Genomic DNA, 57238 nt, shown 5'->3' on the forward strand with positions numbered 1-57238 from the left:
GAGCTGGAAGCTATTAAGGGAGCTGATGTCGAGTTTGGCTATCTGACAGATGTCACCGTAGACGAGGAGGCCCTACGAGTATTCTCGGATACTACGGATATTTCAAACTTTCAAGTGACCTCCGGTCGTCTTCCCAAGAATGCGCAAGAAATTGCCCTGGCTAGCTTTTGGTCTAGAAAATATAAACTTGGTCAGGTGATTGATCTGACCGAGAAAGCAGGCAGTCGGTCAGTTCTGAAAAATAAGACTTATAAGATTGTGGGTTTTGTCAACTCAGCAGAGCTCTGGTCTGATAGAAATCTGGGTAATGCGACTAGTGGCAGCGGGGCTTTATCAGCCTATGCTGTAGTCAGCCCCAAGGCCTTTGATACAGATGTTTACAGTATTGCCCGCCTGCGCTATCATGATTTAGAAAAGCTGGCTCCCTTCTCTGAAAGCTATCAGGAGCATTTGGAGCAGCACCAGACTGCTTTGGACAAGAGCCTTGAAGATAACGGAGCGACCCGGTTTAAGCGATTAGAGACGGATGCCAAAAGCACCATTCAGAAGGGCCAAGATAAGATTACTCAGGCTGAGAGTGAGCTGACCCAAGGTAAAAAACAGTTAGAGCAAGCTCAGAGTCAGCTAGACCAGCAAAAAAGCCAGCTAGCGGCAGCTCAATCCGCCTCTATCCTAGCTCCCGATCAGCTCAGCCAAAGCCAGCAGCAAATTCAGAAAGCTGAGTCCCAGCTCAATCAGAAAAAAGCAGAGCTAGCTCAGGCAGAGAAAGACTTATCAGCTAGCAAGGACAAGCTAGCTGACGCTAAGGCAGACCTGAGTCGTTTGAAAGAGCCGGCCTATCATAGCTATGACCGCAAGTCTCTGCCAGGTGGTAATGGCTATTATATGTATAAAAACTCCATGAATAGTATTGCGTCGATTGGTAATATCTTCCCGGTGGTGCTCTATCTGGTGGCAGCTATGGTGACCTTTACCACCATGACGCGCTTTGTCGACGAGGAGCGAACAAATGCAGGTGTCTTTAAGGCTCTAGGCTATCATAGCCGAGATATCATTCGCAAGTTTGCTCTTTACGGTTTTGTGGCGGGGAGTCTAGGTACCCTCATAGGAATTCTGTTGGGACATTATTTCTTGTCAGGTGTGATTTCTTCTATTATTACCAGAGGGATGGTGCTTTCTGCCCCTCATGCTTATTTTTATATTTCCTATAGTTTACTGGCCCTGGGGCTTTCCCTTTTATCCAGTGTTCTCCCTGCCTATTTGGTGGCAAGACGGGAGTTGACAGAAGAAGCAGCTCACTTGCTTTTGCCCAAGCCACCGGTCAAAGGCTCCAAGATCTTTTTGGAAAGACTGTCCTTTATCTGGCGACGCCTTAGCTTTACTCAGAAGGTCACAGCTCGCAATATCTTTCGCTATAAGCAGCGGATGTTTATGACCATCTTTGGTGTGGCGGGTTCTGTTGCCCTGCTCTTTGCCGGTCTAGGACTCCAATCTTCCATTGGTGGTATTCCAAAACGTCAGTTTGAGGAGATTCTGCGATACGACTTGATTGTCGCTGTCAATCCTGGGGAGAATCAAGCTGAGCAAGACAAGCTGAAAAAGATGTTGGCTGATGGCTCGATTGCTGATTATCAGGAGATCTATAGTGAAACCTTGACAGAGAAATACAAAGGGAAAAAAGAGACAGAATCAGTCACTTTAATGGTTACGGACAAGGAAAATTTTGAACCGTTCATCTCGTTAGAAAGTCCCGACAAGCAGCAAAAGCTGACTCTCAAGGACGGTGCAGTGGTTTCGGATAAATTGGCCCGCATAGCTGGAGTTAGCCCCGGTGGCAGTATAGAGCTGGATGGCAAGTCTGTCAAGCTCGCAGCAGTCAATGAGAATCATTTTGGCCATTTTGCCTTTATGAAGGCAACTGACTACCAGAAGATTTATGGGAAAAAGCCCGAGAAAAATGCTTATCTAGTGCGGCTCAAGGACTCTTCTAGTAAAAATATTGTCGACAAGGCCAATGAATTTATGAGCCTCAAGTCTGTCAAGAGTGTTTCTCAAAATGCTAGCATGGTGAAGCAGTTCAACGTTCTAGCTGATTCTCTTAATAATACAATGCTGGTTTTGGTGCTGATTTCCATTCTTTTATCAGTAGTCATTCTCTACAATCTGACTAATATCAATGTCGCTGAGCGGATTCGCGAGTTGTCCACCATCAAGGTTCTGGGCTTCCATAATAAGGAAGTGACCCTCTATATCTATCGAGAGACCATTATTCTGTCAGTAATTGGGATGGCAGTTGGGCTTCTAGGCGGTTTCTTCCTGCATCGTTTTTTGATTGAGAAGGTTGCGCCTAGCATTATCAGCTTAAACCCTCAAGTAAGCCCCTCAGTCTATCTGTTTCCTCTAACTGCAGTGACTCTTATTCTGACCTTGCTTGGCTTCTTTGTTAACTACCGTCTCAGACGGGTGGATATGCTGGAAGCACTTAAGTCTGTTGATTGATAAAAAAACACTTCAAAACTTTCACTCACTTGATGGGTGGAAGTTTTTTTTGAACTTTGATATAATATTCTTTGTAAAGAAAGAGAAAGACACACGATGACACGAAAAATTGCCTTATTATCCGATGTGCATGGGAATAGCACAGCCTTGGAAGCAGTACTGGCGGATGCGGAAAGCCAGCAGGTGACAGACTATTGGTTTTTGGGGGACTTGCTCCTGCCAGGAACCGGCCGCAAGAATATCCTAGACAGGATGGAGCAGCTGTCTATTAGCCTCCAGGTCAGAGGGAATTGGGAAGACAGCCTCTGGCATGCTCTGCATCAAGAGTTAGACTTGACACGTCCCAGCCATCTCTACCTGACCCGGCTCTGCCATTTTGTCCTAGAGGAAATCAGTCCTGAAGAGATTGACCGTATGCAGGAACTTCCTCTGCAGATCTTGACAGAAGTAGAGAGATTAAAGATTGCGGTTAGCCACCATCTGCCTGATAAGAACTGGGGGCGGGAGTTGATTCATATTGGCGAGCAGAGCGATTTCGACCGCCTTTTTGAAGGAAATGACTGCGCTGTTGCTGTTTATGGTCATATTCACCAGCAGTTTCTCCGTTATGGGACTCAGGGGCAGCTGATTATCAATCCCGGTTCTATTGGTCAGCCATTCTTTCTTGATTCAGCTTTGCGTCAGGACTTGCGAGCCCAGTATGCCATTTTAGAGATAGATGAGACGGGTCTGGCTGATGTCGACCTTCGGCGCGTGGCTTATGATGTGGAGCAGGAGCTGAGATTGGCTCGGGAGCTCCACTTGCCTTACTATGAGATTTATCGGGAGAGTTTGGTCAATGGTATCCACCATACCCACAATCACGACCTGCTGAGAGAAATCAGTGAGCGGGAAGGTTATGCAGATGAGATTGCAGCTTTCTTAAAGTCCAGTCGTAACTCTTGAAGTTACACCATTTTTGGGATATAATAGTGAGAGAAAATGATGAGGGAGGAGAGAAAATGCAGATTTCCAGCCGTTTTACCATTGCCACTCATATGCTGATTGTACTAGCTTTGGAGGGAAAAAAACAAAAACTGACAAGTGATATCCTTGCTGGCAGTGTCGGAGTCAACCCGGTCATTATCCGCAAGACCTTGTCCCAGCTCAAGAATGCCGGGATGATTACCGTTGCTCGTGGGACTGGAGGAGCAGAGATTGCCAAAGATTTGAAAGATATTAGTCTGTTGGACGTCTATAGTGCGGTTGAATGTCTAGGCAAGAGTGGCCAGCTCTTTAGTTTTCATGACAAGCCCAATCCAGACTGTCCTATCGGCAAGAACATTCACAATGTCTTAGATGACCGCTTGGCAGCTATTCAGGCAGCTATGGAAGCTGAATTGGCTCAGACCAGCCTTGACGAAGTTGTCGCAGCGACCGAAAAAGAAATTAAAGAACAATCTGTTTCCCAGTGAGCAGATTGTTTTTTGTTAAGAATTTTGCAAGATGTAATTGTTGACATTACATTAAAACCTGCTATACTAATAGATGTAACAAAAACAATTACAATTTTAATAGATTTTCGGAGCAAATGGAGATGTGGAAAACCATATCAAGGAACGTATTTCTACTTTGAGAAAATAAAAAAAGATTGAGTAGGAAAACTGCTAACATTTAAAATTAAAGAGAGGAGAAAGAACATGACTTTTGAATATGAAAGCAAGATTTATCTAGGAGAGGTGGCACTTTATGTAGCCGACCTAGCAAGACAAAAGGACTTTTATCAGCGTGTTTTAGGGCTGGAGCTTTTGGAAGAGCAGGACGGACAGGTGGCTTTGGGCAGGGACGGACAAGCACTGGTGAGACTCTTAGCGACCAGTGACCGGCAGTCAGTTAAGTCGGTTTACGGTCTTTATCATCTGGCACTCTTGCTTCCAAGTCGTCAAGCTTTGGCGGATATCCTTAAGCATTTATCAGAAAATAAAGTTCCTATGGTTGGAGGGGCGGACCACGGTTATAGTGAAGCCATTTATCTGGAGGATCCAGAAGGCAACGGCATTGAGCTTTATCGGGACAAGCCTCAGGCTGATTGGGATATTCGAGAAGATGGCCGCATTATCGGAGTGACGGAAGCGCTCGCGGCTCAAGAAATCTATGAACTCGGTCAGGAAATCCAGCCGTTTAGTATTGCCGAAGGAACTCGTATGGGCCATGTCCACCTGTCTGTGAAAAATAGCAGAGCTGCCAGTCATTTTTACCAAAAACTTCTAGGTTTGGAGGACAAATTTTCTGTACCTTCTGCAAGCTGGCTGGCATCAGGAAACTACCACCATCATTTAGCAGTCAATGAATGGGGAGGTTCTCACTTGAATCATCGCCAACCGAAGCAACTGGGACTAGCCTATTTTGAAGCGCAAGTAGAAGGGAAAGAAGAACTAGTAGCTATTTATGAAAATGCTCAGGTCTTACAAGCGCCAGTCCGATGGATTAGCTCCCAAGAGCTAGAAGTCACAGACCCAGATGGGATTGTGGCAAAAATTAAGACAAGAGTGGTATAATAAGGCATATCAAGAAGATCGAAGAAAGAAAAAATATGTACAAGACTTATTATACATCGCCGATTGGCCGGATTCTCATCTTGACGGACTCAAATGCCTTGTTGGGACTTTGGCTTGAGGGACAGAAATATTTTGGGGCAGGCTATGATTTGGAGCAAGCAGAGGAGGAAGAGACAGAAGTCAGCCGACGCGTCTTTGCTTGGTTGGACGCTTATTTTAAGGGAGAAAATCCCGCAATAAATGAAATTCCATTGGCACCTCAAGTAACTGAGTTCAGAAGCAAGGTTCTGACAGTGCTGCAGAAGATTCCTTATGGACAAACGTCTACCTATTCAGACATTCTACGAGAATTACAAGCTGAGTACGGTAAGATTGGCTCGGCTAGAGCAGTCGGTGGTGCCATCGGCCATAATCCTATTTCACTACTGATTCCCTGTCACCGGATTGTCGGAAGCGACGGCAAGCTGACCGGCTATGCCGGCGGTCTTGATAAAAAAGCCTTTTTGTTGAAACTAGAGGCGGGGGAGAAAACGAGAGGCTGACTGTTTTAAACTATTGATAAGCTAAAAAAGCATCGTTCGGTGCTTTTTAACTTACTTTAAATATGGTAAAATGGATGTGATTAAAATAGGAAAAGAGTATAAAATGGCGAAAAAATCAAACGCAAATATTGGATTTGAAAAGGAACTATGGGATGCTGCAGATTCACTTCGGGGGCACATTTCAGCGTCAGAGTACAGAAAAGTTATTGTTGGTCTAATCTTTTTAAAATATGTATCAGATGCTTTTGAAGAAAAATACCAACAATTACTTGCAGAGGGTGACGGATTTGAGAATGATCCTGATGCATATTCAGAGGAGAATATTTTCTTTGTCCCTGAAATAGCTAGATGGCAATTTATTGCGAGTCATGCCCATTCTTCGGAAATTGGCACAGTCTTGGATGAAGCCATGCGTGAAATTGAAGAGGATAATCCTAGTCTAGAGAATGTCCTTCCTCAAATCTATGCCAGTCCAGACTTAGATAAGCGAGTTTTAGGGGAAGTTGTAGATATTTTTACTAATATTCAAATGTATGAAGGTGAGAATGAAAAAGATTTACTTGGGCGTGCTTATGAATATTGTATTGAACAGTTTGCGGCATATGAAGGAAAACGAGGCGGTGAATTTTATACTCCGACCAGCATCGTAAAAACGATTGTAGAAATATTAAAGCCTTATAGAGGCCGTGTTTATGACCCTGCTTGTGGGTCAGGCGGTATGTTTGTTCAGTCAGCTAAGTTTATAAAGAATCATAGTGGGAATATTAATAATTTATCTGTTTTTGGTCAAGAATCTAATGCAGATACTTGGAAGATGGCCAAGATGAACATGGTTATCCGAGGTATTGATGCGGATTTTGGTGAGCACCAAGCGAACAGCTTTTTCAATGATTTACATCCGACACTAAAAGCTAACTATATCATGGCCAATCCACCCTTTAATATTTCCAACTGGGGAGCAGATAAACTGCAAGATGATATTCGCTGGAAATACGGAACGCCACCTAATAGCAATGCAAACTATGCTTGGATTCAGCACATGATTCATCATATGGATCCTAGTAATGGCAAGGTTGGTTTGGTTCTGGCAAATGGCTCACTCTCATCGACTCAGAGCGGTGAAGGAGACATTCGTAAAAAAATTATCGAAGATGACTTAATTGAGGGAATTATAGCTCTTCCAGCTAATCTCTTTTACAGTGTAACTATTCCAGCCTGTCTCTGGTTTATCAGTAAAAATAAAAAACAAAAAGGAAAGACGCTGTTTATCGATGCTCGAAATATGGGAGAAATGATTGACCGTAAGCATCGCGACTTTAGCGACGAAGACATTAAGAAGTTAGCAGATACCTTTGAAGCCTTTCAAAATGGAAACCTTGAAGATGTTAAAGGTTTTTGTGCGTCTGTTGAAACAGCAGAAATTGCAAATCAAGATTTCATTCTTACACCAGGGCGTTATGTTGGTATTGAGGAAAAAGAAGATGACGGAGAACCATTTGAAGAGAAGATGGATCGCCTGACGACAGAACTATCAGAACTTTTTACTAAATCCCATAAATTAGAAGATGAGATTCGAGAAAGATTGGGGGAGATTGGGTTTGAAATTTGAGGAATTGTCTCAAGTAAGTAGTTATGTTTCTGAACGGATAAGAATAGATGAAGTCAATTTAGATAATTACGTTTCGACAGAAAATATGATTTCTGAAAGAGGAGGAGTAACAAAAGCTACCAAATTGCCAAGTGGAAAAACAATTTCTGTCTTTCAAAAAGGCGATATATTAATTTCAAATATTCGTCCTTATTTTAAAAAGATTTGGTTAGCTGATAAATCAGGAGGTTGTTCGAATGATGTTTTAGTTGTTCGAGCAAATGAAAAAATTTCAAATAGATTTCTTTACTATGTCCTATCAAGTGATAACTTTTTTGACTATGCAGTAGGAACTTCAAAAGGAACTAAAATGCCTAGGGGTGATAAAAAGGCAATTATGAAATATAAAGTCCCTATTTATTCTTTGGTAGAACAAGAGAAGATTGCAGAGGTATTAAGAGCTTTTGATAAGAAAATTATTCTTAATAAACAGATAAATCATCATTTACTGGCTTGATCAATAGAAATTTCGCCAGACAGAAGTTTTGGGAGGAGAGTGTCCCTAATATTAGTTAGTTTATCAATTTCTTTATTGTTGTTGGCTATATTCTCAACAAAGGAGTTGAATAAAAATAATTTTTCTTTATTACTTGTCATAAAAATATCAAAATGTTCTATCTGACCTTTTGTTATAAATTTTATGACAGAACCTCTATGTCCAGAAGTAATATCGTTTAAAAAATATTTAATTGCATAATACAGATAGCCAAAGTGTTCATCATTATTAGGGATTAGAACATAAGTTCTTTGGTAAGCTTCAAATTTTCCATTAAATATTTTAACATTAAAGTCTCCATTACCTGCCAATAAAATTGCTCTAGCATCAAATGAATAATTGTCCGTATAAGAAATGTTTTGAGAACAACTAAAAAACGGATATTCTCCTCCTTTTGCAATATTTGCATCTTTTTTGCCGGTAATAACAGGGAAGAAATCTCCTAATTTGTTGGTGACTTCTTTTTTACTAAACTCTTCTTTAAAAATAGATAAGGCCATCTGCTCTAAATGATGATTTATCTTTTTAAGCTACCCATGGAGTATAATAAAAACGAAAGGTAGGTAGCTTATGAAAGATAAACTAATCACGCAAATTACAACAGGTATGGCTAAGCATTTAAGTGCTCAACAATTAGGAAATCTGCAAAAGATACTAACGGCAGCTTTTGTCAATGTAGAAGTTGCAGAGATTAAATCAGCTAATGAACAGAAAAGCAATGGTAAATTACTTGAGCTATTTATTTCAGCCAAACGGATTGAAGGCTGCAGTGAGAAGTCTTTGAAATACTATAAAATAGTTATTGAAAACATGCTTACCAGCTTTAAAACATCTATAAGAGATTTGACTACAGGCGATTTGCGAACTTATCTTGCACATTACCAGCAGGAGCGAAAATCAAGCAAGGTGACGATTGACAACATGCGTCGGATCTTTAGTAGCTTTTTTGGATGGTTGGAAGACGAAGACTATATTTTGAAGAGTCCTGTTCGTAGGATTCACAAGATAAAGACAGATAAAACAATCAAAGAGACTTTTTCTGACGAAGGGCTGGAGCTTCTAAGAGATGCTTGCGATGAGATTCGTGATTTGGCCATGATTGATTTATTGGCTTCAACTGGGATGCGGGTAGGTGAACTAGTAAGATTGAATAGAGAGGATATTAATTTTTATGAAAGAGAATGTGTTGTCTTTGGTAAAGGGAATAGTGAGCGAATTGTCTACTTCGACGCTAGAACAAAGATTCACTTGATAAACTACTTGGACAGTCGTCAGGATGATAATCCAGCTCTGTTTGTTTCTTTATCTTTTCCATATAATAGACTATTAATCGGAGGGGTAGAAACAAGATTGAGACAAATCGGTGAAAAAGCAGATTTAAATAAGGTTCATCCACATAAGTTCAGAAGAACATTGGCGACACGTGCCATAGACAAGGGTATGCCCATCGAACAAGTCCAGCACTTGCTTGGTCATGTCAAGATAGATACGACCATGCACTATGCCATGGTCAATCAAGCGAATGTAAAAAATTCGCATAGGAAATATATAGGTTGAGGAGAAGCAGAAATTGAATAATTGGAAGAAAGTGAAACTTTCGGATATTATAGAATTTAATCCCCGAGAAACTTTGTCAAAGGGAGCTATTGCTAAAAAAATAGCGATGGAAAACTTAGAACCTTTTACGCGCGATATTCCCGAGTTTGAGTATTTAGAATTTAGAGGTGGTACCAAATTCAGAAATGGGGATACTTTAATGGCTCGTATTACTCCAAGTCTTGAAAATGGAAAAACGTCTAAGGTAAATTTATTAGACGAAGATGAAGTAGGGTTTGGGTCTACTGAGTTTATTGTTGTAAGATCTAAAGAAAATATTAGTGATGAAAATTTCGTTTATTATTTGATGATTGCTCCAAATATCAGAGAAGTTGCTATTAAATCAATGGTAGGAACATCAGGCAGACAAAGAGTTCAGCTAGATGTTCTCAAAATCACGAAATTCTATGTCCTCCGTTAAAAGAACAAATTAGAATTGGTAAAATTCTTAAGGCGCTAGATGATAAAATTGAGAATAATAAAAAGATAAATCATCATTTAGAGCAGATGGCGCAAGCTATTTTTAAATCTTGGTTTGTTGATTTTGAACCGTTTGGTGGTGTGAAGCCGTCTGATTGGGAGACAGCAAACCTTACAGATATTGCTGAATACCTTAATGGCCTAGCAATGCAAAAGTATCGACCGGTTGATGATGAAGAAAGCTTTCCAGTTCTTAAAATAAAAGAATTGCGACAAGGTACTTTCGACTCGTCAAGTGATTTATGTTCAGCAAATATCAAAAGTCAATACATAATCCAAGATGGTGATGTCATTTTTTCTTGGTCCGGTAGCCTTCTTGTTGATTTTTGGACAGGGGGAACTGGTGGACTTAATCAACACCTTTTCAAAGTTAGTTCTCAAAAATACGATAAGTGGTTTTACTATAGTTGGACAAAATATTATCTTGAAGAATTTATCGCAATCGCAGCAGACAAAGCAACTACAATGGGTCATATAACTCGAAGGAGTTTAGAAAAAGCTAAAATTTTAATACCAAATGACCATGATTATAAATCTATCGGATTATTACTAGCACCGACCTATAACCAGATCATTTCTAATCGTATTGAAAATCGGAGATTGATGGAAGTAAGAAATTCCTTACTCCCAAAACTCCTCTCCAGAGAAATTCCCGTTAATCAAGCCACTAAATGATGATTTATCTTAATTAAAAGAAAGGTTTTTGATTATGTTTACGAGTAATCATTTTGAAGTTTAATTAATAAAGTTATACATAATTCGGAGAAAAAACATTTATGCCTTTGATGACTCAACATTTCAGAATAATGAAAACCTAGTGTCAGATATTGGGATAAGCAATTGTAGTATTAGAAGGAGTTTAATTTATGGGATTCACTGAGTACAACTACGAACATGCGGTCATTGAACTTTTTCGCGATAGTTTGGGCTATTCATATGTTTATGGTCCAGATGTAGAGCGTGACTATAGAACACCGTTATATTTGGAGGAGCTTTATCCTGCTTTAGAAAGGATCAATGCTAAGCTACCGACTGTTGCAGTTCAAGAGGCAATTGAAAAGCTACAGCGTTTTGAAACAGGTTCCTTGCTTCAAAAAAATGAGATTTTTACAAATTATCTTCAAAACGGTATAGAAGTTTCCTATTTTCATCAAGGAAGAAAACAATCTAATCTCGTTTATTTAGTTGATTTCGATAATGTAAATAATAATTCTTTTACTGTAATTAATCAATGGACAATTGTAGAGAAGAGCAATAAACGTCCTGATATTATAGTGTTTTTGAATGGTTTGCCAGTAGTTGTTTTTGAGTTGAAAAGTCCTTCTCGCCAAGAAACAGATGCTTCTGATGCCTACCGTCAGCTTAAAACATATCAGAAAGAAATTCCAAATTTATTTAACTATAATGCTTTTTGTGTAATGACGGATCTGGCCACTTCAAAGGCTGGGACAATTACTGCTGGTGAAGACCGCTTTATGGAGTGGAAGACTACTGATGGTAGTTTTGAAGATACTCAGTATGCTAATTTTACCACGTTCATTGAAGGTATTTTTGATAAGACTAGATTTCTGGATATTTTAAGGAATTTTATCTGCTTTTCTGAGGATGCCAAGATTTTAGCGGCTTATCATCAGTATTTTGCAGTGAATAAGGCTGCGGTATCTACTTTGAAGGCAACTAAAAGCGATGGACGGGGAGGTGTTTTCTGGCATACGCAAGGGAGTGGGAAATCCCTATCCATGGTTTTCTATGCTCATCTGCTGCAGAAAGTTTTAGACTCGCCAACTATTGTCGTTTTGACTGATAGAAATGATTTGGACGAACAGTTATATGGACAGTTTTCCAAATGCCAAGATTTTCTGAGACAGATACCAATTCGGGCAGAGAGCCGTTTACATCTGAAAGAACTATTGATTGGTCGCCAAGCAAATGGCATTATATTTACAACTATGCAGAAGTTTTCAGAGTCAGAAGAGGCGCTTTCTGATAGAAGAAACATTGTTGTCATGGCAGATGAGGCTCATCGTGGTCAGTATGGACTTGAAGAAAAGATTAAAATTACCAAAGGAAAAGATGGAGAAAGCGAAGCGAAACTAGTCGTCGGAGCAGCCAGATTGATTAGAGATAGCTTGCCAAATGCGACTTATATTGGATTTACTGGAACGCCTATTTCTACTAAAGATAAGTCTACAACAGAGGTTTTTGGTAATTACATTGATGTTTACGATATGACACAGGCGGTTGAAGATGGTGCCACTCGGCCCGTCTATTATGAAAGCCGTGTCATGCATTTAAAACTAGATGAAAATATCTTGCGTTTGATTGATACAGAGTATGACTTGATGGCACAAAGCGCTGAATCACATGCGATTGATAGAAGCAAGAAGGAATTGGGTCGTCTTGATAGTATTTTAGGGGCCGATCAAACTATTAGTGCCTTGTGTGAAGATATCATTACCCATTATGAAGAAAATCGTGCGCAGGAATTAACTGGAAAAGCAATGATTGTTGCTTATTCTCGTCCGATTGCGATGAAAATTTATCGTACCTTACTTGAAAAGCGTCCGAATTGGACAGAAAAAATTGGAGTTGTCATGACTTCTAGTAATAATGATCCGGAAGAATGGCACGATATAGTAGGGAATAAACGCCATAAAGAAGAGATGGCTAAAAGTTTTAAAGACAATGAAAGCCCATTTAAGATTGCTATCGTCGTTGATATGTGGCTGACTGGATTTGATGTTCCTAGCCTTGCAACCATGTATGTATATAAGCCAATGCAAGGTCATAATCTTATGCAGGCAATCGCTCGTGTTAACCGTGTGTACAAAAATAAAGAGGGTGGACTTGTAGTTGATTATATCGGTATTGCAAGTGCTTTAAAGCAAGCCATGAACGATTATACAAATCGAGACAAAGGTAACTTTGGGGACACTGATATAGCTAAGACAGCTTTACCAAAGTTTGTTGAAAAACTAGAGGTCTGTCGTGATTTGTTTTATGGGTTTGACTATTCAGAATTCATGCTCTCTAAATCAAGTGATTTAATCAGAGCTAAAACAATTAGTGGCGGGGTAAACTTCTTGTCAAGTGTAGACAAGGAGAAGAAGAAAGAGCTCTTCATAAAAGAATCGTTACTCTTACGCCAAGCGTTATCACTTTGTCGTTCTTTGCTTACTCCTGAGCAACGTTTTGAAGCAGCTTATTTTGAAGCAGTCAGAACATTGCTGACACGAATAACTGGGGAGGGTAAAAAACTTTCTCTGAAAGATATTAATGATCGTATCAATGAGTTACTAAAAGCTTCTATCAAGAGTGAAGGTGTCATTAATTTATTCTCAGATATTGATACAGGATTTTCGTTATTTGATCCTAAATTTTTAGATGAAATCTCTAAAATGAAGGAAAAAAACATAGCGGTAGAACTCTTAAAAAAATTATTACAAGAGCAGATTACCTTATATCAAAGAACAAATTTAGTCAAATCCGAAAAGTTCTCTGAAATTCTTTCGCGAGCGATGAGAGCATATCTGAATGGCATGCTTTCGAATGAAGAAGTTATTGCTGAATTAATGAAAATGGCCAAAGAAATGGCGAAGGCTCACGAAGAGGGAGATTCTTTGGGTCTTACAGATGAAGAATTAGCTTTCTATGATGCTTTGACGCAACCACAAGCAGTCAAAGATTTTTATGAAAATGATGAGCTTGTTGCAATGACTCATGAATTAACGGAGACATTGCGCAAAAGCAGAACTATTGATTGGCAGAAAAAACATTCTGCGCGTGCTCGTATGCGCATGCTTGTTAAACGGCTCCTTAGGAAATACAAATATCCACCGGAGGGTGTCGAAGATGCCATTGTGACTGTTATCAAGCAATGTGAAATGTGGACGGATAATCCTGATAATAATTATGAGTCCTATTTATTTTCTGAGCAACTGATGGCTGCTGAAAGTAGTGTAGAATTTGAATCGAAGTAAAATTTGACCGGCTATGCCGGCGGCCTTGATAAAAAAGCCTTTTTGTTGAAACTAGAGTCGGGGGAGAAAACGGAATAAATCTTTCTACTCAAGACTTTTACCATTTTACTGGTGAGAGTCTTTTTTACGTACAGTAATAAACTAAAAATCCCCTTTGTCAGCTACTGTAAGTGACAAAGGGGATTTTCATTAGTTGATATGCCATTGTGTGGCCAGCCAGTCGGCAAAGGCAGCATAGCGCTCTTTGAGGGCTTCATGATGCCCATAAGGGTCAAAGATGGAGCACGTGCTAAGAATTTCTTTCTGAATCAAGCGATGAATTTCTTCAGCATAAAAAGGAGCTTTGGAAAGTCGGTTCGAGTGATTCGCGCCTTCTGTCTTTCCATTCTGCAAATAGACTAGACAGTCCTTGTTTTTCAAGTCCTGTGTCCGGCAATAGTCGGTAAAACCCGGATACCAAAAGGAGCCGCAGATAGAAAAGACACAGGGGACCTCGCAGCCGCTATAGAGACTGTAAACAGCTGCTAGTCCACCGAGAGAGTAGCCACCATAGGCAATTCTATTTTCATCCAGTAGGCAGTGCTGTCTGATTTCTGCTAATATACCGCTGAAGAGCTTTTGATGGTAGCTATCCGCTCTGCCGCCAAAATCAGGATTGCCAGGCTTTAGAGCATTGGCTTTCCAGGGTGTATAATCGTCCAGCCTGTTGTTTGATATCAGTCCGATCAAGATTACCGATGAAGAAAGCCTGCTCAAGTAGTTTATCAGGCCATCATTTAGCAAGATTGCTGGATAAGGTCGTGATCCATTATAATCTTGGGGCAGGGCAATATCGACAGTGATTCCCTCCCAGACAAAGGTCTTATTTATTGATAAAGTCATTGATTTTCTCAAGTGAGTCAATTACAGCAGGACCATAATCCATGAACTCATCATAGGAGATGGTCATGATTTTCTGATTTTTGACCGCTGGAACATCTTCCAGAACAGGATTAGCTTTCATTAGATCAACTGCTTGCTCATCCATGGACTTGTTGCGGTCGCTGGTTACGTAGATGATGACTTCAGGATCCATAGAGACCAGATTTTCCAAGGTTAGGTCAGAGGTTCCAGTCGCTACATTGGTATAGCCAAGCTGGTTAAGCAGGCTCTCCTGCAAGGCAGATTTATAGGCACCGAAAGTCTCATCGTTGTAGGCACACATGATGAGCGCTTTTTTCTTTTCGCCTTGGCTAGACTTATTAGCTTTCTTGACTGTGTCAATTCTTGCCTGCAGTTGATCAGCATATTGATTAGCCTTGTCTTGCACATTAAAGATGGTTCCTATATTCTTGACATCTTCAACGATATTGCCTAGATCTTGCTTGGTATTGGACAGGGAAGCCTTCTGTGTATAGACAGGGATTTTGTTTTCATTCCAGGCACTGACTGTCCCCAGAGACTTCTCGGAAAACATCATGTTTCGGCCAAGAAGAGCATCTGGCTCATAGGATAGCACAGTTTCCTGTGATACGGTTTTCTTGTCGCCGACTTGCGGAATGGTGGCAATATCAGCCTTGTATTTATCTGTGACATCGTTGTCTGGATTGAGCATACCGGCAATCTTGTCTTTCAATCCTAGTTCAATCAAGATTTCGGTCGTCGAAAGGTTGTTGGTGATGACCTTTTCCGGTGCCTTTTCAAAGACCTGATCAATCTCCTTACCTTCGGCATCGTAAGTTTTGATTGTCACTGGATATTTTGTCTCTGCTGTGCTCTTTTTCGCGCTTTCTGTTTTGGAGGAAGATTGTGAAGTTGAGCTTTCTTTCGTACTTTCCTTAGATGAAGAATTGCAGGCTGCCATTGTCAGTGCAGCAGTTGCGACGAGTAAGATACTGAGTGTTTTTTTCATATTGCCTTCCTTTCTTGGGCTTGGAGCTTGTATAGAAAAAGCTGAGAGCAGGCTCTTATAGATACTGAATCATGGCCTGTCGATCCTTGGTCCAGATCACTTTGCTCTGAATGCCGTAAACGGCTTGCAGTGAATCATGGGTGATGGCCTCCTTTGGAGCGCCTTGGTATGCAATCTCACCTCCCTTCATGAGGTACAAATAGTCTGAATACCGACAAGCCAGTTGGATATCGTGTAAAACAGCCAAAACATTGATGTTCAGGTCTTTGACGATACGCAGCATATCCAGCTGGTATTTGATATCCAGATGATTGGTTGGCTCGTCTAGGAGCAGTAGGCTTGGCTGCTGAGCCAAAGCGCGTGCCAGCAGGACTCTTTGCTTCTCTCCACCAGACAAGGATAGATAGACTCTGTCTCTCTTGTCTAGCATGTCCACCTGCCTCAAGGCATGACGGACAAGGGCGTAGTCTTTTTCGCTCTCTTTTTGAAAAAGGGACAGATGCGGCGTCCTGCCCAGCATGACGATTTCTTGGACGGTGCAGTCAAACTGAAGATGGTTAAACTGAGTTACAACGGCTATTTTCTGGGCCGCTTTTTTTATGCTGACCTGTTCAAGTGGCCTCCCGTTTAGATAAATGTTCCCGCTGTCAGGCTTGATTTGGCGATAGATGGTTTTGAGCAGACTAGTTTTTCCGCTTCCATTGGGCCCTAAAATGGTATGAAACTGATTTCCCTCGACCTTGAGCGAAATCCCTTTTAAAATCTTTTTTGGACCAATAGAATAGTGGATATTTTGGCAAGTTAGATCCATATCAGCTGCTTACCTCCTTTCGGCTTTTGGCTACAATGTAGATAAAGAAGGGTGCGCCAACCAAAGCGGTAAAGATCCCAATCGGCAGCTCGGCATTTTTGACCAAAATTCGAGCTAAAACATCTGCCCAGACAAGAAAGAGAGAGCCGAGCAGGGTAGCGATAGGAAAGAGCCTTTTGTAGTTGGTACCGACTAATCTTCGAGCAATGTGCGGAGTGATTAGTCCGACGAAGCCGATAATGCCGCAGCAGGCAACAAGTACCGCTGTCATGACTGCGACAACTGTGATATAAAGGAACCAGTAAAAACGCAGAGGCACTCCCAGTGTCAGAGCTGCTTCGTCCCCCATCATCATAGTATTGAAAATACGATACTGGGAACAGAAAAACAAAAAGGAGAGACCAACAACAAGAGCTGGCAAGGCAAGATCTGACCAAGAAGTTCCGGCCAGTGAGCCCATAGTCCAGAACTTGATTGTCATAAGGCTGTCAGCATTAGCACCGACAGAAATGATAAAGTTGGAAAAGGCGATAAAAAGGGCATTTACAACTGTTCCTGATAAAATCAGACTGCTTGTCGTCATTTTTTCCTGCATGGATGCGATAAAAAGGACCACTGCCGATGCCAGAATGGCTCCTATAAAGGCACCTGTGCCAGTAATGGATTTGAGCCCTAAGATAATGCTCAGTGTGGCTCCGAAGGTTGCACCCGCTGAAATTCCTAGGATATAAGGCTCTGCGATGGGATTATTGACAGTAGATTGCATGACGCTGCCACAGACAGACAGCCCAGCACCAACTAGGATTCTTAAGAGCACTCTTGGAAACCGCATGTTCCAAACAATAGCGATTGTGGACGGAGATAGTTTGCCTGTGCCGAGGTAAAAGCCAAGCTTGCTGAAAATAATCTGGTAAGTATGCTGTATATCAATAGTGACCGATCCCAAAGAAACAGCTAAAAAGAGGGAACAAGCCAGAAAAATGGTGAGAAGCAAGAGTAGGCAGAGATAGCGAGAAAATCCGTGATTTTCTGACCTTTTGAAGAGCATCCAGACCTCCTTAACAGCAAAGATTAAAATTTTTAGACAATTTCATAAAAAATTATAACATTTTTAAATCAGAAGGGCAAGAAGGGATAAAAACCTCTGATATGATAAGGTTTAATGACGCTTTATCTTTTCAATGATGAAATTATCTTGCTAGTGTAAGAACTGGTTAGTGCGGAGCAAATGAGTTTTTCGGAAAGTCTCTGACAGCTCACATCATTAGAGAAAAAGCAGGTAAATCTAAATGACTTAGTATAATTACTAGGAAACAAGAAAAAAACGACAGAAACTTTTCCATCGTTTTTTTGAAATTATAAACGCTTAAGGACTAAGACAGCTATAACAATGTACAACAATGATAGCTCAAAGAACCAGAAGTCCTTTGCCAAACCCAATAATTATTCAAGACATAATATAGGCTTATAAAATTCTATTCAAAATACAGCAAGTCCTTGCTAGTCTCAGTGAAGAGTTCAAAACCATTTTTAGTGACATGGCCGCAGTCTTCGATGCGGACACCGACCTTACCAGGGATGTAAATGCCAGGCTCAACAGAGAAGCACATGCCTTCTTCGATGACCATGTCATTACCCTCCATGATAGATGGAAATTCGTGAACATCCATACCGATACCATGGCCGAGGCGGTGATTGAAATACTCACCATAGCCCGCTTTTTCGATGACTCGCCGAGCAGCACGGTCTACTTCATGGGCCGTGACGCCTGGCTTGATAAAGTCAAGTGCAGCTTGTTGGGCTTCCAATGTCAGATAATAGATATCTTTTTTGAACTGATCCGGCTGGCCAACAGCAACAGTCCGCGTCATATCGCTGGCATAGCCATTGACCATGCAGCCGAGGTCAAAGAGGAGGAGGGCGTTGTTTTCAACTTTATTGGCACCGGGAATGCCGTGCGGATTAGCTGCATTATTTCCCGTCAGTACCATGGTTTCAAAGCTCATCTCATAGCCTTCTCGCTTGATGGCAAAGTCAATCTGAGCGATGATATCCGTTTCGGTATTATCCAGTGAAATATTGTCAAAACCGATATTAACAGCCTTATCAGCATATTGGCCAGCTACCAGCATTTTCTGGATTTCATCGGCAGACTTAATCAGGCGCAAACGGTTGACGTAAGGAGTCAGGTTGGTAAATTCTGCACTATCAAAGACAGTTTTCAATCCATGATATTTGGTCAAAATCAAGTTATCAAACTCAAGAGCGACAGTCTTGAAGGAGTGAGCCGGCAGGGCAGCTTCAATCTTCTGCCAAGGATTTTCAGAGTCCATATAGCCAAGGACTGAAAAGGGAACAGCTCCTGAAGCCCGCTCAACTTCTAAAGCTGGTACGAAGAGCAGGGGCTCATGGTCAGGATAGACAAACAAAAACATCTGCCGCTCATGCGGGTCGCTATAAAAACCAGTCAGATAATTAATAGTGACAGGATCAGACAGAACAGCAGCATCTAGCTTCTCATTCTCGAGATAGTGGGTGATTTCTTGAATTTTTGTCATGGTCACAACCTTCTTTCTATGCCTCTATTTTGGCAAAAAATGTCAAAAAAAGCAAGACTTTTCAAAAACTTATCAAAATACTTGAAAGTGTTTACAAGAAGTGATAAAATAGTGAATGTAGGAAAGTGAAAACGATATTTTCAATAGAAGAAAGGAAACTATATGAACACAGACGACACAGTAACCATTTATGATGTCGCCCGTGAAGCGGGAGTTTCGATGGCGACAGTCAGTCGGGTAGTGAATGGAAACAAGAACGTCAAAGAAAACACACGTAAAAAAGTTTTAGAGGTCATTGATCGACTTGACTATCGTCCAAATGCAGTGGCACGCGGACTAGCCAGCAAGAAGACTACAACCGTCGGCGTTGTCATTCCAAATATTACCAATAGCTATTTCTCAACCTTGGCAAAAGGGATTGATGATATTGCCGAAATGTATAAATACAACATTGTCTTGGCTAACAGTGATGAGGACGATGATAAGGAAGTATCCGTTGTCAATACACTCTTTTCTAAGCAGGTAGATGGCATTATTTTCATGGGCTATCATCTGACGGAGAAAATTCGCTCAGAGTTTTCACGTTCGCGTACACCGGTCGTTTTGGCAGGTACTGTCGATGTGGAGCATCAGCTTCCGAGCGTTAATATTGACTACAAGCAAGCGACGGTTGATGCTGTAGAATTACTGGCTAAGCGCAATAAGAAAATTGCCTTTGTCAGCGGACCGCTTGTAGATGATATCAACGGTAAAATCCGTCTATCAGGCTATAAAGATGGCTTGAAGAACAAGAAACTTTCTTACAGCGAAGGCTTGGTTTTTGAATCTAAATATTCTTATGATGATGGCTACCACTTGGCAGAGCGTGTCATTGCTTCCAAAGCAACTGCAGCTTTTGTCACAGGAGATGAGTTGGCAGCAGGCCTCTTAAATGGTCTGTCTGATCAAGGAATCAAGGTTCCAGAAGATTTTGAAATCATTACCAGTGATGATTCGCAAGTAGCTCGTTTCACTCGTCCTAACCTTTCCACAATCGGTCAGCCCCTCTATGATATCGGTGCTATCAGTATGCGCATGCTGACTAAGATTATGCATAAGGAAGAATTGGAAGAACGCGAAGTTCTCCTAGCTCACAGCATTAGCGAGCGTAAATCAACTAGGAAATAAGCGGTGTTCTGCAAGTCTGATTAGGAACTTCTCTGAACTTGAAAAGCGAGTGAAGAGACTAAGTCAATGACTGCTTTAATGGAGTTTCATGATTATGAAGCGAGGCTGAGGTATAGTACCTCAGCTTTTTTGTGTTTCCGTTCAGCTAGAGCGTTTTCTATATGCTATCAGGCTTTGGATGGATTTTTTACCCCTTTTACCCTTGTGGTTTTCCTTTTTATTTGATTTTCGGTATAATAGGAAGTATGAAAGTATTACTGTATCTTGAAGGAAAGTCCGTTTTGGAGAAATCAGGAATCGGCCGAGCCCTCCAGCATCAGATGCATGCCTTGGATTTGGCTGGGATTCCTTATACGACGGACGTTTTAGGAGATTATGATGTGGTCCACATCAATACCTATGGTCCCCGTAGCTTGCTTCTCCTGCATGCTGCCAAGAGGGGCAATAAAAAAGTGATTATGCATGGGCATTCGACCAAGGAGGACTTTGAAAATTCCTTTATTGGATCCAATCTTTTTGCTCCGCTCTTTGGTAAATACCTGACGCACATGTATAAAAAGGCGGATTTCATTATCACGCCATCGGAGTATTCTAAGCAGCTTATCCAGTCTTATGGGGTCACAACACCTATGGTGGCTGTGTCAAACGGTATTGACCTGCCTAAGTATAAGAAAGATGCTCACAAGGAAGAGGTATTTAAAAAGTACTTCAAGATTGAAGAGGGGCAGAAGGTGGTCGTTTGTGCTGGTCTTTATTTCCGCCGCAAGGGGATTGAGGATTTTGTAGAGGTTGCCCGCAGGATGCCTGATGTACGCTTTATCTGGCTGGGCTCTATCAATCTCTGGTTGATTCCGCGCAAGATTCGCCGTCTGGTTCTCTTTGACCATCCTGATAATGTTGAATTTCCCGGCTATTTTAAGGGAGCGGTATTTCAGGGAGCCATGTCTGGAGCAGATGCCTTCTTTTTCCCGTCCTATGAGGAAACAGAAGGAATTGTTGTCCTGGAGGCCTTGGCCAGTGAGCAGAATGTTGTGCTGCGCGATATTCCAGTTTATCATGGCTGGGTGGATGAGCGTTCAGCCGAGCTCTGTCATAACGTAGACGAGTTTGTCCAGTCTCTGAGAAATGTCTTAGATAAAAAGGTGGACAAGCGCGAAGCAGGTTATCAGGTGGCTAAAAGCCGGTCTATTGACGATGTTGCAGATCAGTTAGTTGAGGCTTATCAAACAGTTTTGGAGATGTAAGATGCGTATTGGTCTTTTTACAGATACCTATTTTCCTCAGGTCTCTGGGGTTGCTACCAGCATTCGGACTTTGAAGACGGAGCTGGAAAAATTAGGTCACACGGTATTTATTTTTACGACGACGGACAAGGATGTCAATCGTTATGAAGATTGGCAGATTATTCGGATTCCCAGCGTACCTTTCTTTGCCTTTAAGGACCGAAGAGTGGCTTACCGAGGCTTTTCTCATGCGCTAGAAATTGCCCGTCAGTACCAGCTGGACATTATCCATACCCAGACTGAGTTTTCACTAGGGCTGCTGGGGATTTGGATTGCCAAAGAGCTGCGGATTCCGGTAGTACATACCTACCATACCCAGTATGAGGATTATGTGCACTATATTGCCAAGGGGATGGTCATCCGTCCTAGCATGGTCAAATATATCGTCCGTGGCTTCATGAGTGACTTGGATGGGGTTATCTGCCCTAGCGAGATTGTTTATGACCTTTTGGTTGATTATAAAATCGAAGCAGAAAAACGGGTGATTCCGACAGGGATTGAGCTGGCGAAGTTTGAGCGGCCGGGAATTTCGCGTGAGGATATCAAGAAGCTTCGTTTCAAGCTAGGACTAGCTGAAGATGAGATTATGCTGCTCAGTCTGTCCCGTATTTCTTATGAAAAGAATATCCAGGCTATCGTTGAGGCGATGCCTGCCGTCCTTGAAGAAAATAACAAAGTCAAGCTAGTCATTGTCGGCGACGGTCCTTATGCAGAAGACTTGAAAGAACTGGTTGCCAAGCTTCAGATTGAAGAAGCTGTCATCTTTACGGGAATGATTGCTCCTAGTGATACGGCCCTTTACTACAAAGCTGCGGATTTCTTTATCTCTGCCTCAACCAGTGAGACTCAAGGTCTGACTTATCTGGAAAGCTTAGCCAGCGGCACGCCGATTATTGCCCATGGCAATCCTTATCTGGATAATGTTATCAGTGACAAGATTTTTGGAACCCTTTATTACCAAGAGCGGGATTTATCAGGCGCTATTTTAGAGGCGATTATTGCGACGCCTGACATGGATGAGCAGAAGTTAGCAGACAAGCTCTACGAGATTTCAGCGGAGAATTTTGGCCGCAGAGTTTATGAGTTTTATCTGGATTTAACCATTTCTAAGGACTTCCATAACGAGCTCAGCCCAGAGGAAAGTGCTGCCAAGCGTCTGGCCAAGACAGTGGCCTATCTGCCTGGAAAAGTCATTTCTCTTCCAATCAATGGCTCCGTTCGTATCCTCAAAGCTTCGAGTAAGCAAGTGAAAAAAATCAGGAATATTACTAAGTTATTAGAATAGAAACATGCCTTGCATCATTGCGGCAATAGCTATTTATGCAAGGTTTTGTTTAGAAATAGAGGAGAAATCTTATGAAAAAATATCTCAAACAGTTGCCGTGGTTGCTTTTGTTCTATGGCATTTTCATTGCTTCAGATTGGATTTGGCAAGAGCTTTGGAGATATCTTATAGACAATACAGAAAGTGTAGAAAGTGTTTTGAATTGGCTTTCTAATCTTAATTTATTTTATTATGCTGTGCTGCTTCCTTTGATTGGCGCAGTGATTGTTTATATAAATACTCGGATGCAAGGTTTTTCACTGCCCTTTCTTCTTTTGATTCCAGGGGTTCAGTATTATTACCTATTCAAAAACTTTTTTGACGGACTTTTTTACTCAGGAGACAAGATATATAATCCAATCACTTCCACGCTTTATAATGCTAGGAATATTCATATCTTGTTATTCCTTTCTTTGGGAGGAATGCTGTTGGCAGAGCAATACCGTAAAAAACGCCAAGCTGCCACTTTGAGTCAAGAGGCTCTAAATCGTTTTTCTGGTTTTGATGGTCAATAGCTCTTGCAAATTTTTCCAATCGTGCTATAATGTTTTCTAGAGACAAATCACCTGCAGGAAATTTTTTAGAGAGCGCGTGGAGCTGGAAATCGCGTAGAGGATGCAGTTGGGACTACTCTATTAGCTTTTATGCAAACATAAAACGGTGGCTACGTTAGAGCCGATTCGAGGTGTAAGTCTTTTGACTTGCATAAATGAAGGTGGAACCACGTTGCGACGTCCTTTTGAGGATGTCGTTTTTCTTTTGTCAGAAGGAGGGAGAATGGTGCTTTATATGATTGGCGGATCGCCTTGTAGTGGGAAGTCAACAATTGCTTCACTTCTTGCTAGACAGTATCAGCTGCTTCATATCAAACTGGATGATTTGGTAGACGAGATGATGAGTCAAGCAAGTGCAGACTCACAGCCTATTTGCCTTCTTAGACAGGACAGAAATCCGGAACAAATCTGGATGAGAAATCTAGAAGAGATGGCAGATGAAGAATGGCGCTTTTATGAAGAGATTTTTCCTTATGTAAAATCTTACTTGATAAAAAATCAAGATAGATCTCTCTTGGTGGAGGGGGCAGGACTTTTGCCTCACTTGGTAAAGGAGCTTGAATGCCCAGTGCCCTCTTATCTATGCTTGACTCCGACAGCTGATTTTCAGAAAAAGCATTATAGACAGAGAGAATGGGTTCCTTATGTCTTAGAGGGAACAACCAATCCTGAGCAAGCTTTTGAAAACTGGATGCAGCGAGACATTCTTTTTGCTCAAATGGTTCGTAAGGAAGCGGTGAGATTAGGCTATCCTAGCCTCATAACAGATGGTAGTCAGTCAGAAAAGCAGACTGCGGAAGAGATTGCTCGAATCTTTAAATTGCTTAACAGAAACAATATAATATTAAAGGAGAAAACATATGATTAAGATTACTTTCCCAGATGGCGCTGTTCGTGAATTCGAATCTGGCGTTACAACTTTTGAAATTGCCCAATCTATCAGCAATTCCCTAGCTAAAAAAGCTTTGGCTGGTAAATTCAACGGCAAATTGATTGATACGACTCGTGCCATCACGGAAGATGGTGCCATTGAAATCGTGACACCTGACCACGAAGACGCTTTAGACATCTTGCGTCACTCTGCTGCTCACTTGTTTGCGCAAGCAGCTCGCCGTCTTTTCCCAGATATTCACTTGGGCGTTGGTCCTGCTATTCAGGACGGTTTCTACTATGATACGGACAATGAAGCAGGGCAAATTTCAAATGAAGATCTGCCTCGTATCGAAGAAGAAATGAAGAAAATCGTCAAAGAAAACGTCCCGTCCATCCGTGAGGAAGTGACCAAGGATGAGGCGCGTGAAATTTTCAAAAACGATCCTTACAAGTTGGAATTGATTGAAGAGCACTCAGAAGATGAGGGCGGTTTGACCATCTACCGTCAGGGTGAATATGTGGATCTCTGCCGTGGGCCTCACGTTCCATCTACAGGTCGGATCCAAATCTTCCACCTCTTGAACGTGGCCGGTGCATACTGGCGCGGGAACAGCGACAATGCTATGATGCAGCGGGTCTATGGTACTGCTTGGTTCGACAAGAAAGACCTGAAGAAATATCTGCAAATGCGTGAAGAAGCCAAAGAACGTGACCACCGTAAGTTAGGGAAAGAGCTGGATCTCTTCATGATTTCTCAAGAAGTGGGTCAAGGCTTGCCATTCTGGCTGCCAAACGGTGCGACGGTCCGTCGCGAGTTGGAGCGCTACATCGTTGATAAAGAGTTGGCTTCAGGCTACCAACACGTCTACACTCCGCCTTTGGCCTCTGTGGAGCTTTATAAGACTTCTGGCCACTGGGAGCACTACCAAGAGGATATGTTCCCAACTATGGATATGGGTGATGGGGAAGAGTTTGTTTTGCGTCCCATGAACTGCCCTCACCACATCCAAGTCTACAAACACCATGTTCACTCTTACCGTGAGCTGCCAATCCGTATTGCTGAGATTGGCATGATGCACCGTTACGAAAAATCTGGTGCCCTGACTGGTCTTCAACGTGTACGTGAAATGTCCTTGAACGATGGCCACTTGTTTGTAACGCCAGAACAGATTCAAGAAGAATTCCAGCGTGCTCTTCAGTTGATTATCGACGTTTACGCTGACTTCAACTTGACAGAATATCGTTTCCGCCTGTCTCTTCGTGACCCTCAGGATACGCATAAGTATTTTGATAACGATGAGATGTGGGAAAATGCCCAAACCATGTTGCGAGCAGCCTTGGACGAAATGGGCGTGGACTACTTTGAGGCAGAAGGAGAAGCAGCCTTTTACGGTCCGAAACTCGATATCCAGGTTAAAACAGCCCTTGGAAATGAAGAGACTCTGTCGACTATCCAGCTGGACTTCCTTTTGCCAGAGCGCTTTGACCTCAAGTATGTCGGAGCTGACGGTGAAGAGCATCGCCCAGTTATGATTCACCGAGGGGTTATCTCGACAATGGAGCGCTTCACAGCCATCTTGATTGAAAATTACAAGGGTGCCTTCCCGACTTGGCTGGCTCCGCATCAAGTGACCTTGATTCCTGTTTCTAATGAAGCTCATATTGATTATGCTTGGCAAGTGGCTAAAAAGCTGCGTGACAAGGGTGTCCGTGCTGATGTGGATGAGCGCAATGAAAAGATGCAGTACAAGATTCGTGCTTCACAAACTAGCAAGATTCCTTATCAGCTCATCGTTGGTGACAAGGAAGTAGAAGACGGTACTGTCAATGTCCGCCGCTACGGTCAAAAAGAAACACATACAATACCAGTAGACGAATTTGTAGAGCAAATCTTAGCAGACATTGCTAGCAAATCCCGCGTTGAAAAGTAGAACTCATTAGATAACAATTAAACCCGAGCAATTAGCTCGGGTTTCGTTTATAGACTATTTAGGAAGATTCCTGATTTCTGCTTGATACCATTCAATTTTATTATCTAATTTTTTTAGTGACGTTTTCCAATTTTTAATTTGTTCTTGAACAAAACTACGATGCTTCTGCAGCATTTCTAAGCGTTCTTTCAGACTGCCATCACCCTGGTAGCGCAAGTCAGCATATCTCTGAATATCTTTCAAATGCATACCCGTATCTTTTAAACGCTGAATAAACTGAACCCAAGCAAGATCGTTCTCATCATAGAAACGCTGACCACTTTGATCTCTATCAACTTTAATCAATCCTCGTTTCTCATAATATCGGAGCGTATGCGTTGATAAATTCACTTTTTGGGCAAATAGACCGATTTTCATAAAAAACCTCCTTTGATTTCTTGACTTAGAGTATGGTCTAAGATTTATAATGACATTGTAATCGTTTAAGGAGGTAAATGCAAATGAAAAACAAACGATTTGAACGTGGATTGGAAAGACTCAATCAGATTGATGGTGAGGGCGGTGAGAAGGTCATTTCCTCTCTGAAAGAAATAGCTCCCGATCTAGGAGACTACATTGTAGAATTTGCTTTTGGCGATATCTACAGTCGGGAGGGACTGAATCTACAGGAGCGAGAAATCGTCACTCTTGCCAGTCTTTTAACACAGGGAGGTTGTGAAGCACAGCTGGAAGTACATATTCAAGCGGCTTTAAATGTTGGCTTAACCCCCGAAAAGATTATAGAATGCTTTTTGCAATGCATCCCTTACGTCGGATTTCCTAGAGTACTAAATGCTGTTTTTCTAGCTGATAAACTATTTAAAAAAGAATAATAAAAAGGCCGCTGACTACATCAGTGGTCTTTCTAGTTTTAATTCAAGTATTTATCCACATAATCATCAAAATCAGGATATTCATTTCGGTTCATGGCATAGAGCATTTCCCCATAGAGAGGGTCACTTGACGGGTCATCAGGTTCTAGAAGAGTAGCTATTTTCATATCATCATCTGGGAAAAGGATGGTGTAGTGATAGGTGTCACTGACAGTGATACTATAATATTTGGTATTATCTTGATAGCCTGACTTATCTATCTTATAGTGAAATTCTTTATCGCCTAGCTTGCCTGTCTTGTCATTGAAGACGATATCAATATCCTCTCCATTTGCTTTCTGAGCCTTCCATTTTCCCTGGAAGCTAGTGTGCTGACCGCAGGCGCTGAGAAAGATTAGTGTTAAGAAAGTGGTGAAAAGCAATGTCAGTTTTTTCATATCGTTCTCCTTGTCTATCCTTTGATATTATTCTACCACAAATGTTAAAAATAAAAAAGCTGAGTTGGTAAACTCAACTTTTGCACAGTAGGTCTGTATTTGAGCTATCTATTCTGCAGCTTGAGCCCAGCGTTGAGATAGCTTGCGCGAGAAGCTGGAAATGGCGAAGTTAATCAGGAAATAGATAGCTGCTACTAGTAGGTAGAGTGCGAAGACCTGTTCAGCTTCAAAATAGCGTCCCATTAGAATTTGAGCAGAACCAAAGAGTTCTTGGAGCGCAATAACAGAATAGAGCAGGCTGGTATCCTTTATCACTGTTACAAACTGAGAAATGATGGCTGGCAGCATTTTCCGAATAGCCTGAGGTAGGATGATATAACGCAAAATCTGAAACTGAGTAAATCCTTGAGATAAGCCAGCTTCAGTCTGACCTGGATCAATGGCATTGAGGCCACCCCGGATAATTTCTGCCAAAGCAGCAGAAGTAAAGACAGTGAAGCTGATGATACCGGCTGGTGTTGACTTAATCTGAAAGACTAAAAAGATGGTGAAAATCCAGAGCAGATTGGGTACATTACGGACAAATTCAATATAAATACTGGCAATCAGTTTGAGCAGTTTATTTTTTCCGTTTCTCATGACGGCTAGAATAGTTCCAAAAATCGTTGATAGGACAATGGAAATGAAAGAAATTTGCAGAGTGAGCCAGAGCCCCTTAAGGATAAAGAGGAGGTTGTTTGCGGTTAAGACTTTTAAAATAATTTCCATAGACACCTCCTTAGATGCTGTAGGCTTGTTTATTGGCTTCCTCTACCCTACGTCCCCAGCTAGCGATTGGGAAGCAAAGGAGGAAGTAGAGCAGAGCTGCTCCGGCAAAGGCTGGGATGTAGTTGGAGTTCAGAGCAGACCAAGACTTGGTCACGAACATCAGATCCATACCAGAGATAATAGCGACGGTAGAAGTGTTTTTTATCAGATTGACGATCTGATTGATTAGCGGTGGCAGGATAATCCGAAAAGCTTGGGGCAGGATGATGTATCGCATGGTTTCTACATAGGTAAAGCCCTGAGAGAGTGCAGCTTCGGTCTGCCCGCGAGGAATGGACTGGATACCTGAGCGGATGACTTCGGCGATATAAGCACCGTGGTAGAGGCCTACACAGAGCACCGCAGTCCAATAGATTGAGGGCATGATGGTGTAATTGCTGACTAGCGGAAGACCGTAAAAGACAATCACAAATTGCACTAAGAGTGGTGTATTCTGATAAAACTCAACAAAAACACGAGCTAGACCACGTAGAACTTTATGCTTACCTGTGCTGATAGCTCCGAAGAAAATCCCTAGTAGAAGAGCCAAGGTCAGGGCACCGATAGAAATGGCTAAGGTAAAGAGGAATCCTTGGAAAAACTTGCCAAAGTCCGCAAAGTAGGCCTGCCAAGAAGAAATACTAAAACTCATGGGGTCTCCTTTCTAATCATCTGTTGAATCAGATGGTTTTAAATCATATTTGTCATAAAGTTTCTGCAGACTGCCGTTTTCCTTCCATTTAGAGATTAGGCCATCTACATAGTCATTCAATTGAGTATTGGATTTTTTTGTTACCACACCATAATCGGCTTTCTTAAAGCTGTAATCCAGAATGTTTGATTTGGAGCTTACATAGCCGGTCAGGATGGACTTGTCAACAGAGATAGCATCAATACGGTGAGCCCGCAAGGAAACAGCAAGTTCAGGGTAGGAGCCTAACTCCACATATTTGAAGTTGAGTTTTTTCTCTTGGGCGATTTCTTCCAGCAAGGTTTGGGTGATAGAGCCTTGGACGACGCCGATAGTCTTATTATTCAAGTCCTTGACGTCTTTAATTTTGCTGGATTTATTAACTAGAAAACCAGAAGCATCGGTGTAGTAAGGAGTTGTGAAATTATAGATTTCCTTACGCTCGTCTGTGATGGTAAAGGTCGCAATTACCATGTCAACTTGTCCGTTGTCCAGAAGTGGTCCGCGAGTTTGTGCGGTAACTGGGACGTAGTTGATTTTGACGCCTAGTTCCTTAGCAATCTTCTTTGCGATATCGATTTCTATACCGCTATATGTATTGCTATCAGGATTGAGATAACCAAAGTTAGGTACATCCTGCTTGACACCGACATTGAGGACTCCGCGTTTCTGGATGTCCTTGACCTGTTGGCTGGTACTGGAATCGGCTTGTGCGGGAGCGGCGTGAATCAAGCCTAGAGTCAGAAGGAGTAAGAGTAGGCTAATGAGTATTTTTTGTAGTTTCATAGGTCTTCTCCTTTTTAAGAAAGCACGTTATCGCTCTCATGGTTGATAATTTTACTGAGAAACTGCTTAGCGCGAGGTTCGGTAGGATTGTCAAAGAAAGCATCAACATCAGTAGTATCCACCAGCACCTCACCGTCTGCCATGAAGATAATGCGGTCAGCTACCTCACGGGCAAAGCCCATTTCGTGTGTAACCACAATCATATTCATGCCGTCTTTGGCTAATTTTTGCATAACAGCAAGAACATCCCCGATTGTCTCAGGGTCCAGGGCAGAAGTCGGTTCATCAAAGAGCAGGAGCTCAGGATGCATGGCTAAACCGCGGGCAATGGCAATCCTTTGCTTTTGTCCACCGGACAGCATGCCTGGGTAAGAGTCTTTCTTGTCCCACATGTTGACAAATTCTAGATATTTTTGAGCGATTTTTTTAGCTTCTTGTTTATCCATTCCTAGGACTTTAATAGGCGCCAAAGTGACATTTTCTAACACCGTTTTGTGGGGGTAAAGATTAAAATGTTGAAAGACCATTCCGACTTCTTTGCGTAAGTTGACCAGATCTTTGGCAGCAGTGTTCGCGACCTCGTGGCCATTGACGATCAAGCTTCCCTGGTCAATACCTTCTAAAGCGTTGATTGTACGGATAAGAGTAGATTTTCCTGAGCCGGATGGTCCCAGCAGTACAACCACTTGCCCTTTTTCAAAACTGAGATTGATATTGCGCAGAGCATGGTAGTCTCCGTAATACTTTTCGACATTTTTAAATTCAACTAAAGCCATATCTTTCTCCTTTGTGTTAGATAATATGACATAGATTTTACCATAGAATAAATAAACTGTCAAATTGAATAAAAATGACTATTTTTATTCTGAGAAAAAATTTTTTTGATGAGAATCGTCCATTTTCTACAAACGTGGAATAAAAATGGTTTGAATTAGTGTTTTTTAAGAAAACTTTGGTATAATAAGACTATATAAATAAAATTGGATTGGGAGTCTAGCTAGGCAAACTAGATTGCCTTTTGCATGTGTTGATGCAGGACGACTTAGCTGACTATGTCACAACTTTTCTATCATGGAGTTGATTCAATCCCAATCTTATGTTAAGGTGAACATATGAAGAAAATATTAGTTGTAGATGATGAGAAACCAATCTCAGATATTATTAAGTTTAATATGGCCAAGGAAGGCTATGAGGTTTTGACTGCCTTTGATGGCAAGGAAGCTTTGGAAATGTTTGAAGCAGAACAGCCGGACATCTTGATTCTGGACTTGATGCTGCCAGAAGTGGACGGACTGGAAGTTGCTCGGACTATTCGCAAGACCAGCAATGTTCCGATTATTGTATTGTCTGCTAAGGACAGTGAGTTTGACAAGGTTATCGGCCTTGAAATTGGTGCTGATGACTATGTGACCAAGCCTTTCTCAAATCGTGAGCTGCAGGCGCGTGTTAAGGCACTTCTTCGTCGGGCAGACCTTGTTGTGGAAAACCAAGTAGAAGAAAGTGGCCCGAACGAGTTGACCATTGGAGAACTGCAGATTTTGCCAGATGCTTTTGTTGCTAAGAAGCATGGCAAGGAGCTGGAGCTGACCCACCGCGAGTTTGAACTTCTTCATCATTTGGCGACACATATCGGTCAGGTGATGACACGTGAGCACTTGCTGGAAACAGTATGGGGCTATGACTATTTTGGCGATGTCCGTACAGTGGATGTGACCATTCGCCGCCTGCGTGAAAAGATTGAAGATACGCCAAGCCGACCTGAGTATATCTTGACTCGCCGCGGAGTTGGCTACTATATGAGAAATAATGATTGAAGCAATTAAACAATTTGTGATTTCTGCGGATTTTGTCTTTGCAATCATTATTATCGGCTTCATTGTAGTTGTTGCCTTGCTTTTATTGGAAAATCGCCGTGATAACCAAAAGCTTGTACAGCTTAATCAAAAGGTTAAAGATTTGATTGCAGGTGACTATTCTGAAGTGCTGGACATGCAAGGGAGTCCAGAAATCACAGATATGACCAACAGTATCAATGATCTTTCAGAGGTCATTCGACTGACACATGAAAACCTTGAGCAAGAAACAAAACGCCTTTCCAGTATCCTGTCCTATATGACAGATGGCGTGCTTGCGACCAACCGTCGGGGGCAGATTATCACTATCAACGATATGGCAACCAAGCAGTTGGGAGTTAAGAGAGATGAGGTCCAAAATATGAGTATTTTGGATCTGCTTTCGATTTCAGACGAGTATGATTTGAGGGACCTGATTACCAATGTTCCTGAGCTGACGATAGATTCTCAGGATGAAAATGGTGAGTACTTGAGCTTGCGGGTTCGCTTTGCCTTGGTAAGGCGGGAGTCGGGCTTCATTTCTGGTTTGGTAGCTGTCTTGCATGATACGACCGAGCAGGACAAGGAAGAGCGGGAGCGTCGCCTCTTTGTCTCCAACGTCAGCCACGAGTTGCGGACTCCGCTGACCAGTGTTAAGTCCTATCTGGAAGCCCTGGATGAGGGAGCCTTGTCTGAGCCAGTAGCGCCAGACTTTGTCAAGGTATCGCTCAATGAAACCAACCGCATGATGCGGATGGTAACGGACTTGCTTAGTCTGTCCCGTATTGACAATGAGACCAGTCATCTGGAAGTGGAGCTGACGAATTTCACAGCTTTTATCACCTTTATCCTCAATCGCTTTGACAAGATAAAAAATCAAGACGAAACCAAGAAATATGAGATTATCCGTGATTATCCGATAACACCGATTTGGGTAGAGATTGATACAGATAAGCTGACCCAGGTGATTGATAATATCATGAACAATGCCATCAAGTATTCGCCAGATGGTGGAACCATTACTGTTTCCATCAAGACAACTGATGAGCAGTTGATTCTCTCGATTGCAGATGAAGGTCTGGGGATTCCCAAGCAGGACCTGCCTAAGATCTTTGACCGCTTTTATCGAGTGGACAAGGCACGCAGCCGCGCCCAAGGCGGAACGGGTCTGGGGCTGGCTATTGCCAAGGAAATTATCAAGCAGCATCAGGGCTTTATCTGGGCTAAGAGTGAGTATGGTGTGGGCTCGACCTTTACCGTTGTCTTGCCTTATGAGAATGATGGCGTCCGGGATGACGACTGGGATAATGAAGATGATATATAGAAAGTAAACATGACTAAAGGATTTCAATACAGTATTTTGGCGTCAGGATCAAGCGGTAATTGTTTCTATCTGGAAACAGACCAAAAGCGGATTCTGGTTGACGCTGGCTTATCAGGGAAAAAAATTACTAGCTTGTTGGGCGAAATTGACCGCAAGCCTGAGGATTTGGATGCTATTTTAGTGACTCATGAGCACAAGGATCACATTCATGGTGTTGGAGTGTTGGCCCGCAAGTATCATTTAGATATTTATGCTAATGAGGCCACTTGGAAGGCTATGGAAAAGGACTTAGGCAAACTGGATGCGAGCCAAAAGCATATCTTTGAATTGGGAAAGACCAAGACTTTTGGAGACTTGGATGTGGAGAGCTTTGGTGTCAGTCATGACGCAGCTTGTCCGCAATTTTACCGCTTTATGAAGGATGACAAGAGTTTTGTCATGCTGACGGATACGGGCTATGTCAGTGACCGGATGGCTGGGATTATCGAAAATGCCGACGGGTACTTGATTGAGAGCAACCATGATATTGAAATTCTTCGCAGCGGCGCCTATCCTTGGAGTCTCAAGCAACGGATTCTGTCGGATATGGGTCACTTGTCCAATGAAGACGGAGCAGAGACAATGATTCGGACTCTAGGCAATCGCACCAAGCGAATCTATCTGGGCCATCTCAGTAAGGAAAATAATATCAAGGAATTGGCTCACATGACCATGGTCAATCAGCTAGCTCAAGCCGATATGGCAGTCGGTCACGACTTCCAAGTCTATGATACCTCGCCTGATACCGCAACGCCTTTGACGAGTATTTAAAAATCAAAGCAAAAGGTTTGGTTTTATTGCTCTAGTGAGTTATCCATTAAATATTTAAAAAGCAACGGTTTTATTTTGTAAAGGAGCTTGTATGCGGCCAATTTACTTTGTGGTAGGTCTCTTATCTTTAGGGTTAGGAGTTTTGGGGATTTTTCTGCCTCTCCTACCAACTACACCATTTCTTCTCTTGTCCATTGCCTGCTTTTCGCGCAGTTCCAAGCGTTTTGAGAATTGGCTCCATCATACAAAGATGTATCAGACCTATGTGGCAGATTTTCGAGAGACGGGAACGATTGCCAAGGAGCGTAAAAAAAAGATCATCGTTTCCATCTATATCTTGATGGGGATTTCCATTTTTCTAGCGCCTATTATTTGGGTTAAGATTGGACTGTTGGGTCTGACCATTTTTATCACCTATTATTTGTTTAAAGTAATTCCGGATAAGGAATAGAAATCACTGTCAGCAGGTGCGTTTGCGCCTGTTTTTTGTTATAATAGAGACTGTATATCTTTGGAAAGGAAAAGGTGTCATGCTACTTATCTGACTGAGGTCAGCATGATGTAAAATAGTAATGGAAAATTTGAAAAAAGCATTGCTGGAGCAGTTTGACTTGGTTTTCTCTGATGAGACCTTGTTGGAAACGGCTTTTACACATACGAGCTATGCCAATGAGCACCGCCTCTTAAAAATTTCACACAATGAGCGCTTGGAATTTTTAGGAGACGCTGTTCTGCAACTGATTATTTCGGAGTATCTTTATACCAAGTATCCTAAGAGACCAGAGGGCGACTTGTCCAAGCTGCGTTCCATGATTGTTCGGGAGGAGAGCTTGGCAGGCTTTGCCCGTGATTGTCAGTTTGATCATTTTATCAAGCTGGGACGCGGTGAGGAGAAGTCTGGCGGCCGGAATCGTGATACGATTTTAGGAGATTTGTTCGAGGCCTTTTTAGGCGCCTTGCTCTTAGATAAGGGTGTGGAAGCAGTCAAAAGCTTTCTCTACCAAGTCATGATTCCCAAGGTGGAAGCGGGAGATTTTGAGCGGGTGACGGACTATAAGACCAAGCTGCAAGAGTTGCTGCAGATTAATGGTGATGTGGAAATTGCCTATCAGGTCGTGTCTGAGACAGGGCCGGCTCATGCCAAAAATTTCGAGGTGGCTGTTCTCATCAATGGCCGCAAGTCCGGTCAAGGCCAGGGGCGTTCTAAAAAGCTGGCCGAGCAGGAAGCTGCTAAAAACGCATTTGAAAAGGAAAGTTCTTCATGTTTTTAAAGGAAATTGAAATTCAGGGCTTCAAGTCGTTTGCTGATAAGACTAAAGTTGTCTTTGATCAGGGAGTGACAGCGGTTGTTGGGCCAAACGGTTCCGGCAAGTCCAACATTACAGAGAGCCTGCGCTGGGCCTTGGGAGAGTCCAGTGTGAAAAGTCTGCGGGGCGGCAAGATGCCCGATGTGATTTTTGCGGGAACAGAAACCCGCAAGCCACTTAATTACGCATCCGTGGTAGTGGTTCTGGACAACAGTGACCAATTTATCAAGGATGCTGCCAATGAGATTCGGGTGGAGCGTCACATTTACCGCAGCGGTGATAGTGAGTATAAGATTGACGGCAAAAAAGTCCGTCTGCGCGATATCCACGATCTCTTCATGGATACTGGGCTGGGACGAGATTCCTTCTCCATCATTTCCCAAGGGAAGGTCGAGGAAATCTTCAACAGCAAGCCGGAGGAACGCCGGGCAATTTTTGAAGAAGCTGCTGGAGTGCTTAAGTATAAGACACGTCGTAAGGAAACGGAAAGCAAGCTTAGTCAAACTCAGGATAATCTGGACCGTCTGGAAGACATTATCTACGAGCTGGAGAGCCAGGTCAAGCCCTTGGAGAAGCAGGCTGAAACTGCTAAGCGTTTCTTGAGTCTGGATGGCCAGCGCCGAGAGCTTTACTTGGATGTTTTGGTAGCTCAGCTGACAGCTAACAAGGAAAAGTTGACCCAGTCTGAAGAAGATTTAAGGAATATCCAGCAGGAGCTGGCAGCCTACTACAGCAAGCGCGATGAGCTGGAAGTTGAAAACCAAACCTTGAAGGCCAAGCGCCATGAGCTCAATCAAACTTTGTCTGATGATCAAGCTAGTTTGCTGGAATTGACCCGCTTAATCAGTGATTTGGAGCGGCAGATTGACCTCTCTAAGCTGGAGTCCAGCCAGGCAGCGACGAGCCGCCGGGAAAATGAAGAGCGCTTGGCTGCTCTGTCAGAAAAACTGGCTCAGATAGAAAGCAACATAGAAGACAAGCAGGCTGAATTGAGCCAAATAGCTGCCAAACTGAGTGACAATGAGCAGTCTATCGCTGCTTTGGAAGCAGAATTAGCAGACTTTTCAGATGATCCAGACCAGCTGATTGAGCATCTGCGTGAGCAGTATGTCAAGCTCATGCAGGAAGAGGCAAATCTTTCTAATGACTTGACTTCTCTGGAGAGTCAGCTGGCTAGTGAGCTTAAATTGGCTGAGAGCAAGAAGGCTGACTATGCTAAGCTACAGGCTGATTTGGAGGCTAGCCAGACTCAGGAGCAGGCTGGTTTGGAGGAGTTGGAAATTGCTCGCCAAGCTCTCAAGGGCCTACTGGCTGACTACCAAAGTCAGATCCAGTTAGTAGAGAAGCTAGAGGCAGATTATAAACATCAGCAGACTAAGATGTTTGAGCTTTTGGACGACCTCAAAAACAAGCAGGCACGTTCCAATAGCTTGGAGGCCATTCTCAAAAATCACAGTAATTTCTATGCTGGTGTTAAGAGTGTGCTACAAGAGGCTGGCCGACTGGGCGGTATTGTAGGAGCAGTCAGCGAAAAGCTCAGTTTTGATCCTCACTATCAGACAGCGCTGGAAATTGCCTTGGGAGCCAGCAGTCAGAATATCATCGTAGAAGATGAGGCGGCTGCGACTCGGGCTATCGAATTTCTGAAGAAAAATCGGGCTGGCCGGGCAACCTTCCTGCCTTTAACAACCATCAAGCCGCGTCAGCTGCCTGACCATAACCGTGCTACAATTGAAAAAAGTGCTGGTTTTCTGGGGCTGGCTTCTTCCTTGGTCAGCTATGAGTCATCGTTAGACAGTATTTTTCAAAATCTGCTGGGAACGACTGCTATTTTTGATACAGTGGAGCATGCCCGAGCAGCAGCTCGCCAAGTGCGCTATCAGGTTCGGATGGTGACTTTGGATGGTACAGAGCTTCGGACTGGTGGTTCCTATGCCGGTGGTGCCAACCGCAATAACAATACTATCTTTATCAAGCCAGAGCTAGATGCTTTGCTAGAGGAGATTAAGCAGAAAAATGTCAGCCTGAAAGAGCAGGAAGAAGCAGTGCAAATTCTGCAAAACCAACTAAGTCAGGCTAAGCAGGTATTGGAACAAATCAAGATAGACGGTGAGCAGGCTCGCTTGGCTGAGCAAAAGGCTAATCTAGCCTATGAACAGTTGGCCAAGCGTGTAGAAGAACTCACAAGTCTGAAAAATCTACAGGAACAGGAGTTAGCTGGTCAATCTGCTTTGGATATTTCAGAAGAGAAAGACCGACTGCAGACCCGCTTGACTGAGATCGAGCAAGAAAAAACGGATATCACTGCAGAAATAGAGCAAGTTAAGTCGAACAAAGATGCAGTTCAGGCTCGTTTCGACAAGCTTTCCTCTCGTCTGGCTGAACTCAAGCTCCAGCGAACAGAGTTGACCTCCAACCAACGCTTTGAAAAGAATGACTTGGAACGTCTGTCCGAGGAAAAAGCCAGCCTTGAAAAAGAGCAGGCGACCTTGGAGCTTTTGATGGAGCAAAAAGAACAGTCCAGCCTGCAGAAGGTGGATATTACGATTCTGGAAGAGCAATTAGAGACTGCCAAGCAAGAAAAGATTGAGCTGGATCAAAGACTGATTCGTCTGAAATTTGAGCTTGAAGATCTAGAAGGTCAGTCTGACGATATTGCCAGTCGTTTGGAGCAAGCCCGCCATCAAAATGAAGAATTGATTCGCCGGCAGGCTAAAGCAGAGGCAGAAAAGGATAAGCTCATGGATGTCATGCGCCGTCTGGCAAGCAATCTGACAGATGACTATCAGATGAGTTTCGAAGAAGCAAGCAGCCAGGCTCGTCCGTTAGAAAGTTTGCCAGCTGCTGAAAGCCAAGTTAAGGATCTGGAAAAAGCCATTCGAGCTTTAGGTCCAGTCAATCTGGAAGCAGTCGAGCAGTTTGAAGAAGTCAGCAACCGTTTGAACTTCCTCAACGAGCAGCGAGACGATGTTCTATCAGCCAAAAATCTGCTCTTAGAGACGATTGAAGAGATGAATGACGAAGTCAAGGAACGCTTTAAATCAACCTTTGAAGCCATTCGTGAAAGCTTCAAGGTGACTTTCCGTCAGATGTTTGGCGGTGGTTCGGCAGACCTGATATTGACGGAGGGAGACTTGCTGACGGCAGGTGTAGAAATCTCCGTACAGCCACCGGGCAAGAAGATCCAGTCGCTTAATCTGATGAGCGGTGGCGAGAAGGCCTTGTCAGCTTTGGCTCTGCTTTTCTCTATCATCCGTGTTAAGACCATTCCTTTTGTCATCTTGGATGAGGTAGAAGCAGCGCTGGACGAGGCTAATGTTAAACGCTTTGGGGATTATCTCAATCGATTTGACAAGGACAGCCAGTTCATCGTGGTCACTCACCGTAAGGGAACCATGTCAGCTGCAGACTCTATTTACGGAGTTACCATGCAGGAGTCTGGGGTTTCCAAGATTGTCTCGGTCAAGTTAAAAGATTTAGAAAGTATGTAACATGAGTATAAAATTAGTAGCAACGGATATGGATGGCACCTTTTTAGACAGTAAAGGTCAGTTTGATATGGACCGCCTCAAGCAAGTTTTGGCTCGCTTCAAAGAAAAAGGTATCTACTTTGCTGTAGCCAGCGGGCGCGGCATCTTGTCGCTGGAAAAGCTGTTTGAGGAAGTGCGCAATGAGATTATTTTTATTGCTGAAAACGGCAGCTTAGTTGAATTTCATGGCGAAGATCTCTATGAAGCAACCATGCCTCGGGACTTTTACCTCAAGGTTTTTGATAAGCTGCAGGAATCTCCCTATGTCAATGTCAACGAGCTGCTTCTAACGGGCAAACGTGCCTGCTATGTCTTGGAGACTGTGGATCCGACCTATCTTTCTTTCAGTGCTCATTATAATGAAAACATTCAAAAAGTAGCTAGCCTGGCTGATATCGACGATGATATTTTCAAGTTTACGACCAATTTTGCTGAGGACCAAGTCGCAGCTGGTGAAGCTTGGGTCAATGAGAATATCGATGGAGTCAAGGCCATGACAACTGGCTACAAGTCCATTGACATCGTTCTGGACCATGTGGATAAGGGGGTTGCCATTGTCGAGCTGGCCAAGAAGCTAGACATAGATCTTTCTCAAGTCATGGTTTTTGGTGATAATCTCAATGATTTGCACATGATGCAGGTGGCTGGCTATCCGATTGCGACTGAAAATGCTCGCCCTGAGATTTTAGAAGTGGCCAAGGAAGTCATCGGCCACCATGATGCTCAGTCGGTTATCACTTACATGGAGGGATTATAATGGCAGATATAAAACTGATTGCTCTGGACTTAGATGGAACTCTCCTGACTTCAGACAAGAAGATTTCTGAGCGCAATCTAGCAGCTTTAAAAGCAGCTCAGGCCAAGGGAGTTAAGGTAGTTCTGACTACTGGACGCCCTCTTAAGGCCATGGACTTTTTCTTGCATGAGCTGGGAACAGACGGTCGAGAGGATGAGTACACCATTACTTTTAATGGTGGTCTTGTTCAGCGCAATACTGGAGAAATTCTTGATAAAACAGTCTTTTCTTATGATGATGTAGCCCGGATTTATGAGGAAACAGACAAGCTCCACATACCGCTTGATGCTATCTGCGAAGGACTGGTCTATCAGATTCAATCCGATCAAGATTCGCTTTATGCTCAGTTCAATCCTGCTCTGACCTTTGAGCCTGTTGATTTCAGCGACTTATCCAGCCAGCAGACTTATAACAAATGTGTTACTGCTTATGCTAAAGAACCACTAGATGCGGCTATTGAGCAAATCTCTCCAGAATTATTTGAGCGCTATGAGATTTTCAAATCTAGAGAAATGTTGCTGGAGTGGTCACCGAAAAATGTGCATAAGGCTAATGGTCTGGAGAAACTGATTGCCCATTTAGGCATTGAGAGAAGTCAGGTCATGGCCTGTGGTGATGAAGCCAATGATCTTTCTATGATTGAGTGGGCTGGTCTGGGAGTAGCCATGCAGAATGCAGTAGCCATCGTCAAAGAAGCAGCCAATGTGGTGACACCTATGACCAATGATGAGGATGCAGTGGCTTGGGCTATTGAAGAATATATACTAAAGGAGGATTAGCTGATGGGATTATTTGACCGCCTTTTCGGCCGAAAAAAACAAGAACCACCAATTGACGAAGTTGTCAAGGAAGCATTGGAAAACATTGACGAGCTTGAAGAAGAAACAGCGCCTGTTCCAGAAGCAGGAGAAAATCTTGAAGCGGAAGCTGTTCAGTTCTATCAGGGCGAGCAGCAACTTGATGACCAAATTTCGGATACAAAAGATAGTTTGGCTGATGTTGAAGAGCCAGCATCTCAAGCTATCCAAGAAGAAAGCAAGGAGCCAGAGCATGAAAGAGAAATTATTGCAGAAAATCAAGAAGTGGCTCAAGGAGCAACTCAGACTGAAGAAACTCTAGAAGAGCACCATTCCAAGAGCAGTGACGAAACGGTAGAAGAACTTGTTGAACAAACAGACCTGTCAGATGAAGCATCAGATTATACTGAGCATGAAGCTGTTTCTTATGACGAGGTGGGAACTGATTCAAATGATGAGTTCGAGCTTGAAACAGAAGCTGAATCACTAACAGAATCAGAACAGGTCAAGCAAGCAGTCGATTTTGCTGAAGAATCAGAAGCAGCAGCTACAGAAGAACCTGTTGAACTTCCTCAAGAGGAATCTACTCAGGAAAAGTATGACCGCAGCCTAAAGAAGACTCGGACAGGATTTGGAGCACGACTCAATGCCTTCTTTGCCAATTTCCGCTCAGTAGATGAAGAGTTCTTCGAAGACTTGGAAGAGTTGCTCATCACTAGTGATGTAGGAGTTCAAGTGGCTTCCAGTCTGACTGAGGAACTACGCTATGAAGCCCGTCTGGAAAATGCTAAAAAACCAGCTGCTCTGCGCCAGCTGATTATTGAAAAATTGGTGGACATTTATGAGAAAGATGGCCGCTTTAATGAAAAAATCAATTTCCAAAATGGTCTGACTGTCATGCTCTTTGTTGGGGTTAACGGAGTCGGTAAGACCACCTCTATCGGTAAACTAGCCTATAAGTACAAACAACAAGGCAAGAAAGTCATGTTGGTAGCAGCAGATACATTCCGAGCTGGAGCGGTGGCTCAGTTGGCTGAATGGGGCCGGCGCGTGGATGTTCCAGTAGTAACGGGACCTGAGAAGAGCGATCCTGCCAGCGTGGTTTATGATGGTATGGAGCGTGCTCAGGCAGAGCAGGTTGATGTTCTTATGATTGACACGGCTGGTCGCCTGCAAAATAAGGACAACCTCATGGCGGAGCTGGAAAAAATTGGCCGCATTATTAAGCGGGTGGATCCAAAAGCACCGCATGAAACTTTCCTAGCTCTCGATGCTTCAACCGGTCAGAATGCTCTGGTTCAGGCCAAGGAATTTTCTAAAATCACTCCAGTCACAGGAATTGTACTGACGAAGATCGATGGGACTGCTCGAGGCGGGGTTGTGTTAGCCATTCGTCAGGAATTGGATATTCCGGTGAAGCTGATTGGCTTTGGAGAAAAGATTGATGATATCGGTGAGTTTAACTCAGAGAACTTTATGAAAGGCCTGCTTGAAGGCTTAGTATAAAACAAAAAACCAGTACGAGTACTGGTTTTTTATATTAAAAATTTTAAAATCTTACTTATTTGGAGACCATTGCCAGTCAGCTCCAAATTCTCTAAGGAGTTCAAAGGAAGCATCTGGTCCCATAGAACCGACAGGATACTCATGAAGAGGCACTTCGTTGCTACGCCATAGCTCTTCAATCTGATCAATCAGCTCCCAGCTGGAACGCACTTCATCCCAGTGGCTGAAGTTGGTTGAGTCATTGTTAAGGACGTCAAAGATTAATTTTTCGTAAGGATCAGGGGAAGCACCGCTAGCTGTTGCGTCTGTTCGATAGTCCAGAGAGAGAGGAGCTAAGCTGAAGCGTTCACCGACCTCCTTGCCATTCATGCTGAGTGAGAAGCCCTCAGTCGGCTGGATATGAATGGTCAGAACATTTGGCGCTAATTCCTCACCAAAGATGGACTCCATCTGCTTAAAGACGATATTGACAAGAGTGCCTTTTTCAGTGAGACGTTTACCAGTCCGGAAGAAAAATGGAACATCACGGAAACGCTCGCTATTTACAAAGAAAGCCCCTGAAGCAAAAGTCTCGGTCATGGAGTCAGGATTAACATTAGGCTCGCTTCGGTAGGAGATGTATTTCTTACCTTTGACCGTGCCTGACTTATACTGACCGCGGATAAAGAAGCGTTTTAAGTCATCTTTGTCGGGCTGTACCAAGCGTTCAAAAACTTTGACTTTCTCTGCCCGAATGTCCTCTTTGCTGAAGCTTTTCGGCTTGTCCATAGCTAAGAGTGATAGGAGTTGCAAGGTATGATTCTGCACCATATCCCGTAGAGCACCGGACTGGTCATAGTAACCGCCGCGTTCTTCGACACCAAGCTTTTCTGCAAAGGTAATCTGGACATTGTCAATGTAGTCACGATTCCAGATGTTTTCAAAGAGAAGATTGGCAAAGCGGATAGCGAAGATGCTCTGAATCATTTCCTTGCCTAGGTAATGGTCAATACGGAAAATCTGTTCTTCATCAAAGGCTGCTAAGAGTTCTTCGTTAAGTTGGCTGGCAGTTGCCAAGTCTGTCCCGAAAGGTTTTTCGACAATCAAACGTTCAAAGCCTTTGCCGTCTACGATATTTTCAGACTTGAGGTGTTTGGCAATGGTACCGAAAAATTGCGGAGCCATGGACAGGAAGAAGAGTTTATTGTGCTCGGCTTGGTACTGCTCATTGAGTCGGCTTTGAAGCTTGCGCAGCTCAATGTAGTGCTCGGTATCCTGCACATCATGGCTTTGATAGTAGAAGTGGCTGGCAAACTCTTGGGCTTGCTCTGGACTGTCAGCTAAATCAGCGATTGCTTCGACAACGACAGACTCAAAATACTCCTTGCTCCAAGGCCGGCGGGCTGTTCCAATGACTGCAAAATGCTTGGAAAGATTGCCAGACTTATAGAGCCTGAAGAGGGATGGATAGAGTTTTCTTTTAGCCAAGTCACCGCTGGCTCCGAAAATTGTTACAATAACTTTTGAAGACATCCTGATACCTATTTTCTAAATGATGTCTCTATTTTATCACAATTTTTCTAAAGATTGTATTCAGAAATTCGGTTTCTGAAAAGGGAGACAAATAGAAAGAAATTGACCGCTGCTTGAAACATATTCAAATACAAAAAATGAGGCTTAGACACGATTGTGCCAGCCTCGTTTTCTTTATTCAAATACCCGATAAACGTAAGGATTGTCCGGTTTTTCTACCTTATCAAAGCTTTCAACTTCTAGAGTTGGCAGGCTTTGCCCCAAACTTTTATGGTAGTGCATGGTAATTTTTCCCTTGGCATGAATCCAGGTATTATTCTCGAAATGCTGGGTATTTCCAGTCGTCAAGAGGCCATAGACACCTGAGTCGGCGATACAATGGATAATACCGAAGCGAAAAAGAAATTGGCTCTTCTGGTCGCTGGGGTCATTGTAGACAAAGCCGGTGAACTCCAGCGTTTTGCCTACAAACTCGTCGGGATAATCATAGATGACCTCCATGATTTCCATGTAGTTCTCAGTTGTGACCTGAATGGTATCTTGCTTGACATATTTCTTGGCGGCTGCCCGCATTTCTTTTTCGTAAGCCCCTTTGGTAAAGTAGGTGCTGGTATCCGGCTTTAGGTATTGGCTGGTTGTGCCTTCGTCCTGCTGAATAGCAGTTGAAGTTCCCTCAGCTAGTGGAAAATGAAATCCTTTGGCCGAAACTGTTGTCGAATCCAAGGTAACAGTTGGAAAGAAAATTCCCACAAAAAGCGGAATGACAAGGAGCATCACGCTGCCTAACTTGGCCCAGCGAGTATTTAAATGACTGTGGACCTCCATCTTCTTCATCCAGATGATGAGCTGCACAACTGCCAAGATAAAAGATAGAATCATAGACAAGTAGGCCAGATAGGAGTAGTGGAGATTGATATATTGGTTGAGCTTGCCTGTCAGCTGTAGGTACATGGTGATCTCAAAGTAGCCGACTAAGATTAGAAATCGGATCATAGCACTACCCCCACAAGCCAAGAGTAAAGAAAGACGACGACAGTAACCAGGCTGATAAATTGCCAGATAAAGCGTGTCTTAAAGTAGTTTTTCATCATCAGCAGATTCTTGACATCTAGCATAGGCCCAATGACCAAGAAAGCTAAGACTGGCGATAAGCCGAAACTAGCAATCAAGGAGCTTCCAATGAAAGCATCAGCTTCACTGCAAAGTGAGAGCAGGAAGGACAGCAGCATGAGCAGAAGAATAGCAACAGCTGGTGTTGAGCTGATGGAGGTCAGGATTCTGGTTGGCACATAGACCTGGACTAGGCTGGCAAAGAGACAGCCAAAGACCAGATAGCGACCAGTATCGAAAAATTCGTCAATGGCCTGCACAAATACCTGAAAAAGCTTTTGTCCCTTGCTGAGATGTGAAAAGTCATGCTCATGAATAGCTTTGCGATTTTCTTTTTGAATATTGCTGTCTGCAAAGAAGCCCAGAAAAATCCCTAAAAGAATAGCCACGACCATAGAACCTAAAGAACGAAGCAGAGCCATTCGGAAGGAATTACCAAAGGCTGAGTAGGTCGCAAAGAGCACGATGGGGTTGATGACTGGAGCCGTTACAAGAAAAGGCACAGCCGTGTAACTGGGGACTTTCTTTTCCAGAAACCGATTTATAATGGGAACAATTCCGCACTCGCAAGAAGGGAAGACAAAACCAATCAAGCTCCCAAAGAAAATCCGAGCCCATTTGTTCTTGGGTAGGAAACGATAAACCTTGTCTGGCGTGACATACACCTCGATAAAGCCAGAAATGATACTTCCAATCAAGACAAAAGGCAGGGCCTCAATGATAATGGAGAGAAAAATGGCACCAGCTTGCAGGACACTGGCCGGTAGCTGAGAGAAGAAGCTCATTCTTTCTTATCCTTCTCGTTTTTAGATTTTTTCTTGTCTTCCTCAGGGAACTCTACCTTTTCCATCTTGGGCAGGGTCGCAAACTCCTCGAACATCTTGTCCAAATCGTCTGATCTAGTAAATTTAACAGCCATAAAGGCACCTCATTTCTAAAATAATAATTCTATTATACTACCAATCATCAAAAAATGAAATTTTGAAACATAAGAGACTCTTTGTCGCTGATTTACCCTAAATTTTTTTGTACAAATAGTACTAAATAGTTCTAAAACTGCCTATCTTTCAAAGCACTTGTGATATAATAGGATTGTTATGGAAAATATAAATATTGAAAAAATTGCCCAGAAATTGGGTCTTAAAGAAAGCCAAGTATCACAGGTCCTAGATTTGACCGCTGAGGGAAATACAATTCCTTTTATTGCTCGTTACCGTAAGGAAATGACAGGAAATCTGGATGAGGTAGAGATTAAGGCAATCATTGACTTAGATAAGAGCATGACTGCTTTGACAGAACGTAAAGCGACGGTCTTAGCTAAGATTGAGGAGCAGGGGAAATTAACGGATGCTCTTCGCTCTGAGATTGAGTCTGCTGAAAAGCTGGCTGATGTGGAAGAACTTTATCTGCCTTATAAGGAGAAACGTCGTACCAAGGCTACGATTGCGCGTGAAGCAGGTCTCTTTCCTTTGGCTCGCTTCATCCTACAGGATGCGGCTAACTTGCAGGAAGAAGCTGAGAAACTGACTAGTGAAGTCTTTCCAACAGCAGAAGCTGCTCTAGCTGGAGCAGTGGATATTCTGACTGAAGCAATTTCCGAAGATACTAAGCTGCGGGCTTGGACCTACCATGAGATGCAGACCAATTCTTCTATCGTATCCAGTCTCAAAGACGGTGATTTGGATGAAAAGCAGGTCTTCCAGATTTATTATGATTTTTCTGAAAAAGTAGCGACTATGCAAGGCTACAGGACTCTGGCTCTTAATCGTGGTGAGAAGCTAGATATTCTCAAGGTTGGTTTTGAGCACAATCTCGAGAAGATCCTGCGCTTCTTTGAAGTACGTTTCAAGGTGAAAAATGCCTATATTATCGAAGCTGTCCAGCAAGCAGTCAAAAAGAAAATCATTCCAGCCATGGAGCGCCGTATTCGGACCGAGCTGACTGAAGCTGCTGAGGATGGTGCGATTCAGCTCTTCTCAGAAAATCTCCGTCATCTCCTTCTGATTGCTCCTCTCAAAGGCCGCGTAGTACTGGGCTTTGACCCAGCCTTTCGGACAGGAGCCAAGCTGGCTGTTGTTGATGCGACAGGAAAAATGCTGACGACTCATGTTATTTATCCAGTAGCGCCAGCAAAGCCAGCTCAGATTGAAGCATCTAAGAATGAGTTATCGGAGCTGATTGAGCAGTTTGGCGTGGAAATCATTGCCATCGGAAATGGAACGGCTAGCCGAGAAAGCGAAGCTTTTGTAGCAGAAGTTTTGAAATCCCATCCAGATGTCAGCTATGTTATCGTTAATGAGAGCGGTGCATCTGTCTACTCTGCTAGTGAACTGGCTCGTCATGAGTTTCCAGATTTGACCGTTGAAAAGCGCTCAGCTATTTCCATAGCCCGCCGTCTGCAGGATCCATTGGCTGAGCTGGTCAAGATTGATCCTAAGTCTATCGGGGTTGGTCAGTACCAGCATGATGTCAGCCAGAAAAAACTGTCTGAAAGTCTGGACTTTGTCGTTGATACAGTGGTTAACCAAGTCGGGGTCAATATCAACACAGCAAGTCCTGCCCTGCTTGCCCATGTAGCTGGTCTCAATAAGACTATTTCAGAAAATATTGTCAAATACCGGGAAACGGAAGGCTTGATTCGGTCTCGCGAGGCCATCAAGAAAGTGCCGCGTCTAGGCGCAAAGGCTTTTGAACAGGCGGCCGGCTTCCTGCGTATTCCTGAAAGTGATAACCTGCTAGACAATACAGGCGTTCACCCAGAGTCTTATAAGGCAGTGGAGGAGCTCTTTAAGCGTCTGGAAATCAGCAGTTTGGATGAAGCTGCCCAAGTCAAATTAAAGGCTGTTCAGACTGCTAGTTTGGCTGCAGAGCTAGGATTGGGAGAAGAAACCCTCAAAGATATTATTGCTGATTTGCTCAAGCCTGGCCGGGATTTGCGTGATTCCTTTGACGCGCCAGTTCTGCGGCAGGATGTCTTGGATATCAAGGATTTGCGCATCGGTCAAAAGTTGGAAGGAGTCGTCCGGAATGTTGTCGATTTTGGAGCCTTTGTAGATATCGGTATCCACGAAGACGGTCTTATTCATATCTCCAAGCTGAGCACAGACTATATCAAGCATCCTAGTCAGGTCCTATCTGTTGGCGATTTAGTCACTGTCTGGGTGGATAAACTGGATGTGGAGCGGGAGAAGGTCAACCTCTCTTTGATAGCACCAAATGAATCTAACTAACTATGTCAAGCGGGTTTCGCTTGAGGATTTTGGCTGGGAATTCCACCACCAAGCTTATTGGAACAAGCGTCTCCGCACTACAGGGGGACGCTTCTTTCCAAAAGATGGTCATCTGGATTTCAACCCAAAAATCTATGAAACTTTTGGTCTGGAGACCTTCCGAAAAATTGTCCGCCATGAGCTGGCTCACTATCACCTCTATTATCAGGGTAAAGGATACCGCCATGGGGATCGAGATTTTAAAGAACTGCTCAAGCAAGTTGATGGTTTGCGCTACGCTCCCGCGTTGTCCAACTCGCAATCTTTTCTCGTCTATGAATGCCTGAGCTGCGGAGCACTTATCCGTCGTAGACGTAGAGTCAATCTTCAAAAATACCGTTGCGGACGCTGTATGGGCAAGCTCCGTTTGTCAGAGAAAGCTTGATAGATTAGCGAGAGAGTTCCTTGAAGAACTCTCTTTTTCAAAAGAATGAATATTCTAATCCATAATCAGCCTTTGGCCCGATTGTTTTCTCATGAAATATGGTAGAATAAAGTAAATATGATCATTGAGGTCTCTATCATGAACGTGAAATTCTATAAGTTGAAAAAGAATCGACTGATTTCCGGTGTCTTGTCCGGTCTGTGTGATAAATTTGATTTTGATCTGAGCCTGGTGCGCTTCCTCTTTATTATCTTTACTGTGGTCAATTTCGGCTTGGGAATTCTCATCTATATCCTGCTAGCTATGGTTATGCCCTATAAAGAAGACATAGAAGAAGAAATGTATGGAACCGGCCCGCGCAAACGAAAAGAAGCAGAAGCTATCGAAGACGATAAAGACGGCTGGTTTTGGTAATTCTTAATAAAATAGAAAATTTCGGGATGCACTCCCGATTTTTTACTTGAAGTAGGGAATGTTTTAGTAAGACATTTCTATACCGTGATTTATTTTCTGCTTGCTTCTTTTAGATAAAATCTAAAAAAGAAGCAGGATAGAAAACCAGGTAAATTGACACTTAAAAACATCACCAAAATATTAGCAATTTATCCAAGGAGGAAATATGACAGAATTTTGGAATGCCTATGACTTAAATCGAAATCAACTCCCTCATCTCCTGGTTCGAGGAGAAAAAATTCCTGAAGGACAGTTTCATCTATGTGTTAATGTCTTGGTTCGTCACCAGGATGGTGATATTCTCTTTATGCGGCGATCAGCCAATAAAAGCCTTTATCCTGGCTATTATGAGTTCGGAGCAGGTGGCAGTGTGCTGGCTGGAGAGGATAGTCTGACAGCCGCCTTACGTGAATTAGAAGAAGAAACAGGCTTGGTTCCTGACAGCATCAGACTTTTGGAGCAGGTGTGCTCTATCAAAGATCAGTGCCATTTCGACTATTTTGAAGTGGTTGTATCTGGCGATAAGAGTCAAGTCCGCTATCAGGAAGGCGAAACAGATGCCCATGTCTGGTTGCCTCTGAAAGAGGTCCCAGATTTTGTAGAAAACCATCCTTGTTTTAATAACCAAAAGAAGATTCTTAACAGCCTGCTTGACTAAGACCATGGCTGTTTTTCTATTTTTACTAAAAAGTTGATTTAAATCAAAATATTTTTTCGACCTAAAATCAATCTTAAAGATTCTTTTGAGGTAAAAATTTGCTATAATAGAAGCAGACAAATTTGAAGGGAGAAGACAATGTCAGTAAAGGTCAAAGACCTCTTAAAAATGTCTCGTCTGTCTCAGGAGTACGGAGATAAAGTTTTACTGGAGAAAGAAATTAAAACTTCAGATATTTCTCGGCCTGGACTTGAAATGACTGGATATTTTGATTTTTATACACCCGAGCGGATACAGCTGATTGGGATGAAAGAGTGGTCTTATCTGATGAAGATGAGCTCTCATAATCGCCATCAAGTACTGCTGAAAATGTTCCAGCCTGAGACGCCGGTGGTTATCATTGCTCGAAATTTAGAGATTCCTAAAGAAATGATTGATGCGGCTGATGAGAAGCAGGTTGCTATTCTTAGAAGCAAAGCCTCTACTAGCCGCTTGTCTGGAGAAATTTCCAGTTATCTTGATTCTCGGCTAGCTGAGAGAACCAGTGTTCATGGGGTTCTGATGGATATCTATGGCATGGGAGTTCTCATCCAAGGGGACAGTGGAATTGGTAAAAGTGAGACAGGACTTGAATTGGTTAAGCGTGGCCATCGTTTGGTTGCGGACGATCGAGTGGATATCTATGCCAAGGATGAAGTGACCCTTTGGGGAGAGCCAGCTGAAATTCTGCGCCACCTATTGGAAATTCGTGGTGTTGGTATCATCGATGTCATGAGCTTATACGGAGCCAGTGCTGTGAAAGATTCTTCTCAAGTTCAGATAGCTGTCTATTTGGAGAATTACGATACTCAAAAGACTTTTGACCGTCTAGGTAATGATACAGAGGAGCTGGAGGTTGCCGGTGTCAGAATTCCACGTATTCGGATTCCTGTAAAGACTGGTCGCAATATCTCTGTCGTGATTGAGGCTGCGGCGATGAACTATCGAGCAAAGCAAATGGGCTATGATGCTACAAAGATCTTTGAAGAGCGCCTCACCGATTTAATTAGCCGGAATGAGGTGAAACATGATTGATCCAGTAGCTATCCAACTAGGACCTATCAGTATTCGCTGGTATGCCATCTGTATTGTCACAGGCTTAGTATTAGCCGTTTATCTTGCCATGAAAGAGGCTCCGCGTCGGAAGATTATTCCTGATGATATTTTGGATTTTATCCTAGTGGCTTTTCCCGTAGCCATCGTGGGTGCCCGGCTTTATTACGTGGCCTTCGAGTGGGATTATTACGGTAAGAATCTGATAAAAATCATTGATTTCTGGAATGGCGGAATAGCAGGTATTGCTATTTACGGCGGGCTGATAGCTGGTGCTATCGTTCTCTACTTTTTTTGTAGGAGAAGGCTGATTCACCCAGTTGATTTTCTGGATATTGCAGCACCAAGTGTGATGATTGCCCAGAGTATTGGTCGCTGGGGAAATTTTGCCAACCATGAGGCCTATGGTGCGGCAGTTAAGAGTTTGGACTATCTGCCTAGCTTTATTCGTGAAAATATGTATATCGAAGGCAGCTACAGACAGCCAACCTTCCTCTATGAATCTGTATGGAATCTGATTGGTTTTATTTTGATTATTGTTCTCCGCCGTCGGCCTAAGTTGCTGAGACAAGGAGAAATCGCCGCCTTCTATCTGATTTGGTATGGATTTGGCCGGATGATTATTGAGGGTATGCGGACGGACAGTCTCATGTTTGCTGGTCTGCGTGTTTCCCAATGGCTGTCGCTGATTCTTATTTTTGTTGGAATCGGCATCATCATTTACCAAAGAAAAAAGAAAGCCCCTTATTATCAAGAATAAGAAATGCTTAGAGCCGCTGACTCTTGTAAGAGATGTCTGCAATGAAAGGAGAGAAATATGATAATTGAAATTGCTTATGCATTACTAGCGGTAGCGCTCATTATCTTCGTGATTTACTTGACGATTACTGTCAAAAATCTGGGCGAAAAAGCTGGTAAGATGCTAGATGAAACAGAAAATACCATTAAGGTCTTGACTTCTGATGTCAACGTGACCCTTCACCAAACCAATGATTTGCTGGCCAAGGTCAATGTCTTAACTGACGACATCAATCAAAAAGTCGCAACCATTGATCCTTTGTTTACAGCTGTGGCGGACTTATCTGAATCTGTTTCAGATTTAAACGTTCAGGCGCGTACGCTGAGTAAAAAAGCAGTGTCTGCTGGTAAGGGAACAGTCAAAACTACAGCTGGTTTATCTGCTTTGCGTTTTGCTTCAAAATTGTTTAAAAAATAAGAAAGAAGGTCTATTATGGGAAAATTTTCATCACTGTTATTGGGAGCTGTCACTGGTGCAGCTGCTGCCTATTTCCTGACCAGTAAGAAAGGAAAGGAAACGACAGATAAGGTTCGGGACTTTGTAAAGGAATATCAAGAAAATCCTGATGATATCCATGAAGCTGTCGTTCAGTCTGCTAAAGACTTTTCAAATCAAGCTGTTAGCGCAATTCAACAAACCAAAGAAAAGGTTGAGAAAGGCGAGATTACAACTGAAACAGTCATCGAATCTGTCAAAGAAACGACAAAATCTGTCGTTGACTACTCACAAGATAAGTTTAACGAAATCAAAGAAAAATTTGATAAAGAAGAAAGCAGCTTAGCTGAGGAAGAACCTGTGATCTTCGAAGAGGGAGAAGAACCTTCAGAAGAAATCATCATTGACTTCGGAGCAGAAGCGACAGAAGGACAAGAAGAAAAGGCTGTTGAAATAGACAGTCAAGAAGAAAAATAAAACAAAGAAGACTAGCAAAATTGCTAGTCTTCTTTGTTTACAAGAATGAAAAAAAGAACCGAGGACTTAAAGCGTCGTCGGTTTTTCTTATATTTTAAAATCGTAGAATCACAAGGTTGGTTTATTTGTTAGTTTGGCGTTTCTTTGCGAACAGGCGATAAGATTGAATGCTAATCAGGCTGGAAGCAATGGCCAAAGTGAAGGACATAAATGTATTCATTTTTAAACTCAAAAATACAAAGCTAAACAAAACTGTCAAGACACAGAAAACAGCAATATTTAAGAAGAAAAAGAGTTCACTTAATCTTGGTGATGTTTCTGCTTCAGGTAAGTACTCTTGATAGAGTGGTGTTTGTTCAGATTCAATTTCTTGGTAGTAGTAGTCAGTTGGGTCATCATATTGTTGGTATTTTCTTACGTGCATAATTCTCTCTCCTTACAGTACCCTCTAATTCTACCATTTTTTTGCAGTTTTAAATATTACAAAAGAGTTACAAAACGAATAAATTCGAATGAAAAACCACTCCTTTATATTTTTTTGCTATAATGGTTTTATGAAAAAGATAATTATTACAGCAACAGCTGAAAGTATAGAGCAAGTTGAGGAACTTTTGGAGGCGAATGTCGATCGAATTTATGTCGGTGAGAAAAATTATGGCCTTCGGTTGCCTCATAATTTTAGTTTAGACGAATTAACTCGAATTTCTGACTTGGTTCACCAAGCAGGAAAAGAGTTGACCGTTGCAGTGAACGCGCTCATGCATCAGGAAATGATGGATAATATCAAGCCCTACCTTGATTTTTTGCAGGAGATTGGGGCAGATTATATTACCGTTGGGGATGCTGGTGTTTTCTATGTGCTGCAGCGCGACGGTTATAAATTAAAAACCATTTACGATGCCTCGACCATGGTTACCAGTAGCCGTCAGATTAACTTTTGGGCTAAGAACGCAGGAGTTTCAGAAGCTGTCCTAGCGCGTGAGATTCCTTCTGCTGAGCTTTTTAAGATGCCAGAAATTCTGGAAATTCCTGCTGAAGTCTTGGTCTATGGGGCTAGTGTCATCCATCACTCCAAGCGTCCTCTTTTGCAGAATTACTATAATTTTACTCATATCGATGATGAGAAGACGAGAGAACGGGATCTATTTCTGGCAGAACCAAGCGATCCGCAGAGTCATTATTCAATTTTTGAGGACAATCATGGTACTCATATTTTTGCCAATAATGACTTGGATTTGATGACCAAGCTGATAGAATTGGTTGACCATGGCTTCTGCAACTGGAAGTTGGAAGGTCTCTACACACCAGGTCACAACTTTGTCGAGATTGCTAAGATTTTTGTAGAGGCGAAAGATTTGATTGAAGCAGGCAAGTTTAGCTTAGATCAAGCCTTTGTGCTGGATGAGGCGATTCACAAACTGCATCCGAAAAATCGTTTTCTCGATACAGGATTTTATGACTATGATCCCGATATGGTAAAATAATATAGAAACGAGAACTCTTTTTAGGAGTTCTTTTTTGAGAACAAAAAAACATTGATAAAGTAGAACTAAAAAATAGATGTTTTAAAATATTTTTTTGAATTAATTCGAATAATCTAAAAATTAAAATTGTGAAAATAATTCAAAGAACCTTGCTTTTAGGTGTAAATTACTATAAAATAATAAGGATTAGACATCAACACTTTTATATTGCAAATAGGAGAAAATGATGGCAAGAAAGTTGAAACGACCAGAGGTGTTATCACCTGCTGGTACTTTGGAAAAACTAAAAGTAGCTGTTCGATATGGAGCAGATGCTGTTTTTATTGGCGGTCAAGCCTATGGTCTGCGCAGCCGGGCTGGGAACTTTACCTTTGAACAGATGGAAGAAGGGGTTCAGTTTGCGGCTAGTTATGGTGCCAAGGTCTATGTCGCGGCCAATATGGTCATGCACGAGGGCAATGAAGAGGGGGCTGGTGAGTGGTTCCGCCGTTTGCGAGACATCGGGATTGCGGCTGTCATTGTTTCAGATCCAGCTTTGATTGCTATCGCAGCATCAGAAGCACCTGGTCTAGAAATCCACCTATCGACTCAGGCCAGTGCGACCAACTATGAAACGCTGGAATTCTGGAAAAATCTAGGTCTGACTCGAGTTGTCCTAGCTCGCGAAGTTTCTATGGCTGAGCTGGCTGAAATTCGCCGACGGACTGACGTTGAAATAGAAGCCTTTGTTCATGGAGCGATGTGTATTTCCTACTCTGGACGCTGTACATTATCCAACCATATGAGTATGCGCGATGCCAATCGTGGAGGCTGCTCGCAATCCTGCCGTTGGAAATACGACCTCTACGACATGCCTTTTGGACAAGAACGTAAGAGCTTGAAGGGTGAAGTTCCAGAAGAATTTTCTATGTCCGCAGTTGATATGTCCATGATTGACCGCATACCAGACATGATTGAAAATGGAGTGGATAGCTTGAAGATTGAGGGACGGATGAAGTCTATTCATTACGTTTCTACGGTGACTAACTGCTATAAAGCAGCTGTAAATGCTTATCTAGAAAGTCCTGAAAAGTTTGAAGCTATCAAGCAGGACTTGGTTGATGAGATGTGGAAGGTTGCTCAACGCGAATTGGCCACAGGATTCTACTATCATACTCCAACTGAGAATGAGCAGCTGTTCGGAGCGCGACGCAAGATTCCAGAATACAAATTTGTAGCAGAAGTAGTATCCTATGACTCAGACAGTCAGACAGCGACTATCCGTCAGCGCAATGTTATCCATGAAGGCGATCAGGTTGAATTTTACGGACCGGGCTTCCGTCATTTTGAAACCTTTGTCACAGATCTTCGTGATGCTGAAGGGAATAGAATTGATCGGGCTCCTAATCCGATGGAGCTTCTGACTATTCACTTGGATCAGCCCGTAGAGGCAGGTGATATGGTGCGGGCTCGCAAGGAAGGCTTGATTAATCTATACAAGGAGGATGGCACTAGCGTGACAGTCCGAGCTTAATCTTATATTCATAGGTGGCTTTTTAATCTAAAAGCCATCTTTATGAATACAGGTTTTCAGAGAGGAAATAGCATGATTCAGGTTTACGGAGATATTCTTGATGAGGAGACTCGATGCCAGCATTATTACAGTGAGAGAGATATCATAGCTCTTAAGTGCTTTGCTTGTCAGAAATACTATCCTTGCTTTCTCTGCCATGACCGCTACGAAGATCATGCTTTTCTGGCCTATCCTGTGAGTCGGTCAGAAGATCGAGTAGTCCTTTGCGGCCATTGCAGGACTGAGCTGACTATTTCTCAGTACCTTGGCTGTGAGGATACCTGCCCTTTCTGCGCTCATCCTTTTAATCCTGGATGCAAGAAGCATCGATCAATTTATTTTCAGACAAATAAATAACTCTTCCATCCAGCTGGATGGAAGAGCTATCTTTTGAAACGACGATTGGTGATGCGAATGTCCTTCTTTTGGGCTTCACGGATATTATTGGGTACGAGACTGATTCGCTTTATGTCCTGCACGCGGATAATAGTGGTCATACTTTTCTTGAAATTCTTGATAATCAGCTGCAGGCGCTCGCGATCGTATTTAACAATATCGCCAGTGAAGCTTTTATCCAGAAAGATAACGTGGACACCAGATTGTTTTCGCAGAGCTAGCTCGATGGTACGCAGGATGCGGCCGCTGTCCTCTGGTCCTTGTTCATTCTTTTTGCCACTGATAAATTCGTTGGCTCTTTGTAAAATCATTTCGAGATATTTTTTCATAGCTAAAATCTCCATAACTTGTTACAATATATTATATAACAAAATTCCCTAAATTGTAAATTCTTTTACGAATTATTAGTTGGAAAATAAAACAAGAGGTGAAATATGGCAGAATTTACATTCGAAATCGAAGAAAAACTTCTGGTCCTGTCTGAAAATGACAAGGGCTGGACCAAGGAGCTCAACCGCGTTAGCTTTAACGGAGCACCAGCTAAGTATGATATTCGGACTTGGAGTCCAGACCACAGCAAAATGGGCAAGGGAATTACACTATCTAATGAAGAATTCCAAGTTCTCGTGGATGCATTTAAAAACTGATAGAGAAAGCTCTATCAGTTTTTTCTATTTCTCTGAAAAGTAGGGATGGAATTTCAGACTCTTAAAAATAGGAATGCTGATGATGGTGATGACAACCATTTTTAGCAAGTCTGGCAGGATAAAAGGAGTAAGACCAACCGCGACTGACTTAGAGAAATCAAATCCTCCCAAGAAATGGAGTCCTAGGATACCACCGACAAAGACGAGAGCATCACCCAATACATTGGCTATAAAAACCATATAGAAAGGACTGTCCTTATGGGTCAGACTGGATGTCACAAAGGCAAAGAGTAAGTAGAACCAGAGATAGCCGGCGCTAGGGCCCAAGAGAGCCTGGAAACCACCGCTTCCTCCAGCAAAGACTGGCAGACCAATAGCTCCTAGTAGCAGATAAATAAAGACTGACAAAACAGCTTCGCGAGGTTTGAAAATCGTTGCAATCAAACCGACAGCAAAAGTCTGCAGCGTGATGGGAACGGGGCCAATGGAAATAGTTAATTGGGATAGGACAGCTAGGAAGGCAGCTCCGATAGCTGGGAGGGCAAGAAGAAATGCTTTGTTCTTGTTCATAAATAGTAAACCTCTTTTTAATTTTATGGTAACTATTTTAAAAGCTAAATAAAAAAAAGTCAAGTCCTTCTTAATCGGACGAGGCAAATATACAGACAGATTCTTATTTCTCTGAAAAGTAGGGATGAAACTTCAGACTCTTAAAAATAGGGATGCTGATAATGGTGATGGCAATAATTTTTATCAATCCAGGCAGGATAAAAGGAGTTAGGCCAACCTCTACTGACTTAGAGAAATCAAGTCCTCCAAAGAACTGCAGCCCTAAGATACCACCGACAAAGACGAGAGCGGCACCCAATACATTAGCTATAAAAATCATATAGAAAGGACTGTCCTTATGAGTCAGACTGGATGTCACAAGCGCAAAGGGTAAGAAGAACCAGAGATAACCGGCGCTTGGACCAAAGAGAGCCTGAAAACCACCGCTTCCTCCAGCAAAGACCGGCAGACCAATAGCTCCCAGCAATAGATAAATAATGACTGACAAAACCGCTTCGCGAGGTTTGAAAATCGTCGCAATCAGACCGATAACAAAAGTCTGCAGCGTGATGGGAATGGGGCCGATGGAAATAGTAAATTGGGACAGGACAGCTAGAAAAGCTGCTTCGATAGCTGGGAGGGCAAGAAGAAAAGCTTTGTTCTTGTTCATAAATAGTAAACCTCTTTTTAATTTTATGGTAACTATTTTAAAGGCTAAATAAAAAAAGTCAAGTCCTTCTTAATCGGACGAGACA

Annotated in this window: 58 protein-coding genes and 1 pseudogene (1 of these 59 only partly in view); 39 read left to right on the forward strand and 20 right to left on the reverse strand. The window is 42.7% G+C overall.

Annotated elements, in window-relative coordinates:
- The 7 genes from O3620_RS05645 to O3620_RS05675 form a co-directional block, all read left to right on the forward strand.
- On the forward strand, positions 1-2499 hold the 3' portion of the coding sequence (locus O3620_RS05645; protein WP_371601515.1) for an FtsX-like permease family protein. It extends 225 nt beyond the left edge of the window; 2499 of the gene's 2724 nt are visible here — the last part of the coding sequence; the start codon falls outside the window, past its left edge; its stop codon occupies positions 2497-2499.
- A 96-nt stretch (positions 2500-2595) separates the two neighbouring features.
- Positions 2596-3444: a metallophosphoesterase gene (locus tag O3620_RS05650; protein ID WP_004186054.1), complete on the forward strand. Its 849-nt coding sequence runs from the start codon at positions 2596-2598 to the stop codon at positions 3442-3444.
- Positions 3445-3500: 56 nt separating this feature from the next.
- Entirely contained in the window at positions 3501-3953 is a 453-nt protein-coding gene (locus tag O3620_RS05655; protein WP_002931101.1) for an Rrf2 family transcriptional regulator, read from the forward strand.
- A 225-nt stretch (positions 3954-4178) separates the two neighbouring features.
- Positions 4179-5036, forward strand: coding sequence for a VOC family protein (locus O3620_RS05660; protein WP_371601516.1), 858 nt, complete (start codon positions 4179-4181; stop codon positions 5034-5036).
- Positions 5037-5071: 35 nt separating this feature from the next.
- Entirely contained in the window at positions 5072-5578 is a 507-nt protein-coding gene (locus O3620_RS05665; RefSeq protein WP_371601517.1) for a methylated-DNA--[protein]-cysteine S-methyltransferase, read from the forward strand.
- A gap of 103 nt (positions 5579-5681) precedes the next feature.
- Positions 5682-7187, forward strand: a complete 1506-nt coding sequence (locus tag O3620_RS05670; RefSeq protein WP_371601518.1) for an N-6 DNA methylase — start codon at positions 5682-5684, stop codon at positions 7185-7187.
- Positions 7177-7683 (forward strand): restriction endonuclease subunit S, encoded by a 507-nt coding sequence (locus tag O3620_RS05675; protein ID WP_371601519.1) that lies wholly within the window; start codon positions 7177-7179, stop codon positions 7681-7683. The genes O3620_RS05670 and O3620_RS05675 overlap by 11 nt, the downstream gene beginning before the upstream one ends.
- On the opposite strand, the gene O3620_RS05680 is transcribed toward O3620_RS05675, so the two are convergent.
- Positions 7668-8222, reverse strand: a complete 555-nt coding sequence (locus O3620_RS05680; protein WP_371601520.1) for a restriction endonuclease subunit S — start codon at positions 8220-8222, stop codon at positions 7668-7670. The genes O3620_RS05675 and O3620_RS05680 overlap by 16 nt on opposite strands.
- Positions 8223-8292: 70 nt before the next feature.
- Here O3620_RS05680 and xerA point away from each other — a divergent pair, with 70 nt between their 5' ends.
- The 4 genes and pseudogenes from xerA to O3620_RS05700 all read left to right on the forward strand — a co-directional run bounded on the left by xerA (position 8293) and on the right by O3620_RS05700 (position 13778).
- The gene (gene xerA, locus O3620_RS05685; RefSeq protein WP_371601521.1) at positions 8293-9279 is read left to right on the forward strand and encodes a site-specific tyrosine recombinase/integron integrase; all 987 of its coding nucleotides are present in this window, start codon (positions 8293-8295) and stop codon (positions 9277-9279) included.
- Between the two features lie 13 nt (positions 9280-9292).
- A pseudogene (locus O3620_RS05690) lies at positions 9293-9819 on the forward strand (restriction endonuclease subunit S); the annotation flags it as partial.
- Positions 9820-9825: 6 nt separating this feature from the next.
- Positions 9826-10473: a restriction endonuclease subunit S gene (locus tag O3620_RS05695; protein WP_371601592.1), complete on the forward strand. Its 648-nt coding sequence runs from the start codon at positions 9826-9828 to the stop codon at positions 10471-10473.
- A gap of 191 nt (positions 10474-10664) precedes the next feature.
- Positions 10665-13778, forward strand: a complete 3114-nt coding sequence (locus tag O3620_RS05700) for a type I restriction endonuclease subunit R (RefSeq protein WP_371601522.1) — start codon at positions 10665-10667, stop codon at positions 13776-13778.
- A gap of 189 nt (positions 13779-13967) precedes the next feature.
- On the opposite strand, the gene O3620_RS05705 is transcribed toward O3620_RS05700, so the two are convergent.
- From O3620_RS05705 to O3620_RS05725, 5 genes are all read right to left on the reverse strand, one after another.
- Entirely contained in the window at positions 13968-14660 is a 693-nt protein-coding gene (locus O3620_RS05705) for an alpha/beta hydrolase-fold protein (RefSeq protein ID WP_002918671.1), read from the reverse strand.
- Positions 14641-15669, reverse strand: coding sequence for an ABC transporter substrate-binding protein (locus O3620_RS05710; RefSeq protein WP_002918672.1), 1029 nt, complete (start codon positions 15667-15669; stop codon positions 14641-14643). The genes O3620_RS05705 and O3620_RS05710 overlap by 20 nt, the downstream gene beginning before the upstream one ends.
- A 55-nt stretch (positions 15670-15724) precedes the next feature.
- Positions 15725-16480: an ABC transporter ATP-binding protein gene (locus tag O3620_RS05715; RefSeq protein ID WP_002918673.1), complete on the reverse strand. Its 756-nt coding sequence runs from the start codon at positions 16478-16480 to the stop codon at positions 15725-15727.
- A 1-nt stretch (position 16481) separates the two neighbouring features.
- Complete coding sequence (locus O3620_RS05720) at positions 16482-17528, reverse strand: iron ABC transporter permease (RefSeq protein ID WP_002918674.1); 1047 nt, start codon at positions 17526-17528, stop codon at positions 16482-16484.
- Positions 17529-17955: 427 nt separating this feature from the next.
- The gene (locus O3620_RS05725) at positions 17956-19038 is read right to left on the reverse strand and encodes a Xaa-Pro peptidase family protein (RefSeq protein ID WP_002918677.1); all 1083 of its coding nucleotides are present in this window, start codon (positions 19036-19038) and stop codon (positions 17956-17958) included.
- Positions 19039-19200: 162 nt separating this feature from the next.
- Here O3620_RS05725 and ccpA point away from each other — a divergent pair, with 162 nt between their 5' ends.
- The 6 genes from ccpA to thrS all read left to right on the forward strand — a co-directional run bounded on the left by ccpA (position 19201) and on the right by thrS (position 26170).
- Positions 19201-20205 carry a catabolite control protein A gene (gene ccpA, locus O3620_RS05730; protein WP_002894913.1) on the forward strand — a complete coding sequence of 335 codons (1005 nt, stop codon included), beginning with the start codon at positions 19201-19203 and terminating at the stop codon, positions 20203-20205.
- A gap of 245 nt (positions 20206-20450) precedes the next feature.
- Positions 20451-21449: a glycosyltransferase family 4 protein gene (locus O3620_RS05735; RefSeq protein ID WP_032912851.1), complete on the forward strand. Its 999-nt coding sequence runs from the start codon at positions 20451-20453 to the stop codon at positions 21447-21449.
- Position 21450: 1 nt separating this feature from the next.
- Positions 21451-22773: a glycosyltransferase family 4 protein gene (locus O3620_RS05740; RefSeq protein WP_002918679.1), complete on the forward strand. Its 1323-nt coding sequence runs from the start codon at positions 21451-21453 to the stop codon at positions 22771-22773.
- A 71-nt stretch (positions 22774-22844) separates the two neighbouring features.
- On the forward strand, positions 22845-23327 hold the full coding sequence (locus O3620_RS05745; RefSeq protein ID WP_002918680.1) for a hypothetical protein: 483 nt from the start codon (positions 22845-22847) through the stop codon (positions 23325-23327).
- 145 nt (positions 23328-23472) lie between these two features.
- Positions 23473-24234, forward strand: a complete 762-nt coding sequence (locus O3620_RS05750) for a hypothetical protein (protein ID WP_002918681.1) — start codon at positions 23473-23475, stop codon at positions 24232-24234.
- A complete protein-coding gene (gene thrS, locus O3620_RS05755) occupies positions 24227-26170 on the forward strand; it encodes a threonine--tRNA ligase (RefSeq protein WP_002918682.1) in 1944 nt (647 codons plus the stop codon). Before O3620_RS05750 ends, thrS begins: the two co-directional genes overlap by 8 nt.
- Before the next feature lie 54 nt (positions 26171-26224).
- On the opposite strand, the gene O3620_RS05760 is transcribed toward thrS, so the two are convergent.
- Positions 26225-26587 (reverse strand): MerR family transcriptional regulator, encoded by a 363-nt coding sequence (locus O3620_RS05760; protein ID WP_002918683.1) that lies wholly within the window; start codon positions 26585-26587, stop codon positions 26225-26227.
- Positions 26588-26664: 77 nt separating this feature from the next.
- Here O3620_RS05760 and O3620_RS05765 point away from each other — a divergent pair, with 77 nt between their 5' ends.
- Positions 26665-27042 (forward strand): carboxymuconolactone decarboxylase family protein, encoded by a 378-nt coding sequence (locus O3620_RS05765; RefSeq protein WP_002899930.1) that lies wholly within the window; start codon positions 26665-26667, stop codon positions 27040-27042.
- Between the two features lie 38 nt (positions 27043-27080).
- Here the strand turns inward: O3620_RS05765 and O3620_RS05770 are convergent, their stop codons facing one another.
- The 5 genes from O3620_RS05770 to O3620_RS05790 all read right to left on the reverse strand — a co-directional run bounded on the left by O3620_RS05770 (position 27081) and on the right by O3620_RS05790 (position 30539).
- Entirely contained in the window at positions 27081-27479 is a 399-nt protein-coding gene (locus O3620_RS05770) for a hypothetical protein (RefSeq protein ID WP_002918684.1), read from the reverse strand.
- Positions 27480-27587: 108 nt separating this feature from the next.
- Positions 27588-28247 carry an amino acid ABC transporter permease gene (locus tag O3620_RS05775; protein WP_002916988.1) on the reverse strand — a complete coding sequence of 220 codons (660 nt, stop codon included), beginning with the start codon at positions 28245-28247 and terminating at the stop codon, positions 27588-27590.
- Positions 28248-28257: 10 nt separating this feature from the next.
- On the reverse strand, positions 28258-28938 hold the full coding sequence (locus O3620_RS05780; RefSeq protein ID WP_002916989.1) for an amino acid ABC transporter permease: 681 nt from the start codon (positions 28936-28938) through the stop codon (positions 28258-28260).
- 12 nt (positions 28939-28950) lie between these two features.
- Positions 28951-29763, reverse strand: a complete 813-nt coding sequence (locus O3620_RS05785) for a transporter substrate-binding domain-containing protein (protein ID WP_002916990.1) — start codon at positions 29761-29763, stop codon at positions 28951-28953.
- 14 nt (positions 29764-29777) lie between these two features.
- A complete protein-coding gene (locus tag O3620_RS05790; protein WP_002913381.1) occupies positions 29778-30539 on the reverse strand; it encodes an amino acid ABC transporter ATP-binding protein in 762 nt (253 codons plus the stop codon).
- 336 nt (positions 30540-30875) lie between these two features.
- On the opposite strand from O3620_RS05790, the gene yycF reads away from it, so the two are divergent.
- The 9 genes from yycF (at position 30876) to ftsY (ending at position 41665) form a co-directional block, all read left to right on the forward strand.
- Positions 30876-31577, forward strand: coding sequence for a response regulator YycF (gene yycF / locus O3620_RS05795; protein ID WP_002894937.1), 702 nt, complete (start codon positions 30876-30878; stop codon positions 31575-31577).
- Complete coding sequence (gene vicK / locus O3620_RS05800; protein WP_371601523.1) at positions 31570-32919, forward strand: cell wall metabolism sensor histidine kinase VicK; 1350 nt, start codon at positions 31570-31572, stop codon at positions 32917-32919. Before yycF ends, vicK begins: the two co-directional genes overlap by 8 nt.
- 9 nt (positions 32920-32928) lie before the next feature.
- The gene (locus O3620_RS05805; protein WP_002913382.1) at positions 32929-33729 is read left to right on the forward strand and encodes an MBL fold metallo-hydrolase; all 801 of its coding nucleotides are present in this window, start codon (positions 32929-32931) and stop codon (positions 33727-33729) included.
- A 91-nt stretch (positions 33730-33820) separates the two neighbouring features.
- Positions 33821-34180, forward strand: coding sequence for a YbaN family protein (locus O3620_RS05810; protein ID WP_371601524.1), 360 nt, complete (start codon positions 33821-33823; stop codon positions 34178-34180).
- A 121-nt stretch (positions 34181-34301) separates the two neighbouring features.
- Entirely contained in the window at positions 34302-35000 is a 699-nt protein-coding gene (gene rnc, locus O3620_RS05815; protein WP_002913383.1) for a ribonuclease III, read from the forward strand.
- The gene (smc, locus tag O3620_RS05820) at positions 34991-38527 is read left to right on the forward strand and encodes a chromosome segregation protein SMC (RefSeq protein WP_371601525.1); all 3537 of its coding nucleotides are present in this window, start codon (positions 34991-34993) and stop codon (positions 38525-38527) included. The genes rnc and smc overlap by 10 nt, the downstream gene beginning before the upstream one ends.
- A gap of 1 nt (position 38528) precedes the next feature.
- Entirely contained in the window at positions 38529-39323 is a 795-nt protein-coding gene (locus O3620_RS05825) for a Cof-type HAD-IIB family hydrolase (protein ID WP_125408851.1), read from the forward strand.
- Positions 39323-40141 carry a Cof-type HAD-IIB family hydrolase gene (locus O3620_RS05830; protein WP_371601526.1) on the forward strand — a complete coding sequence of 273 codons (819 nt, stop codon included), beginning with the start codon at positions 39323-39325 and terminating at the stop codon, positions 40139-40141. Before O3620_RS05825 ends, O3620_RS05830 begins: the two co-directional genes overlap by 1 nt.
- A 3-nt stretch (positions 40142-40144) precedes the next feature.
- Positions 40145-41665, forward strand: a complete 1521-nt coding sequence (gene ftsY / locus O3620_RS05835) for a signal recognition particle-docking protein FtsY (RefSeq protein ID WP_371601527.1) — start codon at positions 40145-40147, stop codon at positions 41663-41665.
- 51 nt (positions 41666-41716) lie between these two features.
- Here ftsY and zwf read toward each other — a convergent pair whose 3' ends face one another.
- From zwf to O3620_RS05855, 4 genes are all read right to left on the reverse strand, one after another.
- Positions 41717-43177: a glucose-6-phosphate dehydrogenase gene (gene zwf, locus O3620_RS05840; protein ID WP_371601528.1), complete on the reverse strand. Its 1461-nt coding sequence runs from the start codon at positions 43175-43177 to the stop codon at positions 41717-41719.
- A 174-nt stretch (positions 43178-43351) separates the two neighbouring features.
- The gene (locus O3620_RS05845) at positions 43352-44170 is read right to left on the reverse strand and encodes a TIGR03943 family protein (RefSeq protein WP_002897211.1); all 819 of its coding nucleotides are present in this window, start codon (positions 44168-44170) and stop codon (positions 43352-43354) included.
- A complete protein-coding gene (locus O3620_RS05850) occupies positions 44167-45072 on the reverse strand; it encodes a permease (RefSeq protein WP_371601529.1) in 906 nt (301 codons plus the stop codon). Before O3620_RS05850 ends, O3620_RS05845 begins: the two co-directional genes overlap by 4 nt.
- Positions 45069-45206: an SPJ_0845 family protein gene (locus tag O3620_RS05855; protein ID WP_002897213.1), complete on the reverse strand. Its 138-nt coding sequence runs from the start codon at positions 45204-45206 to the stop codon at positions 45069-45071. The genes O3620_RS05850 and O3620_RS05855 overlap by 4 nt, the downstream gene beginning before the upstream one ends.
- A 178-nt stretch (positions 45207-45384) precedes the next feature.
- On the opposite strand from O3620_RS05855, the gene O3620_RS05860 reads away from it, so the two are divergent.
- The 8 genes from O3620_RS05860 to O3620_RS05895 all read left to right on the forward strand — a co-directional run bounded on the left by O3620_RS05860 (position 45385) and on the right by O3620_RS05895 (position 51855).
- Positions 45385-47517 (forward strand): Tex family protein, encoded by a 2133-nt coding sequence (locus tag O3620_RS05860; RefSeq protein ID WP_371601530.1) that lies wholly within the window; start codon positions 45385-45387, stop codon positions 47515-47517.
- Positions 47504-47941 carry a SprT family protein gene (locus tag O3620_RS05865; protein WP_268697892.1) on the forward strand — a complete coding sequence of 146 codons (438 nt, stop codon included), beginning with the start codon at positions 47504-47506 and terminating at the stop codon, positions 47939-47941. The genes O3620_RS05860 and O3620_RS05865 overlap by 14 nt, the downstream gene beginning before the upstream one ends.
- A 138-nt stretch (positions 47942-48079) precedes the next feature.
- Positions 48080-48355, forward strand: a complete 276-nt coding sequence (locus O3620_RS05870; RefSeq protein ID WP_032907817.1) for a PspC domain-containing protein — start codon at positions 48080-48082, stop codon at positions 48353-48355.
- A 205-nt stretch (positions 48356-48560) separates the two neighbouring features.
- On the forward strand, positions 48561-49052 hold the full coding sequence (locus O3620_RS05875) for an NUDIX domain-containing protein (RefSeq protein ID WP_002914770.1): 492 nt from the start codon (positions 48561-48563) through the stop codon (positions 49050-49052).
- A gap of 138 nt (positions 49053-49190) precedes the next feature.
- A complete protein-coding gene (gene hprK / locus O3620_RS05880; RefSeq protein WP_002894971.1) occupies positions 49191-50126 on the forward strand; it encodes an HPr(Ser) kinase/phosphatase in 936 nt (311 codons plus the stop codon).
- Positions 50119-50904, forward strand: coding sequence for a prolipoprotein diacylglyceryl transferase (gene lgt, locus O3620_RS05885; protein WP_002894973.1), 786 nt, complete (start codon positions 50119-50121; stop codon positions 50902-50904). Before hprK ends, lgt begins: the two co-directional genes overlap by 8 nt.
- Before the next feature lie 57 nt (positions 50905-50961).
- Positions 50962-51360: a DUF948 domain-containing protein gene (locus O3620_RS05890; RefSeq protein ID WP_002897219.1), complete on the forward strand. Its 399-nt coding sequence runs from the start codon at positions 50962-50964 to the stop codon at positions 51358-51360.
- Between the two features lie 15 nt (positions 51361-51375).
- Positions 51376-51855, forward strand: a complete 480-nt coding sequence (locus tag O3620_RS05895) for a YtxH domain-containing protein (protein WP_002909316.1) — start codon at positions 51376-51378, stop codon at positions 51853-51855.
- 121 nt (positions 51856-51976) lie between these two features.
- Here O3620_RS05895 and O3620_RS05900 read toward each other — a convergent pair whose 3' ends face one another.
- Complete coding sequence (locus O3620_RS05900) at positions 51977-52279, reverse strand: DUF3270 family protein (RefSeq protein WP_009659279.1); 303 nt, start codon at positions 52277-52279, stop codon at positions 51977-51979.
- Positions 52280-52409: 130 nt separating this feature from the next.
- Between O3620_RS05900 and O3620_RS05905 the strand changes: the two genes are divergently transcribed.
- From O3620_RS05905 to O3620_RS05915, 3 genes are all read left to right on the forward strand, one after another.
- Complete coding sequence (locus O3620_RS05905) at positions 52410-53339, forward strand: peptidase U32 family protein (RefSeq protein ID WP_371601531.1); 930 nt, start codon at positions 52410-52412, stop codon at positions 53337-53339.
- Positions 53340-53565: 226 nt separating this feature from the next.
- A complete protein-coding gene (locus tag O3620_RS05910; RefSeq protein WP_125336792.1) occupies positions 53566-54852 on the forward strand; it encodes a U32 family peptidase in 1287 nt (428 codons plus the stop codon).
- Positions 54853-54924: 72 nt separating this feature from the next.
- Entirely contained in the window at positions 54925-55248 is a 324-nt protein-coding gene (locus tag O3620_RS05915; RefSeq protein ID WP_185756462.1) for a CHY zinc finger protein, read from the forward strand.
- A 26-nt stretch (positions 55249-55274) separates the two neighbouring features.
- On the opposite strand, the gene O3620_RS05920 is transcribed toward O3620_RS05915, so the two are convergent.
- Positions 55275-55631 (reverse strand): hypothetical protein, encoded by a 357-nt coding sequence (locus O3620_RS05920; protein WP_002899965.1) that lies wholly within the window; start codon positions 55629-55631, stop codon positions 55275-55277.
- A gap of 90 nt (positions 55632-55721) precedes the next feature.
- Between O3620_RS05920 and O3620_RS05925 the strand changes: the two genes are divergently transcribed.
- On the forward strand, positions 55722-55934 hold the full coding sequence (locus O3620_RS05925; RefSeq protein WP_002897227.1) for a YdbC family protein: 213 nt from the start codon (positions 55722-55724) through the stop codon (positions 55932-55934).
- Positions 55935-55958: 24 nt separating this feature from the next.
- Here O3620_RS05925 and O3620_RS05930 read toward each other — a convergent pair whose 3' ends face one another.
- Both O3620_RS05930 and O3620_RS05935 read right to left on the reverse strand, forming a co-directional pair.
- Positions 55959-56504: a biotin transporter BioY gene (locus O3620_RS05930; RefSeq protein WP_002913391.1), complete on the reverse strand. Its 546-nt coding sequence runs from the start codon at positions 56502-56504 to the stop codon at positions 55959-55961.
- Positions 56505-56607: 103 nt separating this feature from the next.
- Positions 56608-57153 (reverse strand): biotin transporter BioY, encoded by a 546-nt coding sequence (locus tag O3620_RS05935; RefSeq protein ID WP_125336803.1) that lies wholly within the window; start codon positions 57151-57153, stop codon positions 56608-56610.
- Between the last annotated feature and the right edge of the window lie 85 nt (positions 57154-57238).

Source organism: Streptococcus sp. 27098_8_134, assembly GCF_041431675.1.
GTDB lineage: Bacteria > Bacillota > Bacilli > Lactobacillales > Streptococcaceae > Streptococcus > Streptococcus sanguinis_R.

Excerpts from the sequence above, each read along its gene's own strand:
- O3620_RS05805 (WP_002913382.1), top strand. The coding sequence starts at position 32,929 with ATGACTAAAGGATTTCAATACAGTATTTTGGCGTCAGGATCAAGCGGT.
- ftsY (WP_371601527.1), top strand. The coding sequence starts at position 40,145 with ATGGGATTATTTGACCGCCTTTTCGGCCGAAAAAAACAAGAACCACCA.
- O3620_RS05915 (WP_185756462.1), top strand. The coding sequence starts at position 54,925 with ATGATTCAGGTTTACGGAGATATTCTTGATGAGGAGACTCGATGCCAG.
- O3620_RS05650 (WP_004186054.1), top strand. The coding sequence starts at position 2,596 with ATGACACGAAAAATTGCCTTATTATCCGATGTGCATGGGAATAGCACA.
- O3620_RS05775 (WP_002916988.1), bottom strand. The coding sequence starts at position 28,247 with ATGGAAATTATTTTAAAAGTCTTAACCGCAAACAACCTCCTCTTTATC.
- lgt (WP_002894973.1), top strand. The coding sequence starts at position 50,119 with ATGATTGATCCAGTAGCTATCCAACTAGGACCTATCAGTATTCGCTGG.
- O3620_RS05725 (WP_002918677.1), bottom strand. The coding sequence starts at position 19,038 with ATGACAAAAATTCAAGAAATCACCCACTATCTCGAGAATGAGAAGCTA.
- O3620_RS05770 (WP_002918684.1), bottom strand. The coding sequence starts at position 27,479 with ATGAAAAAACTGACATTGCTTTTCACCACTTTCTTAACACTAATCTTT.
- xerA (WP_371601521.1), top strand. The coding sequence starts at position 8,293 with ATGAAAGATAAACTAATCACGCAAATTACAACAGGTATGGCTAAGCAT.
- O3620_RS05920 (WP_002899965.1), bottom strand. The coding sequence starts at position 55,631 with ATGGAGATTTTAGCTATGAAAAAATATCTCGAAATGATTTTACAAAGA.
- O3620_RS05715 (WP_002918673.1), bottom strand. The coding sequence starts at position 16,480 with ATGGATCTAACTTGCCAAAATATCCACTATTCTATTGGTCCAAAAAAG.
- O3620_RS05785 (WP_002916990.1), bottom strand. The coding sequence starts at position 29,763 with ATGAAACTACAAAAAATACTCATTAGCCTACTCTTACTCCTTCTGACT.
- O3620_RS05780 (WP_002916989.1), bottom strand. The coding sequence starts at position 28,938 with ATGAGTTTTAGTATTTCTTCTTGGCAGGCCTACTTTGCGGACTTTGGC.
- O3620_RS05700 (WP_371601522.1), top strand. The coding sequence starts at position 10,665 with ATGGGATTCACTGAGTACAACTACGAACATGCGGTCATTGAACTTTTT.
- vicK (WP_371601523.1), top strand. The coding sequence starts at position 31,570 with ATGATTGAAGCAATTAAACAATTTGTGATTTCTGCGGATTTTGTCTTT.
- O3620_RS05860 (WP_371601530.1), top strand. The coding sequence starts at position 45,385 with ATGGAAAATATAAATATTGAAAAAATTGCCCAGAAATTGGGTCTTAAA.
- O3620_RS05890 (WP_002897219.1), top strand. The coding sequence starts at position 50,962 with ATGATAATTGAAATTGCTTATGCATTACTAGCGGTAGCGCTCATTATC.
- smc (WP_371601525.1), top strand. The coding sequence starts at position 34,991 with ATGTTTTTAAAGGAAATTGAAATTCAGGGCTTCAAGTCGTTTGCTGAT.
- thrS (WP_002918682.1), top strand. The coding sequence starts at position 24,227 with ATGATTAAGATTACTTTCCCAGATGGCGCTGTTCGTGAATTCGAATCT.
- O3620_RS05765 (WP_002899930.1), top strand. The coding sequence starts at position 26,665 with ATGCAAATGAAAAACAAACGATTTGAACGTGGATTGGAAAGACTCAAT.
- O3620_RS05745 (WP_002918680.1), top strand. The coding sequence starts at position 22,845 with ATGAAAAAATATCTCAAACAGTTGCCGTGGTTGCTTTTGTTCTATGGC.
- O3620_RS05930 (WP_002913391.1), bottom strand. The coding sequence starts at position 56,504 with ATGAACAAGAACAAAGCATTTCTTCTTGCCCTCCCAGCTATCGGAGCT.
- O3620_RS05845 (WP_002897211.1), bottom strand. The coding sequence starts at position 44,170 with ATGATCCGATTTCTAATCTTAGTCGGCTACTTTGAGATCACCATGTAC.
- O3620_RS05695 (WP_371601592.1), top strand. The coding sequence starts at position 9,826 with ATGGCGCAAGCTATTTTTAAATCTTGGTTTGTTGATTTTGAACCGTTT.
- O3620_RS05895 (WP_002909316.1), top strand. The coding sequence starts at position 51,376 with ATGGGAAAATTTTCATCACTGTTATTGGGAGCTGTCACTGGTGCAGCT.
- O3620_RS05875 (WP_002914770.1), top strand. The coding sequence starts at position 48,561 with ATGACAGAATTTTGGAATGCCTATGACTTAAATCGAAATCAACTCCCT.
- O3620_RS05670 (WP_371601518.1), top strand. The coding sequence starts at position 5,682 with ATGGCGAAAAAATCAAACGCAAATATTGGATTTGAAAAGGAACTATGG.
- rnc (WP_002913383.1), top strand. The coding sequence starts at position 34,302 with ATGGAAAATTTGAAAAAAGCATTGCTGGAGCAGTTTGACTTGGTTTTC.
- O3620_RS05910 (WP_125336792.1), top strand. The coding sequence starts at position 53,566 with ATGGCAAGAAAGTTGAAACGACCAGAGGTGTTATCACCTGCTGGTACT.
- O3620_RS05855 (WP_002897213.1), bottom strand. The coding sequence starts at position 45,206 with ATGGCTGTTAAATTTACTAGATCAGACGATTTGGACAAGATGTTCGAG.
- O3620_RS05925 (WP_002897227.1), top strand. The coding sequence starts at position 55,722 with ATGGCAGAATTTACATTCGAAATCGAAGAAAAACTTCTGGTCCTGTCT.
- O3620_RS05825 (WP_125408851.1), top strand. The coding sequence starts at position 38,529 with ATGAGTATAAAATTAGTAGCAACGGATATGGATGGCACCTTTTTAGAC.
- O3620_RS05665 (WP_371601517.1), top strand. The coding sequence starts at position 5,072 with ATGTACAAGACTTATTATACATCGCCGATTGGCCGGATTCTCATCTTG.
- O3620_RS05660 (WP_371601516.1), top strand. The coding sequence starts at position 4,179 with ATGACTTTTGAATATGAAAGCAAGATTTATCTAGGAGAGGTGGCACTT.
- O3620_RS05705 (WP_002918671.1), bottom strand. The coding sequence starts at position 14,660 with ATGACTTTATCAATAAATAAGACCTTTGTCTGGGAGGGAATCACTGTC.
- O3620_RS05735 (WP_032912851.1), top strand. The coding sequence starts at position 20,451 with ATGAAAGTATTACTGTATCTTGAAGGAAAGTCCGTTTTGGAGAAATCA.
- zwf (WP_371601528.1), bottom strand. The coding sequence starts at position 43,177 with ATGTCTTCAAAAGTTATTGTAACAATTTTCGGAGCCAGCGGTGACTTG.
- yycF (WP_002894937.1), top strand. The coding sequence starts at position 30,876 with ATGAAGAAAATATTAGTTGTAGATGATGAGAAACCAATCTCAGATATT.
- O3620_RS05740 (WP_002918679.1), top strand. The coding sequence starts at position 21,451 with ATGCGTATTGGTCTTTTTACAGATACCTATTTTCCTCAGGTCTCTGGG.
- O3620_RS05655 (WP_002931101.1), top strand. The coding sequence starts at position 3,501 with ATGCAGATTTCCAGCCGTTTTACCATTGCCACTCATATGCTGATTGTA.
- O3620_RS05810 (WP_371601524.1), top strand. The coding sequence starts at position 33,821 with ATGCGGCCAATTTACTTTGTGGTAGGTCTCTTATCTTTAGGGTTAGGA.
- O3620_RS05720 (WP_002918674.1), bottom strand. The coding sequence starts at position 17,528 with ATGCTCTTCAAAAGGTCAGAAAATCACGGATTTTCTCGCTATCTCTGC.
- O3620_RS05680 (WP_371601520.1), bottom strand. The coding sequence starts at position 8,222 with ATGGCCTTATCTATTTTTAAAGAAGAGTTTAGTAAAAAAGAAGTCACC.
- O3620_RS05850 (WP_371601529.1), bottom strand. The coding sequence starts at position 45,072 with ATGAGCTTCTTCTCTCAGCTACCGGCCAGTGTCCTGCAAGCTGGTGCC.
- O3620_RS05935 (WP_125336803.1), bottom strand. The coding sequence starts at position 57,153 with ATGAACAAGAACAAAGCTTTTCTTCTTGCCCTCCCAGCTATCGAAGCA.
- O3620_RS05760 (WP_002918683.1), bottom strand. The coding sequence starts at position 26,587 with ATGAAAATCGGTCTATTTGCCCAAAAAGTGAATTTATCAACGCATACG.
- ccpA (WP_002894913.1), top strand. The coding sequence starts at position 19,201 with ATGAACACAGACGACACAGTAACCATTTATGATGTCGCCCGTGAAGCG.
- hprK (WP_002894971.1), top strand. The coding sequence starts at position 49,191 with ATGTCAGTAAAGGTCAAAGACCTCTTAAAAATGTCTCGTCTGTCTCAG.
- O3620_RS05830 (WP_371601526.1), top strand. The coding sequence starts at position 39,323 with ATGGCAGATATAAAACTGATTGCTCTGGACTTAGATGGAACTCTCCTG.
- O3620_RS05790 (WP_002913381.1), bottom strand. The coding sequence starts at position 30,539 with ATGGCTTTAGTTGAATTTAAAAATGTCGAAAAGTATTACGGAGACTAC.
- O3620_RS05710 (WP_002918672.1), bottom strand. The coding sequence starts at position 15,669 with ATGAAAAAAACACTCAGTATCTTACTCGTCGCAACTGCTGCACTGACA.
- O3620_RS05870 (WP_032907817.1), top strand. The coding sequence starts at position 48,080 with ATGAACGTGAAATTCTATAAGTTGAAAAAGAATCGACTGATTTCCGGT.
- O3620_RS05900 (WP_009659279.1), bottom strand. The coding sequence starts at position 52,279 with ATGCACGTAAGAAAATACCAACAATATGATGACCCAACTGACTACTAC.
- O3620_RS05865 (WP_268697892.1), top strand. The coding sequence starts at position 47,504 with ATGAATCTAACTAACTATGTCAAGCGGGTTTCGCTTGAGGATTTTGGC.
- O3620_RS05905 (WP_371601531.1), top strand. The coding sequence starts at position 52,410 with ATGAAAAAGATAATTATTACAGCAACAGCTGAAAGTATAGAGCAAGTT.